General features: G+C 67.8%; 51 protein-coding genes (1 of these 51 running past the window's edge). 26 read left to right on the top strand and 25 right to left on the bottom strand.

Going from position 1 to position 56,170, the window contains the following annotated elements:
• Positions 1 to 243 precede the first annotated feature (243 nt).
• The 7 genes from DMX10_RS09345 (at position 244) to DMX10_RS09315 (ending at position 7,285) form a co-directional block, all read left to right on the top strand.
• The gene (locus tag DMX10_RS09345; protein ID WP_111260826.1) at positions 244 to 1,587 is read left to right on the top strand and encodes an OprD family porin; all 1,344 of its coding nucleotides are present in this window, start codon (positions 244 to 246) and stop codon (positions 1,585 to 1,587) included.
• Between the two features lie 685 nt (positions 1,588 to 2,272).
• Positions 2,273 to 2,911, top strand: a complete 639-nt coding sequence (locus DMX10_RS09340) for a peroxiredoxin (protein ID WP_111260825.1) — start codon at positions 2,273 to 2,275, stop codon at positions 2,909 to 2,911.
• Positions 2,912 to 3,132: 221 nt separating this feature from the next.
• A complete protein-coding gene (locus DMX10_RS09335) occupies positions 3,133 to 4,098 on the top strand; it encodes a sulfonate ABC transporter substrate-binding protein (protein ID WP_111260824.1) in 966 nt (321 codons plus the stop codon).
• Between the two features lie 110 nt (positions 4,099 to 4,208).
• The gene (gene ssuD, locus DMX10_RS09330) at positions 4,209 to 5,366 is read left to right on the top strand and encodes an FMNH2-dependent alkanesulfonate monooxygenase (RefSeq protein ID WP_111260823.1); all 1,158 of its coding nucleotides are present in this window, start codon (positions 4,209 to 4,211) and stop codon (positions 5,364 to 5,366) included.
• Positions 5,367 to 5,376: 10 nt separating this feature from the next.
• Complete coding sequence (gene ssuC / locus DMX10_RS09325) at positions 5,377 to 6,162, top strand: aliphatic sulfonate ABC transporter permease SsuC (RefSeq protein WP_111260822.1); 786 nt, start codon at positions 5,377 to 5,379, stop codon at positions 6,160 to 6,162.
• Positions 6,159 to 6,968, top strand: coding sequence for an aliphatic sulfonates ABC transporter ATP-binding protein (gene ssuB / locus DMX10_RS09320; protein ID WP_111260821.1), 810 nt, complete (start codon positions 6,159 to 6,161; stop codon positions 6,966 to 6,968). The genes ssuC and ssuB overlap by 4 nt, the downstream gene beginning before the upstream one ends.
• A 101-nt stretch (positions 6,969 to 7,069) precedes the next feature.
• Positions 7,070 to 7,285 (top strand): molybdopterin-binding protein, encoded by a 216-nt coding sequence (locus tag DMX10_RS09315; RefSeq protein ID WP_003455791.1) that lies wholly within the window; start codon positions 7,070 to 7,072, stop codon positions 7,283 to 7,285.
• Positions 7,286 to 7,668: 383 nt separating this feature from the next.
• On the opposite strand, the gene aguA is transcribed toward DMX10_RS09315, so the two are convergent.
• From aguA to DMX10_RS09280, 7 genes are all read right to left on the bottom strand, one after another.
• Entirely contained in the window at positions 7,669 to 8,775 is a 1,107-nt protein-coding gene (gene aguA / locus DMX10_RS09310; protein WP_111260820.1) for an agmatine deiminase, read from the bottom strand.
• An 86-nt stretch (positions 8,776 to 8,861) separates the two neighbouring features.
• Positions 8,862 to 9,740: an N-carbamoylputrescine amidase gene (aguB, locus tag DMX10_RS09305; RefSeq protein ID WP_111260819.1), complete on the bottom strand. Its 879-nt coding sequence runs from the start codon at positions 9,738 to 9,740 to the stop codon at positions 8,862 to 8,864.
• A 171-nt stretch (positions 9,741 to 9,911) separates the two neighbouring features.
• Positions 9,912 to 10,562 carry a TetR/AcrR family transcriptional regulator gene (locus tag DMX10_RS09300; protein WP_111260818.1) on the bottom strand — a complete coding sequence of 217 codons (651 nt, stop codon included), beginning with the start codon at positions 10,560 to 10,562 and terminating at the stop codon, positions 9,912 to 9,914.
• Between the two features lie 75 nt (positions 10,563 to 10,637).
• Positions 10,638 to 11,093 (bottom strand): NfeD family protein, encoded by a 456-nt coding sequence (locus DMX10_RS09295; protein ID WP_111260817.1) that lies wholly within the window; start codon positions 11,091 to 11,093, stop codon positions 10,638 to 10,640.
• Between the two features lie 2 nt (positions 11,094 to 11,095).
• The gene (locus tag DMX10_RS09290; RefSeq protein ID WP_021222852.1) at positions 11,096 to 12,016 is read right to left on the bottom strand and encodes an SPFH domain-containing protein; all 921 of its coding nucleotides are present in this window, start codon (positions 12,014 to 12,016) and stop codon (positions 11,096 to 11,098) included.
• 76 nt (positions 12,017 to 12,092) lie between these two features.
• Complete coding sequence (locus DMX10_RS09285; RefSeq protein ID WP_021222853.1) at positions 12,093 to 13,877, bottom strand: GspE/PulE family protein; 1,785 nt, start codon at positions 13,875 to 13,877, stop codon at positions 12,093 to 12,095.
• A gap of 134 nt (positions 13,878 to 14,011) precedes the next feature.
• Positions 14,012 to 14,359, bottom strand: a complete 348-nt coding sequence (locus DMX10_RS09280) for a hypothetical protein (protein ID WP_178082936.1) — start codon at positions 14,357 to 14,359, stop codon at positions 14,012 to 14,014.
• A gap of 127 nt (positions 14,360 to 14,486) precedes the next feature.
• On the opposite strand from DMX10_RS09280, the gene DMX10_RS09275 reads away from it, so the two are divergent.
• Positions 14,487 to 14,957 (top strand): Lrp/AsnC family transcriptional regulator, encoded by a 471-nt coding sequence (locus tag DMX10_RS09275; RefSeq protein ID WP_111260816.1) that lies wholly within the window; start codon positions 14,487 to 14,489, stop codon positions 14,955 to 14,957.
• Between the two features lie 206 nt (positions 14,958 to 15,163).
• On the top strand, positions 15,164 to 16,165 hold the full coding sequence (locus DMX10_RS09270; protein ID WP_111260815.1) for a YhcG family protein: 1,002 nt from the start codon (positions 15,164 to 15,166) through the stop codon (positions 16,163 to 16,165).
• A gap of 48 nt (positions 16,166 to 16,213) precedes the next feature.
• Here DMX10_RS09270 and argC read toward each other — a convergent pair whose 3' ends face one another.
• The 3 genes from argC to DMX10_RS09255 form a co-directional block, all read right to left on the bottom strand.
• Positions 16,214 to 17,161, bottom strand: a complete 948-nt coding sequence (gene argC / locus DMX10_RS09265) for an N-acetyl-gamma-glutamyl-phosphate reductase (protein WP_111260814.1) — start codon at positions 17,159 to 17,161, stop codon at positions 16,214 to 16,216.
• An 85-nt stretch (positions 17,162 to 17,246) separates the two neighbouring features.
• Positions 17,247 to 17,906, bottom strand: a complete 660-nt coding sequence (locus DMX10_RS09260) for a DUF502 domain-containing protein (protein WP_111260813.1) — start codon at positions 17,904 to 17,906, stop codon at positions 17,247 to 17,249.
• A gap of 49 nt (positions 17,907 to 17,955) precedes the next feature.
• The gene (locus DMX10_RS09255) at positions 17,956 to 19,323 is read right to left on the bottom strand and encodes an inorganic triphosphatase (protein WP_111260812.1); all 1,368 of its coding nucleotides are present in this window, start codon (positions 19,321 to 19,323) and stop codon (positions 17,956 to 17,958) included.
• A 136-nt stretch (positions 19,324 to 19,459) separates the two neighbouring features.
• On the opposite strand from DMX10_RS09255, the gene argE reads away from it, so the two are divergent.
• Both argE and argA read left to right on the top strand, forming a co-directional pair.
• Positions 19,460 to 20,617 (top strand): acetylornithine deacetylase, encoded by a 1,158-nt coding sequence (gene argE, locus DMX10_RS09250; RefSeq protein ID WP_111260811.1) that lies wholly within the window; start codon positions 19,460 to 19,462, stop codon positions 20,615 to 20,617.
• Between the two features lie 111 nt (positions 20,618 to 20,728).
• Positions 20,729 to 22,027 carry an amino-acid N-acetyltransferase gene (gene argA, locus DMX10_RS09245; RefSeq protein WP_111260810.1) on the top strand — a complete coding sequence of 433 codons (1,299 nt, stop codon included), beginning with the start codon at positions 20,729 to 20,731 and terminating at the stop codon, positions 22,025 to 22,027.
• A gap of 227 nt (positions 22,028 to 22,254) precedes the next feature.
• Here argA and DMX10_RS09240 read toward each other — a convergent pair whose 3' ends face one another.
• Positions 22,255 to 23,061: a cyclase family protein gene (locus DMX10_RS09240; RefSeq protein ID WP_111260809.1), complete on the bottom strand. Its 807-nt coding sequence runs from the start codon at positions 23,059 to 23,061 to the stop codon at positions 22,255 to 22,257.
• 85 nt (positions 23,062 to 23,146) lie between these two features.
• Between DMX10_RS09240 and DMX10_RS09235 the strand changes: the two genes are divergently transcribed.
• A complete protein-coding gene (locus DMX10_RS09235) occupies positions 23,147 to 23,545 on the top strand; it encodes a carboxymuconolactone decarboxylase family protein (RefSeq protein ID WP_111260808.1) in 399 nt (132 codons plus the stop codon).
• 1 nt (position 23,546) lies between these two features.
• Here the strand turns inward: DMX10_RS09235 and rmf are convergent, their stop codons facing one another.
• The 4 genes from rmf to DMX10_RS09215 form a co-directional block, all read right to left on the bottom strand.
• Positions 23,547 to 23,759, bottom strand: a complete 213-nt coding sequence (gene rmf, locus DMX10_RS09230) for a ribosome modulation factor (RefSeq protein WP_111260807.1) — start codon at positions 23,757 to 23,759, stop codon at positions 23,547 to 23,549.
• 319 nt (positions 23,760 to 24,078) lie between these two features.
• The gene (gene gshA / locus DMX10_RS09225) at positions 24,079 to 25,665 is read right to left on the bottom strand and encodes a glutamate--cysteine ligase (protein ID WP_111260806.1); all 1,587 of its coding nucleotides are present in this window, start codon (positions 25,663 to 25,665) and stop codon (positions 24,079 to 24,081) included.
• Positions 25,666 to 25,787: 122 nt separating this feature from the next.
• On the bottom strand, positions 25,788 to 26,171 hold the full coding sequence (locus DMX10_RS09220) for a PaaI family thioesterase (RefSeq protein WP_111260805.1): 384 nt from the start codon (positions 26,169 to 26,171) through the stop codon (positions 25,788 to 25,790).
• Positions 26,172 to 26,175: 4 nt separating this feature from the next.
• Positions 26,176 to 28,494, bottom strand: coding sequence for a Tex family protein (locus DMX10_RS09215; protein WP_111260804.1), 2,319 nt, complete (start codon positions 28,492 to 28,494; stop codon positions 26,176 to 26,178).
• 153 nt (positions 28,495 to 28,647) lie between these two features.
• Between DMX10_RS09215 and ompR the strand changes: the two genes are divergently transcribed.
• From ompR to DMX10_RS09190, 4 genes are all read left to right on the top strand, one after another.
• Positions 28,648 to 29,418, top strand: a complete 771-nt coding sequence (gene ompR / locus DMX10_RS09210; protein WP_371921684.1) for a two-component system response regulator OmpR — start codon at positions 28,648 to 28,650, stop codon at positions 29,416 to 29,418.
• A 76-nt stretch (positions 29,419 to 29,494) separates the two neighbouring features.
• Positions 29,495 to 30,808 carry an ATP-binding protein gene (locus DMX10_RS09205; RefSeq protein WP_111260802.1) on the top strand — a complete coding sequence of 438 codons (1,314 nt, stop codon included), beginning with the start codon at positions 29,495 to 29,497 and terminating at the stop codon, positions 30,806 to 30,808.
• Between the two features lie 149 nt (positions 30,809 to 30,957).
• Positions 30,958 to 34,716 carry an EAL domain-containing protein gene (locus DMX10_RS09200; RefSeq protein WP_111260801.1) on the top strand — a complete coding sequence of 1,253 codons (3,759 nt, stop codon included), beginning with the start codon at positions 30,958 to 30,960 and terminating at the stop codon, positions 34,714 to 34,716.
• Positions 34,717 to 34,915: 199 nt separating this feature from the next.
• Positions 34,916 to 35,659 (top strand): SapC family protein, encoded by a 744-nt coding sequence (locus tag DMX10_RS09190; RefSeq protein WP_111260799.1) that lies wholly within the window; start codon positions 34,916 to 34,918, stop codon positions 35,657 to 35,659.
• Positions 35,660 to 35,934: 275 nt separating this feature from the next.
• On the opposite strand, the gene rimK is transcribed toward DMX10_RS09190, so the two are convergent.
• Entirely contained in the window at positions 35,935 to 36,840 is a 906-nt protein-coding gene (gene rimK, locus DMX10_RS09185) for a 30S ribosomal protein S6--L-glutamate ligase (protein WP_111260798.1), read from the bottom strand.
• The gene (locus DMX10_RS09180) at positions 36,837 to 37,280 is read right to left on the bottom strand and encodes an ATP-dependent zinc protease (protein ID WP_256604779.1); all 444 of its coding nucleotides are present in this window, start codon (positions 37,278 to 37,280) and stop codon (positions 36,837 to 36,839) included. Before DMX10_RS09180 ends, rimK begins: the two co-directional genes overlap by 4 nt.
• 164 nt (positions 37,281 to 37,444) lie before the next feature.
• Here DMX10_RS09180 and DMX10_RS09175 point away from each other — a divergent pair, with 164 nt between their 5' ends.
• A complete protein-coding gene (locus DMX10_RS09175) occupies positions 37,445 to 37,852 on the top strand; it encodes an RNA-binding S4 domain-containing protein (protein WP_111260796.1) in 408 nt (135 codons plus the stop codon).
• Here DMX10_RS09175 and DMX10_RS09170 read toward each other — a convergent pair.
• Positions 37,849 to 38,640: a phosphatase PAP2 family protein gene (locus tag DMX10_RS09170; protein WP_111260795.1), complete on the bottom strand. Its 792-nt coding sequence runs from the start codon at positions 38,638 to 38,640 to the stop codon at positions 37,849 to 37,851. The genes DMX10_RS09175 and DMX10_RS09170 overlap by 4 nt on opposite strands.
• A 108-nt stretch (positions 38,641 to 38,748) precedes the next feature.
• Here DMX10_RS09170 and hslO point away from each other — a divergent pair, with 108 nt between their 5' ends.
• The 3 genes from hslO to DMX10_RS09155 all read left to right on the top strand — a co-directional run bounded on the left by hslO (position 38,749) and on the right by DMX10_RS09155 (position 43,840).
• Complete coding sequence (hslO, locus tag DMX10_RS09165; RefSeq protein WP_111260794.1) at positions 38,749 to 39,642, top strand: Hsp33 family molecular chaperone HslO; 894 nt, start codon at positions 38,749 to 38,751, stop codon at positions 39,640 to 39,642.
• A 432-nt stretch (positions 39,643 to 40,074) separates the two neighbouring features.
• Positions 40,075 to 41,619, top strand: coding sequence for a phosphoenolpyruvate carboxykinase (locus DMX10_RS09160; protein ID WP_111260793.1), 1,545 nt, complete (start codon positions 40,075 to 40,077; stop codon positions 41,617 to 41,619).
• A gap of 280 nt (positions 41,620 to 41,899) precedes the next feature.
• A complete protein-coding gene (locus DMX10_RS09155) occupies positions 41,900 to 43,840 on the top strand; it encodes an ATP-dependent DNA helicase RecQ (protein WP_111260792.1) in 1,941 nt (646 codons plus the stop codon).
• A gap of 69 nt (positions 43,841 to 43,909) precedes the next feature.
• Here the strand turns inward: DMX10_RS09155 and DMX10_RS09150 are convergent, their stop codons facing one another.
• Positions 43,910 to 44,425: a hypothetical protein gene (locus tag DMX10_RS09150; protein ID WP_111260791.1), complete on the bottom strand. Its 516-nt coding sequence runs from the start codon at positions 44,423 to 44,425 to the stop codon at positions 43,910 to 43,912.
• A 266-nt stretch (positions 44,426 to 44,691) separates the two neighbouring features.
• Complete coding sequence (locus DMX10_RS09145) at positions 44,692 to 45,594, bottom strand: LysR family transcriptional regulator (protein ID WP_111260790.1); 903 nt, start codon at positions 45,592 to 45,594, stop codon at positions 44,692 to 44,694.
• Positions 45,595 to 45,720: 126 nt separating this feature from the next.
• On the opposite strand from DMX10_RS09145, the gene DMX10_RS09140 reads away from it, so the two are divergent.
• The 5 genes from DMX10_RS09140 to sstT all read left to right on the top strand — a co-directional run bounded on the left by DMX10_RS09140 (position 45,721) and on the right by sstT (position 52,035).
• Complete coding sequence (locus DMX10_RS09140; protein WP_111260789.1) at positions 45,721 to 46,959, top strand: 3-hydroxyacyl-CoA dehydrogenase; 1,239 nt, start codon at positions 45,721 to 45,723, stop codon at positions 46,957 to 46,959.
• Between the two features lies 1 nt (position 46,960).
• Complete coding sequence (locus DMX10_RS09135) at positions 46,961 to 48,751, top strand: acyl-CoA dehydrogenase C-terminal domain-containing protein (protein ID WP_111260788.1); 1,791 nt, start codon at positions 46,961 to 46,963, stop codon at positions 48,749 to 48,751.
• Between the two features lie 95 nt (positions 48,752 to 48,846).
• Positions 48,847 to 50,010, top strand: coding sequence for an iron-containing alcohol dehydrogenase (locus tag DMX10_RS09130; protein WP_111260787.1), 1,164 nt, complete (start codon positions 48,847 to 48,849; stop codon positions 50,008 to 50,010).
• 23 nt (positions 50,011 to 50,033) lie between these two features.
• Positions 50,034 to 50,471 carry a thioesterase family protein gene (locus DMX10_RS09125; protein WP_111260786.1) on the top strand — a complete coding sequence of 146 codons (438 nt, stop codon included), beginning with the start codon at positions 50,034 to 50,036 and terminating at the stop codon, positions 50,469 to 50,471.
• Between the two features lie 319 nt (positions 50,472 to 50,790).
• Positions 50,791 to 52,035 carry a serine/threonine transporter SstT gene (gene sstT / locus DMX10_RS09120; protein ID WP_111260785.1) on the top strand — a complete coding sequence of 415 codons (1,245 nt, stop codon included), beginning with the start codon at positions 50,791 to 50,793 and terminating at the stop codon, positions 52,033 to 52,035.
• 16 nt (positions 52,036 to 52,051) lie between these two features.
• Here sstT and DMX10_RS09115 read toward each other — a convergent pair whose 3' ends face one another.
• Positions 52,052 to 52,930, bottom strand: coding sequence for a hypothetical protein (locus DMX10_RS09115; protein ID WP_111260784.1), 879 nt, complete (start codon positions 52,928 to 52,930; stop codon positions 52,052 to 52,054).
• 282 nt (positions 52,931 to 53,212) lie between these two features.
• Between DMX10_RS09115 and DMX10_RS09110 the strand changes: the two genes are divergently transcribed.
• On the top strand, positions 53,213 to 53,752 hold the full coding sequence (locus DMX10_RS09110; protein ID WP_111260783.1) for a DUF2087 domain-containing protein: 540 nt from the start codon (positions 53,213 to 53,215) through the stop codon (positions 53,750 to 53,752).
• A 29-nt stretch (positions 53,753 to 53,781) separates the two neighbouring features.
• Here DMX10_RS09110 and DMX10_RS09105 read toward each other — a convergent pair whose 3' ends face one another.
• The 4 genes from DMX10_RS09105 to DMX10_RS09090 form a co-directional block, all read right to left on the bottom strand.
• Positions 53,782 to 54,384 carry a nucleotidyltransferase family protein gene (locus DMX10_RS09105; RefSeq protein WP_236208404.1) on the bottom strand — a complete coding sequence of 201 codons (603 nt, stop codon included), beginning with the start codon at positions 54,382 to 54,384 and terminating at the stop codon, positions 53,782 to 53,784.
• A gap of 59 nt (positions 54,385 to 54,443) precedes the next feature.
• A complete protein-coding gene (locus tag DMX10_RS09100) occupies positions 54,444 to 54,842 on the bottom strand; it encodes a hypothetical protein (protein WP_111260782.1) in 399 nt (132 codons plus the stop codon).
• A 137-nt stretch (positions 54,843 to 54,979) separates the two neighbouring features.
• Positions 54,980 to 55,465: a YMGG-like glycine zipper-containing protein gene (locus DMX10_RS09095; protein WP_111260781.1), complete on the bottom strand. Its 486-nt coding sequence runs from the start codon at positions 55,463 to 55,465 to the stop codon at positions 54,980 to 54,982.
• Positions 55,466 to 55,878: 413 nt separating this feature from the next.
• Positions 55,879 to 56,170: the end of an FdhF/YdeP family oxidoreductase gene (locus DMX10_RS09090; RefSeq protein ID WP_111260780.1), read on the bottom strand. The gene runs 2,030 nt beyond the window's last position; 292 of the gene's 2,322 nt are visible here — the last part of the coding sequence; its start codon lies off the right edge, out of view; the stop codon is at positions 55,879 to 55,881.

Here is a 56,170-nt window from a genome sequence, read left to right as displayed (position 1 = left end):
CCCGCCAGAGGGAGGGTATCGGCTTATTTATGCGATTTAGTTACAAGAACGTGACGATAAATTCTTTTTAAGAATTAAATCCCTTGTCCTAGATTGGCCGCCACCTGAGGCAGGCCTGCTGGCAAGGCGCTACGGGGAATTTATGACCAGCGGGTCATACCGCTTCGCTATTTACTTGTGTATATAGCGGTGTCCGCCTCACCCATCAGAACAACCTAGAAACACGCACCACTGGAGCATTGCATGAACAAATCTACCCTGGCCCTGGCCATCGCTGGCGGCCTGCTGGCCCAACAGGCCGTCGCAGGCGGTTTCATCGAGGACAGCAAGGCCACCCTCGGCCTGCGCAACTTCTATATCAACCAGGACAACCGCGAAGGCACCAATAACCCTTCCAAGCAGGAAGAGTGGGGCCAGGGCTTCATCTTCAACTACAGCTCCGGCTACACCGAAGGCACCGTGGGCTTCGGCGTTGACGCCCTGGGCCTGCTGGGTGTGCGCCTGGATTCCGGCAAGGGCACTCACTACAACAACGGCAGCGATAACTACGGCGGCATCGTGTTCCCGTCGGAAGGCGATGGCCGTGCCGTGGATGATTTCGGCAGCATCGGCGTGACCGGCAAGGTCCGCATCTCCAAGACCGAAGGGCGTATCGGCACCCTGCAGCCGAAGCTGCCGGTGGTGACCTTCAACGACGGCCGCCTGTTGCCGCAGACCTTCGAAGGTGGCCAGGTCACCTCCAACGAAATCGATGGCCTGACCCTGATCGGTGGCCAACTCGAACACGCCAAGGGCCGTAACTCCAGCGATGCCCGGGGCCTGTCCATCGGCGGCGCCAACAATGCGCAGACGGGCAAGTTCGAGAACAAGTTCTACTACGCAGGTGCCGACTACAAGGTCACCAAGGACCTGACGGCCCAGTACTACTACGGCAACCTCGATGAGTTCTACAAACAGCACTTCCTGGGCCTGACCCACGTGCTGCCGGTCGGCCCGGGCTCCCTGAAGTCCGACCTGCGTTACTTCTACAGCACCTCCGATGGCCTGAACTCCAGCGCCGCCGGTCGTAGCCAGGGTTATCGCAGTGCCGGCAAGTGGGCCAGCAACGACCCGCTGCGTGGCGAAGTCGACAACCGCACCTGGAGCGGCATGTTCACCTACACCCTGGGCAGCCACGCCGCCAGCCTGGGCTACCAGCAGGTGTCCGGCGACAGCGCCTTCCCCTTCCTGAACCAGGGTGATGGCGGCACTGCCTACCTGATCACCGACCGCCAGATCGGCAAGTTCCTCAGCGCTGGCGAGCGCACCTGGGTGGCCGAGTACGGCTACGACTTCACCAAGGCCGGCGTACCGGGCCTGAAGGCCATCGCCACCTACCTGAAGGGCAGCGGCATCGACAACGCCACTGGCGGCGACCTGGGCGAGTGGGAGCGTGACTTCCGCCTGGACTACACCCTGCAGGACGGCCCGCTGAAAGGCCTGGGCCTGTCCTGGCGTAACGCGGCCTTCCGCAGCGATGTGGGTGGCACCACCCGCGACCAGGACGAAAACCGCCTGATCGTGAGCTACACCCTGACCCTGCTGTAAGCGGCGTCAACGAGCCGCGCTTCCGCCTTTGGCGGAGGCGCGGCTTTTTTGTGGGCGCGATTCGGGGCAGGGCAGCACATCGGCTTCGTGGGATGGGTAGAAACCCATGCGGTGATCGGGCACCCCGCACGATGGGTTTCGTACCTCTACCCATCCTACGAAAGGGCCATGTGCCTTGAATCAGGCCCCAGGCAGTGATCGTGGGATGGGTAGAGCGAAGCGAAACCCATGCGGTGATCGGGCACTCCGCAACGATGGGTTTCGTACCTCTACCCATCCTACGAAAGGGCCATGTGCCTTGAATCAGGCCCCAGGCAGCGATCCGTAGGATGGGTAGAGCGAAGCGAAACCCATGCGGTGATCGGGCACTGCAACGATGGGTTTCGTACCTCTACCCATCCTACGAAAGCGCCATGTGCCTTGAATCAGGCCCCAGGCAGTGATCGTGGGATGGGTAGAGCGAAGCGAAACCCATGCTGTCGTCGGGCACTCATTACTTATAGGTTCAGTGCTTCGCCGAACGCCGACCGACTCCTCTGGCAAATGCTGAGCGGGTGTTTCTGTGGGTGTGCAGATATAGCTCTCAAAGTTATAAATAAATTGTTATTTATTCTTTTTGATTTCATTCGAGACTGGGCATAGTGAGCGCACAGAACGACGAATCCAGTCTCAAGGAGCTGCACAGATGAGCATCAGACTCGGCGACATCGCCCCCGATTTCGAACAGGACTCCAGCGAAGGCCGCATCCGTTTCCACGAGTGGCTGGGCAACAGCTGGGGCGTGCTCTTCTCGCACCCCGCCGACTTCACGCCGGTGTGCACCACCGAACTGGGCCTGACCGCCAAGCTCAAGGATGAATTCGCCGCCCGTGGGGTCAAGGCCATCGCCCTGTCGGTGGACCCGGTGGAATCGCACCTGAAGTGGATCGACGACATCAACGAGACCCAGAGCACCGTGGTCAACTTCCCGATCATCGCCGACGCCGACCGCAAGGTGTCCGACCTCTACGACCTGATCCACCCCAACGCCAACGACACCCTCACCGTGCGTTCGCTGTTCATCATCGACCCGAACAAGAAGGTGCGGCTGATCATCACCTACCCGGCCAGCACCGGCCGCAACTTCAACGAGATCCTGCGGGTGATCGACTCGCTGCAACTGACCGACAACCACAAGGTCGCCACCCCGGCCAACTGGCAGGACGGCGACGAGGTGGTGATCGTCCCCTCGCTGAAGGACGAGGACGAGATCAAGCAGCGCTTCCCCCGTGGCTACAAGGCGATCCGGCCCTACCTGCGCCTGACGCCGCAGCCCAACCGCTGAGTCCGGAGGACGGCGCCCCTGTCAGGCGCCCCGGCCCGAGCTCGTGCTCCACCGCCCTGCGCGCTGGAGCGTCTGACCCGAACAACCCGCTCCCTGGAGGGCACCGCTAAGAACCTAGGCAGTTGTTAGCGGTGCCCGGAGCGACCGAACCGGCCTTACTCACCCGCCAACGAGGCGAGCAGGCGCACACACAAGCACCCGCGAAGTACGAGGAGAGCGCCATGCGCACCATCACTTTGCGTCGGAGCCTGGCTGCGCTGTTCACCGCGGCCCTGGCATTCGGCGCCATCACCCAGGCACAGGCCGAGACCCTGCGGATCGGCTACCAGAAGTACGGCACCCTGGTGCTGCTCAAGGCCAAGGGCTCCCTGGAGAAGCGCCTGGCCGCCCAGGGCATCGACGTCAAATGGACCGAGTTCCCCGGCGGCCCGCAGCTGCTGGAAGGCCTCAACGTCGGCTCCATCGACTTCGGCGTCACCGGCGAGACCCCGCCGGTGTTCGCCCAGGCCGCCGGCGCCGACCTGCTCTACGTCGCCTACGAACCGCCGGCGCCCACCAGCGAGGCGATCCTCGTGCCCAAGGGCTCGGCGATCCAGTCGGTGAAGGAGCTGGCCGGCAAGAAGGTGGCCCTGAACAAGGGCTCCAACGTGCACTACCTGCTGGTCCGCGCTCTCGAAGAGGCGGGCCTGAAGTACAGCGACATCCAGCCCGTGTACCTGCCCCCGGCCGATGCCCGCGCCGCCTTCGAGCGTGGCAGCGTCGACGCCTGGGTGATCTGGGACCCCTTCCAGGCCGCCGCCGAGCAACAGCTGCAGGCACGCACCCTGCGCAACGGCACCCAGCTTGTGGATAACCACCAGTTCTACCTGGCCACCCGGGCGTATGCGACCCAGCACCCGCAGGTGATCAGCACCCTGGTGGAGGAAGTGCGCGCCGTGGGCGAGGACTCCAAGGCCGACCCGGACAAGGTGACCGAACAGGTCGCACCGCTGCTCGGCCTGCCCAGGGACATCACCGCCATCGCGGTGAAGCGCCAGGGCTACGGCGCCCAGTTCCTCTCCCCGGAGGTGGTCACGGCGCAGCAGAAGATCGCCGACACCTTCACCGACCTGAAGCTGATCCCGAAAAAACTCAGCATCAAGGACGTGATCTGGACGCCGCCCGCCAAGGTCGCCCAGCAGCCGTGATGTGCGCCTTGCCCCGCGCCAGGACGGCGCGGGGAAGGTTTCGATACCCGTAAACGAACCATCATCGCGCGGCTACGCCACGCCGGCGCGCTCACCCTGGAGTTATTGCGATGAGTCTCAACCTCTTCTGGTTCCTGCCGACCCACGGCGACGGCCACTACCTCGGCACATCCGAAGGCGCCCGCGCTGTCGACCACGGCTACCTGCAGCAGATCGCCCAGGCGGCCGACCGCCTCGGTTTCGGCGGCGTGCTGATCCCCACCGGCCGTTCCTGCGAGGACTCCTGGCTGGTCGCCGCCTCGCTGATCCCGGTGACCCAGCGCCTGAAGTTCCTCGTGGCCCTGCGCCCGGGGATCATTTCGCCCACCGTCGCCGCGCGCCAGGCCGCGACCCTCGATCGCCTCTCCGGTGGCCGGGCCCTGTTCAACCTGGTGACCGGGGGCGACCCGGACGAGCTGGCCGCCGACGGCCTGCACCTGAACCATGAAGAGCGTTACGAGGCTTCCGTCGAATTCACCCGCATCTGGCGCCGCGTGCTGGAGGGCGAGACCGTCGACTACGACGGCAAGCACATCCAGGTGAAGGGCGCCAAGCTGTTCTACCCGCCGCTGCAGCAACCGCGCCCGCCGCTGTACTTCGGCGGCTCCTCCGAGGCCGCCCAGGACCTGGCCGCCGAACAGGTGGAGCTGTACCTGACCTGGGGCGAGCCGCCGGCCGCCGTGAAGGAGAAGATCGAGCAGGTGCGCGCGAAGGCCGCCAAGCTCGGCCGCAGCGTGCGCTTCGGCATCCGCCTGCACGTGATCGTGCGCGAGACCAACGAAGAAGCCTGGGCCGCTGCCGACCGCCTGATCGCCCACCTCGACGACGCCACCATCGCCAAGGCCCAGGCGGCCTTCGCCCGCTTCGATTCCGTCGGCCAGCAACGCATGGCCGCCCTGCACAATGGCAAGCGCGACCAGCTGGAAGTCAGCCCCAACCTCTGGGCCGGCGTCGGCCTGGTACGCGGCGGTGCCGGGACCGCGCTGGTGGGCGATGGCCCCACCGTGGCCGCGCGGGTCAGGGAATACGCGGACCTGGGCATCGACACCTTCATCTTCTCCGGCTACCCGCACCTGGAAGAGTCCTACCGCGTGGCGGAGCTGCTGTTCCCCCACCTGGACGTGGCGCGCCCGCAGGCCGGCGATGGCCTGGCCTTCGTCAGCCCCTTCGGCGAGATGGTGGCCAACGAGGCGCTGCCCGAGCGTCGCCTCAAAGTCTCGCAGAGCTGAGGACGCCGAGATGAATTTCCAGTCAATCCTCCAGCGCCTGGCGCCCTGGGCACTGCCTTTCGTGCTGCTGGCCACCTGGCAGATCGCCGTCGAGACCGGCCTGCTCTCCACCCGCATCCTCCCGGCGCCCAGCGCCGTGGTCACCGCCGGCTGGCAACTGGTGGCCAGTGGCGAGATCTGGACCCACCTGGCCATCAGCGGCTGGCGCGCCGGCATCGGCTTCGCCATCGGTGGCGGCCTCGGCCTGCTGCTGGGCTTCATCACCGGTCTGTCGAAATGGGGCGAGCGCCTGCTCGACAGCTCGGTGCAGATGATCCGCAACGTGCCGCACCTGGCGCTGATTCCGCTGGTGATCCTGTGGTTCGGCATCGACGAGTCGGCGAAGATCTTCCTCGTCGCCCTCGGCACCCTGTTCCCCATCTACCTCAACACCTACCACGGCATCCGCAACGTCGACCCGGCGCTGGTGGAAATGGCGCGCAGCTACGGCCTCTCCGGCTTCGGCCTGTTCCGCCAGGTGATCCTGCCCGGCGCGCTGCCCTCGATCCTGGTGGGGGTGCGCTTCGCCCTCGGCTTCATGTGGCTGACCCTGATCGTCGCCGAGACCATCTCGGCCAGTTCCGGCATCGGCTACCTGGCGATGAACGCCCGCGAGTTCCTGCAGACCGACGTGGTGGTGCTGGCGATCCTGCTCTACGCGGTGCTCGGCAAGCTGGCCGACGTCGCCGCCCGTGGCCTGGAGCGCCTGTGGCTGCGCTGGCACCCGGCGTACCAGGCCAAGGGAGGTGCGGCATGAATGCCCTGTCCACGCCGCAACGCCTGAAGCGCGGCATCCCGCTGGCGATCCGCAGCATCGGCAAGTCCTTCGGCGAGCGCGAAGTGCTCAAGGACATCGACCTGCTGATCCCCGCCGGCCAGTTCGTCGCCGTGGTCGGCCGCAGTGGCTGCGGCAAGAGCACCCTGCTGCGCCTGCTGGCCGGGCTGGACAAGCCCTCCCGTGGCGAACTGCTGGCCGGCTCCGCACCGCTGGAAGATGCCCGCGAAGACACCCGGCTGATGTTCCAGGACGCCCGCCTGCTGCCGTGGAAACGGGTGATCGACAACGTCGGCCTCGGCCTTTCCGGCAACTGGCGGCCCAAGGCCCTGGAAGCCCTGGAGGCCGTGGGCCTGGCCGACCGCGCCCAGGAATGGCCGGCGGCGCTGTCAGGTGGCCAGAAGCAGCGCGTGGCCCTGGCCCGCGCCCTGATCCACGAACCGCGCCTGCTGCTGCTGGACGAACCGCTGGGCGCGCTGGATGCGCTGACCCGCATCGAGATGCAGCAACTGATCGAACGCCTCTGGCAGAAGCACGGCTTCACCGTGCTGCTGGTCACCCACGACGTCAGCGAGGCCGTGGCCATCGCCGACCGGGTGATCCTCATCGAAGACGGCGAGGTCGGCCTCGACCTGGCCGTGGAACTGCACCGCCCCCGCGCCCGTGGTTCGGCCCGGCTGGCGGCACTGGAGGCCGAGGTGCTGGAGCGGGTGCTGTCGCAACCCGCCTCGCCACCGGAGCCGGAACCCTTTTCACCCCTGCCCACGCAGTTGCGTTGGGCGCTCTGAGAGCAGCCGGAAGCTCGAAGCCGGAAGCCTGAAGCACGCAGTCCGCTTCCAGCTTTCAGCTTCTGGCTTACAGCTCATTTTCGACCCCAGGAGAAAACGCCATGACCATCAAAGCCATCAACGTCCGCAACCAGTTCAAGGGCACCATCAAGGAAATCATCGAAGGCCCGGTGCTCTCGGAGATCGACGTGCAGACCGCCGCCGGCATCGTCACCTCGGTGATCACCACCCGTTCCGTGCGCGAGCTGGAGCTGGGCATCGGCTCGGAGGTGATCGCCTTCGTGAAGTCCACCGAGGTGTCCATCGCCAAGCTGTGAGGCAACGGGGTGTGATCGTGGGGGAGAGGCGGGAATCGCGGCGCGATCCTTCGCGGATGAATGCGCTCCCACATGAACGTGCCTTGTACCGACATGAAGAGCCCCCGCGTTTGCGGGGGCTCGTTCGTTTGGGGATCGCTGGGCGATCCTTGGGCGAATGAATTCGCTCCTACAACCCGATCCGCGTGGGAACGCATTCATTCGCGAAGGCGCGCGGTGCGCTACCGGGGCGTAGGGTGGACGTCGCTCTTTACGTCCACCAGCGGTGGCGCAGGTGACGCCGATGGTGGACCGGTGAAGCGTGGTCCACCCTACACGGGACTACCCCCGCCGCACCCACAAAAAGCCCCGCGTTCGCGGGGCTTCGTTCATCCGGGTTCGGCTCAGCGCGTCTGCGGTGCCGGCTGCTGCTGGGTGATGCAGTGGATGTTGCCGCCGCCGAGGAGGATCTCGCGGCCGGGCACCATCACCACTTCATGTTGCGGGAACAGGCGCTTGAGGATGGCTTCGGCCTCGGCGTCCTTGGGGTCGTCGAACTTTGGCGCGATGATGCCGCCGTTGACGATCAGGAAGTTGACGTAGGACCCGGCCAGGCGGATCGACGGGTCGCGCTCCTGGGTGCCGGCCACCAGGTCGACGCCGGCGCATTCCTCGTCCGTGGCGTAGAGCGGGCCGGGGATCGGCATCTTGTGCACCACCAGCTGGCGGCCCTTGGCGTCACGGGCTGCCTCCAGCACCTTCATCGCCCCCTGGCAGCGCGGGTAGTTGGGGTTGGCCGGGTCGTCGGTCCAGGCCAGCAGCACTTCGCCCGGGCGCACGTAGCAGCAGAAGTTGTCGACGTGGCCGTCGGTCTCGTCGTTGTAGAGGCCATCCGGCAGCCAGATGACGCTGTCCACCGCCAGGTGGTCGCGCAGCACCGCCTCGATCTCCTCGCGACTCAGGTGCGGGTTGCGGTTGCGGTTGAGCAGGCATTCCTCGGTGGTGATCAGGGTGCCTTCGCCATCCACGTGGATGGAGCCGCCTTCCAGCACGAAGCCCTCGGTGCGGTAGCCCTGGCAGCCTTCGATGCGGAGGATCTTCGAGGCCACCTGGTCGTCGCGGTTCCACGGCGAGTAGAGGCCGCCGTCGAAGCCGCCCCAGGCGTTGAAGGCCCAGTCCACGCCGCGCACTTCACCCGTGTCGTTGGTCACGAAGGTGGGGCCGGTGTCACGCACCCAGGCGTCGTCGGTGGTGATTTCCACCACGCGGATGTTCGGCTCGTCCAGGCGCTGGCAGGCGTTCTCGTACTGGCCGGCGCTGACGCACACGGTCACCGGCTCGAAGCGGGCGATGGCGCGGGCCACGGCGGTGAAGGCCGCCTGCGCGGGCTTGCCGCCGAGGCGCCAGTTGTCCGGGCGCTCGGGCCAGACCATCCAGGTGCGGCTGTGGGTCTCCCACTCGGCCGGCATGCGGAAGCCATCGGCGCGGGGTGTGCTGTTCAGAGGTTTCATGGGGATTACCTGTGGTCGCCCGGCGAGGGGCGCTGCGGTGGCTGTTGAGTGGGCCTCGCATTGGCGGGGCCCACTGGAAAGGGGTGTCAGGACTCCAGGGAGCCGTCCAGGGTCTTCAGCGGGCCGTACAGGTTCGGGCGACGGTCGCGGAAGGTGCCCCAGGCGCTGCGGGTACGTTCCAGAGCGTCGAGGTCGAAGCTGTGGACCAGCACGCCTTCCTCGGTCTCGTTCAGTTCCTCGACCTTGGCGCCGAACTGATCGGCGATGAAGGAGGAGCCGTAGAAGGTGATGTCGTAGCCGTCCTGCTCCTCGCGGCCGATGCGGTTCGACGCCACCAAGGGCATCAGGTTAGCGCCTGCGTGGCCCTGCTGCACGCGCTGCCAGTGGTCGCGCGAGGTGATGCTGGCGTCGTGGGGCTCGCTGCCGATGGCGGTGGGGTAGAAGAGAATCTCGGCGCCCAGCAGCGCCATGCTGCGGGCGCACTCGGGGAACCACTGGTCCCAGCAGATGCCCACGCCGATGCGCGCGTAGCGGGTGTTCCACACCTTGAAGCCGGTGTCCCCGGGGTTGAAGTAGTACTTCTCGTGGTAGCCGGGGCCGTCCGGGATGTGGCTCTTGCGGTACACGCCGAGGTTGCGGCCGTCGGCGTCGATGATGGCGATGCTGTTGAAGCGCGCGCGCCCCGCCAGCTCGAAGTAGCTGATGGGCAGCACCACCTGCAGTTCGGCGGCGACCTTCTGGAAGTGGGCGATGGCGGCGTTGGTCTCGGTGGCGGTGGCCAGCAGCAGGTAGTCGGCGTTGGGCTTCTGGCAGAAGTAGGGGGTCTCGAACAGCTCCTGGATGAGGATGATCTGCGCGCCCCTGGCGGCGGCCTGGCGCACCAGTTTCTCGGCGTTGGCGATGTTCGCGGCGCGATCCCAGGAGCAGGCCATCTGGGTGGCGGCGACGGTAACGATGCGGGACATGGAGACACCTCGTCAGGACGATTGCTGTCGATGAGCGGGCGTGAGTCGCCCGGATGGCGACTTTATAGTCGATAATAATCTGCTTTAAAAGTGGTTATTTAACGCTAAAGCAGAATATAGCCCGAAATTGCCGATTGTTATCGGTTATTTATCGGATAAAAATCGAAGGCTTCAGAGTGCGTCCGCCAGCACGGCTGCACGCTTGGGCAGGAAGGGCGGCAGGTAGAGGCCGAGGTAGGCATCGAAGACGCGCATGCCTTCCTCGGCGAAGCGCGGGGTGATTTCGCCGTGCAGCTGCACCGAACGGGCATAGACGCGATCGCCCAGCTCCATGGCCAGGGCGAAGACGTCGAGGTCGCCCGGCAGCGCCGGCAGTTCGAAGTGGCGCTCGAACAGGCGGTGCATCAGGCGGCCCAGCTCGATGTCGTGCTGGCGGTCGGCCTGGGTCACTTCGGTGAGGCCGTGCTGGGCCAGGATCAGCTGGCGCGCGGCGGTGTCTGCGGCGTAGATCGCCAGCATGCGTTCTTCCACCAGGCGCGAGAGGTCGCGCCAGCTGCCCAGGCGCGCATGCTCCACCGGCTCCTGCAGGCAGGCGCGGAAGGCGGCGTGCACCTCGGCGGTGAGGCCTTCGAGGATCGCCGGCACGCTGGCGAAGAAGTGGTAGACGGAGGAGGGCGGCATCTCCGCGCGCTCGGCCACGCTGTAGATCGACAGGTTGGCCACGCCTTCCTCGGCCAGCAGCGCGCGGGCGGCGTCGAGAATCCCGGCGATGCGCAGCTGGCTGCTGGCGCGGGGTTTGCGAGGGGTGGCGGGACGCGACATGGACGGCTCCTTGGCATGAGGCCGCTATTGGACGTTAGCCATGGGCCCCATGCAATACCGATGCGTCCCCTTCGTTCAGCTGGTGCTGACCGGTTCCACCTTGAGCAGCACGCCGTCCTGGCCGATGACGCGCACCTGGGCGCCGGCGGGCAGGTCGGGACCGACCACCAGCCACACCGAGTCGCCGGCCTTGATCTTGCCGCGCCCGCCTTCGATGGCCTGGTGCAGGGCGAACTGGCGGCCGACGAACTCCTGGCCCCGGCGGTTCAGCCCCGGCTGGTCGGAGGGCTTGGCGGCGCTGCGCTGGCGGCGCCACCAGTAGACGGCGGTGCACACCGAGAGCACGCCGAAGAGGAGGAACTGCACCTCCCACGGGATGCCCGGCACGATGAAGGTGAGGGCGCCGACCGCAGCGGCGGCGAGGCCGATCCACAGCAGGTAGCCGCCGGCGCCGAAGACTTCGAGGATCAGCAGCAGGGTGCCCAGGGCCAGCCAGTCCCAGAAGGACAGGGTCTGCAGGTAACCGAGCATGGTCAGACCTTCTTGTCGCCGAAGGTGGCCTTGACGATCTCGCCGATGCCGCCCACCGAGCCGATCACCTGGCTGGCCTCCAGCGGCATGAGGATCACCTTGCTGTTGTTGGCGCTGGCCAGGCTGCCCAGGGCCTCGACGTATTTCTGCGCGACGAAGTAGTTCACCGCCTGCACGTTGCCGTTGGCGATGGCCTGGGACACCACGCGGGTCGCCTCGGCTTCGGCCTGGGCGGCGCGTTCGCGGGCCTCGGCTTCGAGGAAGGCGGCGGCGCGCTCGCCCTCGGCGCGGAGGATTTCCGCCTGCTTGTGGCCCTCGGCGGTGAGGATGGCGGCGGAGCGGGAGCCTTCGGCCTCGAGGATCTGCGCGCGTTTCAGGCGCTCGGCCTTCATCTGGCTGGCCATGGCTTCGACCAGGTCGGCGGGCGGGCTGATGTCCTTGATCTCGATGCGGGTGACCTTGATGCCCCAGGGCGCGGTGGCCTCGTCGACGGTGCGCAGCAGGCGCTCGTTGATGGCGTCGCGCTGGCTGAGCATGGCGTCCAGCTCCATGGAGCCGAGCACGGTGCGGATATTGGTCATCACCAGGTTGCGGATGGCGTGCTCGAGGTTGTTCACCTCATAGGCCGCCTGGGCCGCGTTGATCACCTGGAAGAAGCACACGGCGTCGATCTCGACGATGGCGTTGTCGGCGCTGATGGCTTCCTGCGGGGGGATGTCCAGCACCGCCTCCATGACGTTGAGCTTGCGGCCGATGCGGTCCATCACCGGGACGATGATGTTCAGGCCCGGCTTGAGGGTGTTGGTGTAGCGGCCGAAGCGCTCCACCGTCCACTCGTAGCCCTGGGGCACGACCTTGAAGCCCATGAAGACGATGGCCACGGCGAGCGCGACGAAGAGGAGTACGACTGTGGTGATGCCCATGACTGTTCCCTGTAGGTGAGTGCCGGCAGCGGCCTTTCTCGGTTATCCGCCCGGATTCTGCGCCGGGCGGCGGTGGTTACTTCTGTTCGCTCTGCGGGGTGACCCGCAGCACTTCCTCGACCGTGGTGAGGCCGGCGGCGACCTTCTGCGCGCCGGACAGGCGCAGGCTGCGCATGCCTTCCTTGAAGGCGTTGCGACGCAGGCCGACCAGGTCGGTGTCGGCGGTGATGTAGCTCTTCACCGAATCCGACAGCAGCATGATCTCGTAGACCCCGGCACGGCCCCGGTAGCCGGTGTCGCGGCATTCCAGGCAGCCCACGGCGCGGTGCGCCCCGGTGGGCAGCGGTGCGCTCCAGGGGCGGGTGAGGTTCTGCCAGTCCTCTTCTTCCAGCTCGATGGGCGCCTTGCAGTGCGGGCACAGGGTGCGCACCAGGCGCTGGGCCATGACCCCGAGCAGGGTGGCGCGCAGCAGGTAGTAGGGCACGCCCAGTTCCAGCAGGCGGGTGATGGCGCTGGGGGCGTCGTTGGTGTGCAGGGTGGAGAGCACCAGGTGGCCGGTGAGCGCCGCCTGGATGGCCATCTCGGCGGTTTCCAGGTCGCGGATCTCGCCGACCATGATGATGTCCGGGTCCTGGCGCATCAGCGCGCGCACGCCGCTGGCGAAGGTCAGGTCGATGTTGTGCTGCACCTGCATCTGGTTGAAGGCGCCCTCGATCATCTCGATGGGGTCTTCGATGGTGCAGACGTTCACCTCGCTGGTGGCCAGCTGCTTGAGCGTGGTGTAGAGCGTGGTGGTCTTGCCCGAGCCGGTGGGGCCGGTGACCAGGATGATGCCGTTGGGCTGGTTGGTCATGCTCTGCCAGCGCTTCAGGTCGTCCTGGGAGAAGCCCAGTTGGTCGAAGCTCTTGAGCAGCACCTCGGGGTCGAAGATGCGCATCACCATCTTCTCGCCGAAGGCGGTGGGCAGTGTGGACAGGCGCAGTTCCACCTCGCCGCCCTCCGGGGTCTTGGTCTTGACCCGGCCGTCCTGGGGCTTGCGCTTCTCCGCCACGTTCATGCGGCCGAGGCTCTTCAGGCGGCTGACGATGGCCATCGTCACCTGGGGCGGGAACTGGTAGACGGTGTGCAGCACGCCGTCGATGCGGAAGCGCACGGTGCCCTGTTCGCGGCGCGGCTCGATGTGGATGTCGCTGGCGCGCTGCTGGTAGGCGTACTGGAACAGCCAGTCGACGATGTTGACGATATGCGCGTCGTTGGCGTCGGGTTCCTGGTCGTTCGCCCCCAGTTTCAGCAATTGTTCGAAGTTGCCGACGCCGCTGATCTTCTGGTCCACGGCATTGGCGCCGCTGACCGACTTGGCCAGGCGGTAGAACTCCACGGTGAAGCGCTGGATGTCCGCCGGGTTGGCGACGATGCGCTTGATCGGGCGCTTGAGCACGTGGGTGAGGTTGCCCTCCCAGCTGTGCACGAAGGGCTGGGCGCTGGCGATGGTGACGCTCTCGCTGTCGGCGGCCACGGCGAGGATCTTGTGGCGCTGGGCGAAGGCGTAGGACATCAGCGGGGTGACCGCGGCGACGTCGATCTTCAGCGGGTCGATGCGCAGGTAGGGCTGGCCGGCGTACTCGGAAAGCCACACGGTCAGGGCTTCGAGGTCGAGCTTCTTGCCGGGGCGCTTGAGGTCGTCGACCTGCTGGCTGGCGAGGAATTCCAGCGGGTGCTGCTGGTTGTTCACCGCGCTGCGGCGAATCGCCATGCACTGCTCGGCGGTGTCCTGGGCGATCCGGCCCTGGTTCACCAGCTCCCGCAGGAGGTCGTTGAGGTCCAGCCAGCGATCCTGGGCGGCTGAGGCAAAAGCGGACATGCAGGCTCCTTGGTCACGCGATCCCGGTCAGGGAAGAGTAGCCAACGCACTCTTCCGTGGAGGGTGCACAGGATGCCCGAATCGGCGCCTCGGGGCGAAGGGCATTGCGTGACCGGGTGCACCGAACGGCGCGGTCAGGATGCCGCAGGCTGCACATCCACCGAAAACACGCTGACCAGGGAGCGCATCTTCTGCGCGATCACCTCGGCGCGGTGCAGGGTCAGGCCGTCCTGGTGCAGTCGCAGCAGCAGTTCGTCGCCCTGGCGGCTCGACTCCAGCCACTGCGGCACCAGCTGCAGCTGGGCGAAGTAGGCGAGCAGGCGGCTGAGGATGTCCGCGTCGGCCTCGGCGAGGATGGTGAAGCTCAGGGTGCGCGCCTGGCCGGGCAGCTGCGTCTTGCTCCACACGTCCTCACGCGGCGCCATGGCGGTGGGGAAGGGCGGCGGCGGGGTGATGCGGGAGGATTCGTCGAGGTCGAGCATGGTGGCGTGGCTCCGGAGGCGACGGCCTATTTTCCGGGCGCCAGAGGGGGAATTTCTGCCTATTTATTGGTTGTTCAGCCTGATTGAGGAATAGAATTTCCTCGATTTCCGATTATTGAGGTTTTTCATGCCTGTCGAACTCGATCCCTACGACCGCCGCATCCTCGAACTGCTGCAGGAAGACGCCGGCATCGCCACCGCCGAGATCGCCGAGCGCATCGGCCTGTCCCAGTCGCCCTGCTGGCGGCGCATCCAGCGGCTCAAGGAGGAAGGCGTGATCCGCCGCCAGGTGACCCTGCTGGACCGGCGCAAGATCGGCCTCAACGCGCAGATCTTCGCCCAGGTGAAGCTCAACGCCCACGGCCGCTCCAACCTCACCGAGTTCGCCGAAGCCATGCAGGGCTTCCCCGAGGTGCTGGAGTGCCACGTGCTGATGGGCGCGGTGGACTTCATGCTGCGCATCGTCACGAAGGACATCGAGGCCTACGAGCGCTTCTTCTTCGAGAAGCTGTCGCTGGTGCCGGGCATCCAGGAGGTCAACTCCATCGTCGCCCTGTCGGAGATCAAGTCCACCACCAGCCTGCCGGTGGGCGGGTAGGGAGATGCACGGAGGTACCCGTGGGAGCGAATTCATTCGCGATGGCAGCCGATAGGCTGCCGCTCCTTGCGGGTTCGCGCCTGGGGCCGCTGCGCGATCCAGCGACAGGTATGGGACGGTTCCCCGGGCATGGTGCGGCGAGCGCCGCATTTCCGTGCCATGACAGGTACGCGATGGTGACTGGCTCATCAGCCAGGAGCCATGTCATGAACACGCCAGGATCAACGCTGGATACCGCTTTTGGCGACATCGCGCTGATGATCACCAGTGCCCGCCAGCGTGCCTATCAATCGGTCAATGCCGAACTGATCACGCTCTATTGGCGAATCGGGCGCCATATCAGCGAGAAGCTGGAGTCGTCGGAGTGGGGCGAAGGGGTCGTCGAGCAACTGGCGAAGTACCTGGCGCGCACCCAGCCGGGGCTGCGCGGATTCACCCGGCGCAACCTGTTCCGCATGCGCCAGTTCCACGATGCCTGGCCGGATGAGGCAATAGTGTCAGCGCTGCTGTCACAAATACCCTGGACCCATAATCTGCTCGTGCTTGGCCAATGCCGTACCCCCGAGGAGCGCGGTTTCTATCTGCGACTGGCGATACGGGAACGCTGGTCAAGCCGGGAACTGGAACGACAGTGTCGGGCTGGATTGTTCGAACGCTCGCTGAACAGGCCTGTCAGCGCATCGAAAGCCCTGCGGCAACGGCAACCGGATGCCGTAGATGCCTTCAAGGATGCCTATGTCTTCGAGTTCCTGGATTTGTCCCCTGGGCACGGCGAGGCGGAGTTGCATCGTGGCTTGTTGTTCCGCCTGCGGGACTTTCTGATCGAGCTGGGGCGGGACTTCTGCTTCATTGGGTCCGAATACCCGTTGCAGGTCGGTGGCCGTGACTTCTTTCTCGATCTCCTGTTCTTCCATCGAGGCCTCAACTGCCTGGTGGCCATCGAACTCAAGGTGGGGCGTTTCGAGCCGGAATACCTGGGGAAGCTGGATTTCTATCTGGAGGCTCTGGACCGGGATGAACGCAAGCCTCACGAGCATCCCGCCATCGGTGTGCTGCTGTGTGCCAGCAAGGATGATGAGGTGGTGGAGTACGCCCTCAACCGTTCCCTGTCTCCGGCGCTGGTAGCCGAGTATCGAACCCAGTTGCCGGATCAGGAGCTGCTGCAGCGCAAGCTCCAGGAGTTTTATGCACTCGATTCACGGGACTGACCCATGAAAAAGCCCCGCATCGGCGGGGCTTTTTCAGGGGGGTGCGGATCAGGCGTTGAGGCCGGTGGCCTCGTCGGCGCCGATGTGCACGTTCATGCACTGCACGGCGGCACCGGCGGCGCCCTTGCCGAGGTTGTCCAGGCGCGCGACCAGGTTGAGGCGGTCGGCGGAGCCGAAGACGAAGAGGTCGACGCGGTTGGTGTCGTTGCAGCCCTGGACGTCGAAGAAGCCGCCGTCGAGGTTGCCCTCGTCACCGGCCGGCATCACCCGCACGAACTGCTCGCCGGCGTAGTGCTGGCGGTAGATCTCGGCGATCTCGGCGGCGCCGGCCTTGCGTGCCAGGCGCTCGGTATAGAGCGGCACGGTCACGGCCAGGCCCTTGAGGAAGGGGCCGACGATGGGGTTGAACACCGGCGCCTGGGCCAGGCGGGCCTGGACGCGCATTTCCGGCAGGTGCTTGTGCTCCAGGCCCAGGGCGTAGGGGCGCGGGCTCATGAGCCTGGCGTCGTTGCCGGCCTCGTACTCGGCGATCATGCCCTTGCCGCCGCCGCTGTAGCCGGTGAGGGAGAAGGCCGAGAGCGGGTAGTCGGCGGGCAGCAGGCCGGCGTCGATCAGCGGGCGCACGGCGAGGATGAAGGCGCTGGCGTGGCAGCCGGGTACGGCGATGCGCTTGCTGGTGCGGATCTTCTCGCGCTGGCCGGCGGCCAGTTCCGGCAGGCCGTAGGCCCAGTTGTCGTCGGTGCGGAAGGCGGTGCTGGCGTCGATGATGCAGGTGTTCGGGTTGGTCACCAGGGACACCGCCTCGCGGGAGGCGACGTCGGGCAGGCAGAGGAAGGCGACGTCGGCGGCATTGAGGAAGCGTGCGCGCTCTTGCGGGTCCTTGCGCTTGTCATCGGCGATGCGCAGCAGCTCGACGTCGGCACGGCCGGACAGGTAGTCGAGCAAACGGAGGCCGGTGGTGCCTTCCTGACCATCTACGAACACTTTGAAAACCATGGCGGACTCTCTCGGACAGACGAATGAAGAGCGGGGCGCGCATTGTAACCAGCGCGGCGGCGCCTTGGCCAAGCGCGTCGGCGGATCAGTTCCGCGAGGCGTCGGGCGGCGTGGCGGTGGGGGGCGGAGTGAGGCCCATGGAGACATAGATGCTGGTCAGCGCATCGACCCCCATGTCGGCCGGGCGCACCCAGTCCACCGGTACGTAGAGCAGGCCGCCCCCCACCGGGATGGGCGCGGTGGGCACCAGGATGGCGCAGTAGGGCCGGCCTTCCAGTTCGATGGGCGCGGAGCTGGGTTGCAGGGCGAGCACCGCCGCGCCGTCGCCACCGAAGAAGCACCAGACCGGCTGCATGGTGGTGATGTCGGCGTTCTTTTCCTTGTCGAGCATGCCGACGAAGCGGTCGGCGATGTTGTAGACGTTGCCGATCAGCGGGGTGCGCCGCAGGGTCTGGTCGAACAGCCAGGCCAGCGGCCGGCGCAGGCCCAGCTGCACGGCCAGGCCCAGGGGATAGAGGCTGCCCAGCAGCACCAGGGTGCCGACGAACCAGGCCAGGACCGGGCTGCTGGCAAACGGCTGGCCGAGCGCGGCGAGCAGTTGGCCGATCAGCGTCGAGGGGCCCACCAGGCGGTTGAGCAGGCTGACGATCCAGGCCAGCAGGGCCAGGGTCAGCACCAGGGGCAAGAGGGCCAGCAGGCCGGTCAGCCAGGTGCCGAGCAGGGATCGGAAGCTTTGCTTGAACATCGGGTGGGTTCCTCGTCGGCACCGCGCGGGCGCGCGGTGCCGGGTCGCATCACTTGAGCAGCTGCTTCCAGCTCTTCAGCGTCAGCACCCGGTGGGCCTGGCTGACGCGGGCTTCGAGGGCCTCCTCGTCGATCGGCCGGCCGGCCAGTTCGGCCAGCTTGTTCAGCTCACCGTAGCAGCGGTCGGTCTCGGGGATCTCCAGCAGCACGCTGCGGGCCAGGCGCAGCCAGACCAGCAGGCGCTCGATGCGCGGCAGCTGCTCGGCGAGGTCCTCGGGCTGGCGCTTGTAGCGGTCCAGCTGCAGGTCGCGGGCTTCGTCGCCCAGCAGGCGCGGCAGCCACTTGCCCAGCGCGGCCTTGCCCTGGCGGTTGCCACGGTCGTTGCGGCCGACGGTCCAGGAGCGGGCCAGCAGCCAGCTGGAGGCGTCGAGGGAGAACAGGCCCCAGCGGGTGCCGGCCAGTTCATCGGCGAATTGCTGCGGCGCCGCCTGGCGCGCGGCCTCGTCGTCCTGGCCGGCGGCCAGGCGCGGGCGCCAGTCGCCGATCAGGGCGTCCAGGGCCTCGCGCAGGCCGTGGCTGCTGGCGCGCGGCGCGGCCTGGCCGAGGCTGCCGAGCAGGGCGCGCAGGTCGATCAGCTGCTGCAGCCATTCGCCGAGCAGCTTCCAGTGGCCGTTGAAGCGGTATTGCTCGGCCAGGCGCTGGCTGCTGCCGAGCAGGTGCCAGGCGATGGCGGCGATGGCGTCGTCCAGGGGCATCTCGGCGTCCAGCACCGGGGCCGGCAGGGCGACGCTGTAGCTGTTGGCGTCGAACAGGCGGTAGCCACGCTCGGCCTTGCTGATGTCGCAGGGCATCAGGGGCAGGTCGGCGGCCAGTTCGCGGGCCAGTTCCAGCAGCGCCTCGGGCTCGCCCTGGCGCAGTTCCAGCTCCAGCTCGCAGATTTCTTCCTCGGCCTTGCCGGCGATGACCTTGCCCAGGTCCAGGGCGGCTTCCACCACCACCTTGGCCTTGCCACGGCCCCAGGCGATCTCGGCGCGCTCGCGGACGAAGTCGGTGGTGAAGATCGGTGCCAGGGTCTTCTTGTCCAGGTCGGCGAGGCTGGCCGGCCAGCAGTCGTCACCCAGCTTCTTCGGGTCGAGCTTGGCCTTGGGCAGGTACCAGTCCCACTCGTTGCGCTCGGACAGCCCGGCCACGCTCTGGCCACGGCTCTTGAGGGTCTGGATGAACTGGTCGCCGTCGCGGCGCAGGCGCAGGGCGACCTTGGCCTGGGACAACTCCCGCCCGGGGGTGTCGTAGTACTGGTTGAAGAGCTCGCGCTTCTCCCAGCCGCTCTTGTTGCGTTTCTTCAGCAGCGGGTGGTCGCGGAGGGCTTCGAGGGTCTCGCGGCTGGCGCGGAGCTTGATTTCGGTTTCTTTTTGCATGGCCGGAGTTTTATCAATCGCAGCACGGGATGGCTGCCGAGGCCGTGAAGTCTACAGGAGGCCGAGGCGCCCTGCCGGGCGGTTTCGCCGGCGGGGCGTTGTCCCTATGATGAGCCCTCGTCCGTGGAGAAAGCCGATGCCCGTTCCAGACCTGAAGAGCCAGTTCGCCGCGCTGATCGCCGCGCCTTCGGTGAGCTGCACCCAGCCCGGCTGGGACCAGTCCAACCAGGCGGTGATCGACCTGCTGGCGGCCTGGCTGGGCGAGCTGGGCTTCCGTTGCGAGGTGCAGCAGGTGGCGCCCGGCAAGGCCAACCTGCTGGCCACCCTGGGCAGCGGACCCGGCGGCCTGGTGCTGGCCGGCCACAGCGATACCGTGCCCTTCGACGCCGCGCTGTGGAAGAGCGACCCGCTGCAGCTCACCGAGGCCGATGACCGCTGGTACGGGCTGGGCAGCTGCGACATGAAGGGCTTCTTCCCCCTGGTGATCGAGGCGGTGCGCACCCTGCGTGACCAGCCGTTGCGCCGCCCGCTGATCGTCCTGGCCACCTGCGACGAAGAGAGCTCGATGTCCGGCGCCCGTGCCCTGGCCGCCGCCGGGCAGCCGCTGGGCCGCGCCGCGGTGATCGGCGAGCCCACCGGGCTGAAGCCGATCCGCCTGCACAAGGGCGTGATGATGGAGCGCATCGACATCCTCGGGCAGAGCGGCCACTCCTCCGACCCGAGCCTGGGCCGCAGCGCCCTGGAGGCGATGCACGAGAGCATCGCCGCGCTGGTGGCCCTGCGCGGCGAGTGGCAGCGCACGTTCAACAACCCGCTGTTCAACGTGCCGCAGCCGACCCTCAATCTCGGCTGCATCCATGGCGGCGACAACCCCAACCGCATCTGCGGGCAGTGCAGCCTGGAGTTCGACCTGCGCCCGCTGCCGGGGATGGAGCCGGAGATGCTGCGCGCGGCCATCCGCCAGCGCCTGGCGCCACTTGCCGAGCGCCATGGCGTGGCCATCGACTACCAGCCCCTGTTCCCCGCCGTGCCGCCCTTCGAGGAGCCGGCCGGAAGTGATCTGGTACGCCTGGCCGAACGTCTCACCGGGCATGCCGCAGAAGCGGTGGCCTTCGGCACCGAAGCCCCGTATCTTCAGCAGCTCGGCTGCGAGACCCTGGTGCTCGGCCCCGGCGACATCGCCTGTGCCCACCAGCCCGATGAACACCTCGAACTGTCACGCATCGAGCCTACCGTGGCGCTGCTGCGCCAGCTCATCCAGCACTACTGCCTGAACCCCGCCGACAAGGCCTGACGAGGAGGGAATCCGTTGATGTTCCTGCGACGACGATAAACGCGACGCCCCCGACTCCGTTACCGGAGTAGCACCGCTCATTTCGCCAACGTCCACAGGCTCACGGAATCCATGCACGACTACGTCAACTGGCTGCGCCACGCATCGCCCTATATCAACGCCCACCGGGATTGCACCTTCGTGGTGATGCTGCCCGGCGAGGGCGTCGCCCATCCGAACTTCGGCAACATCGTCCACGACCTGGTGCTGCTGCACAGCCTGGGCGTGCGCCTGGTGCTGGTGCACGGCTCGCGCCCGCAGATCGAGGCGCGGCTGGCCGCGCGCGGGCTGACCCCGCACTTCCACCGCGACCTGCGCATCACCGACGGCCCGACCCTGGAGTGCGTGATCGACGCCGTGGGCCAGCTGCGCATCGCCATCGAGGCGCGCCTGTCCATGGACATCGCCGCCTCGCCCATGCAGGGCTCGCGCCTGCGCGTCACCGGCGGCAACTTCGTCACCGCGCGGCCCATAGGCGTCGTCGATGGCGTCGACTACCACCACACCGGCGAGGTGCGCCGCATCGACCGCAAGGGCATCAGCCGCCAGCTCGACGAGCGCTCCATCGTGCTGCTCTCGCCCCTGGGCTACTCGCCCACCGGGGAGATCTTCAACCTGGCCTGCGAGGACGTCGCCACCCGCGCCGCCATCGACCTGGGCGCGGACAAGCTGGTGCTGTTCGGCAGCGAGCGCGGGCTGATCGACGAATCCGGCAAGCTGGTGCGCGAACTGCGCCCGCAACAGGTGCCCGGCCACCTCGTGCGGCTGGGCAACAGCTACCAGGCCGAGCTGCTGGACGCCGCCGCCCAGGCCTGTCGCAGCGGGGTCAAGCGCAGCCACATGGTCAGCTATGCCGAGGACGGCTCGCTGCTCACCGAGCTGTTCACCCGCGACGGTGGCGGCACCCTGGTGGACCAGGAGCAGTTCGAGTCCCTGCGCGAAGCCACCATCGACGACGTCGGCGGGCTGATCGACCTGATCACCCCGCTGGAGGACCAGGGCATCCTCGTGCGCCGCTCCCGCGAGGTGCTGGAGCGCGAGATCGGCCAGTTCACCATCGTCGAGCGCGACGGCCACATCATCGCCTGTGCGGCGCTCTATCCCATCGCCGACTCCGATGCGGGCGAGCTGGCGTGCCTGGCGGTGAACCCCGAGTACCGCCACGGCGGCCGTGGCGACGAGCTGCTGGAGCGCATCGAGGACCGCGCCCGTGCACTGGGCCTGAAGACCCTCTTCGTGCTCACCACGCGCACCGCGCACTGGTTCCGCGAGCGCGGGTTCCAGCCCAGCGGCGTGGAAAGCCTGCCGGCGGCACGTGCCTCGCTCTACAACTACCAGCGCAACTCGAAGATCTTCGAAAAGGTGCTCTGAGGCTGCTCCTACAGAACTGAGGGCGCGTGCCGTAGAGTGTGCCGTGCGCACCTTCGCACGGTGCTTCCGGCGAGCTCCAGGTGCGCGCAGCACACCCTACGTCTGGAGTGAGCGACGGCTGCCCGCTCCGAGGCCCCTCTTCCAGTGGACTCGTGAAAGGGCCCGGCACCGAGCAGGGCCCATCGCGGCTGAAGCCGCTCCCACAGGGGGGAGTCCCGCTCACCCCATCAGGGCAGTATCGCGAACACCCGCGCCGGGAAGCCGGTGCCCCGGGCGATCTTCGGGAAGCTCACGACCACCAGCGCGCCGGCTTCCGGCACCTGGTCCAGGTTGGCCAGCAGCTCGATCTGGTAGTGGTCCTTGCCGAGGATGTAGGACTCCAGGGAGTAGTCGTCCTTGCTGGTGGCGATGCCCGGGTCGGTGTCCGTGGTCTCGTGGCCGGAGGCGGTGATCTTGCGGGTCTCGTAGAGGTAGACCAGCGCCTCCTTGCTCCAGCCCGGGTAGTGGGCCACGCCCTGGGCGTCGGCGTTCTGGATCTTCTCCTGGCTCGGCCAGCGCTTGGACCAGTCGCTGCGCAGGGCCACGAAGGCGCCTTCGGGCACCGGGCCGTGCTTGGCCTCCCAGGCCTTCACGTCGGCCAGGGTCAGTACGTAGTCGGGGTTCTTCGCCGCCTGCTGGTGGATGTCCAGCACCACCAGCGGCAGCAGCTGTTCCTTCACGTCGATCTGGTCGATGCCGCGCAGGCCCTTGTGGAAGTGCACCGGCGGGTCGACATGGGTGCCCCACTGGCCGACGTGGGTGTAGAGGTCCACCTGGAAGCCGTCCTTGTCGACGGTGTAGAGCGTCTTGCGCTGGGCGTTCTCGAAGCCCTTCCAGTGCGGCACCTGCTCGTCGTAGGCATGGGTCAGGTCGACCCAGGTCTTGGCTTTCAGGGTGGCGTAGGTGTCCCAGAGGCCGGGTTGCGCGGCCTGGGCCAGCAGCGGCAGGGACAGTGAGGCGGTGAGGGCCAGGCGGCCCAGGGTGCGTATCGACATGCGTGACCTTCTCCATGGTTGGGACCGGGCCGGTATGGGCGCTCTGCCTATACTGGCTGACTCATAACTTAGAAGGGGATGCGCGATGTCGTCTAAGCACTTGATCGAATATGAACATGCCAGTCCGGAAGTCCGCGCCGTCTACGACGACATCATGGCGACGCGCCAGGTCGACCAGGTCAACAACTTCTGGAAGGCCCTGGCCCAGCACCCGGACAACCTGCGCCGCACCTGGGAGAGCCTGAAGCAGGTGATGGCCCCCGGCGCGCTGGACCCGCTGACCAAGGAGCTGCTCTACGTGGCCGTCAGCGTCACCAACAACTGCGCGTACTGCATCGGCTCGCACACGGCGGCGGCGCGCAAGGCGGGGATGACCGAGGCGATGTTCGGCGAGCTGCAGGCGGTGATCGGCATGGCCAACGAGACCAACCGGCTGGCGACGGGTTATCGGGTTCCGCTGGACGCGGCGTTTCGCGAGGACTGATTCAGGCGATCCGCGAGGGGCGCTGCAGCTCGTACTGGTCGTGGCCGTCGTCCCAACCCGCTTCCCAGGCCGCGGCGAGGACTTCGGCGGGGTAGGGTTGCTGGTCGATCGTCTGGCCGGTGAGGCCCGCCATGTAGCCTTGCTGGTAGGCCTTGTTGAGGCTTTCCAGGCTCCATTGCTGGCTGTCTTGGGGGTGGGCGTCTGGGGCCGCCATGGGCAAAGCTCGCAGGCTCTGGATTTGTGCTCATGCTAGCTGCCGGTTTTCCGGCGCGGGTGGCCGCCTGTCCCGCTTCGAGCCCCAGCTTGTCGGTTTTGTGACGGGGCGCGCCTTTTCAGGGCGCAGGGCTGCGCGGGTGGCTTTAGGTGGCGGGTTGCGGCGTGTCGTGCGCCGGGCGCAGGGGCGTCGGGCCCCGCCTCGCGCGGTGGCTGGGCGAGGCGTCGTACACCCTACGCCATTCCACGTGCGGGTTTGGGCTTTCGCAGGGTGGGTAGAGCGCAGCGAAACCCACCGTTGCGGTGGGCTCCTGCGGGGGTCAGTTGCTCAGCAAGCCGAGGATGCTGGCCTGGTAGGCGGCGACGAAGGTGTCGAAGTCGACGTCGGGCTCGGCTTCCAGGCGCGCCTGTTCCTCCAGGGATTCGCGCGCCATGGCTTCGAGGCGAGCCTGGTCGTCCGGGGCCAGGGCCTCGGCGCGGAAATACGCGGCGTGCAGGCGGCTCTGGCGCAGGGAGAACTCGCTGAAGCTCTCGCCACGTTCGCGCAGCTCGGCCAGCACCTGTGCCGACGGCGTGAGGCGGGTGTCCTCGACCTTGAGGCGCTGGGCCTGCAGGGCTTCGGCATGGGCCTGGCCGCCCTGGGCGCGGTCCAGCAGGTCGGCGGTGCGGGCGATCTGGTCGAGCAGCTCGAAGGCCCATTCCTTGAGGCCGATCTCCTGGCCGTTGCGCTGCAGGTGCAGGCCGGGGCGACGGCCTTCCTTGACCACGCGCTGGAAGTTGTCGGTGCAGTCGCGGCACTCGCCGCCGGCCAGGGGCGGGCTGTCCTGCAGGGCGCAGAACAGCAGGAAGGCGTCGAGGAAACGCGACTCGGCCAGGTCGATGCCCAGCGGCAGGAAGGGGTTGATGTCCAGGCAGCGCACTTCGACGTACTGCACGCCACGGGCCATCAGCGCCTGGATCGGGCGCTCGCCGGTGTAGGTGACGCGTTTCGGGCGGATCGAGGAGTAGTACTCGTTCTCGATCTGGATGACGTTGGTGTTCAGCTGCACCCATTCGCCGTCACGCTTGGTGCCGATCTCGGCATAGGGCGGGTAGGGCGTGGACACGGCCTGGCGCAGGCTCGACAGGTAGCTGTCGAGGCTGTTGTAGCAGGGCGTGAGGCCGGACTGGGCATTGTTCTGGTAGCCCAGGTCGCTCATGCGCAGGCTGGTGGCCCAGGGCAGGAACAGGGTGTCGGCGTCGAGGCGGTCGAGGTCGTGGGGGCGGCCGCGGAGGAAGTTCTGGTCCAGCGCCGGCGCCGCGCCGAACAGGTACATCAGCAGCCAGCTGTAGCGCCGGAAGTTGCGGATCATCGCGATGTAGCGCGCGGACTGGAAGTCACGGTCGCTCTGCGGATCGCCTTCGGCCTCCTTGAGCAGCGGCCACAGGGCTTCGGGCAGGGAGAAGTTGTAGTGGATGCCGGCGATGCACTGCATGGTCTTGCCATAGCGCACGGCCAGGCCTCGGCGGTAGACGTACTTCAGGCGGCCGATGGGCGAGGTGCCGTAGCGGGCGATCGGTATGACCTCCTCGCTGGGCAGGCGGCCAGGCATCGAGGCGCTCCACAGCAGCTCGCCGTCGAGCTTCTGGTAGGTGAAGCGGTGGATCTTCTCCAGGTCCGCCAGGGTCGCCGCCGGGTCGTGCTCGGTGGGGGTGATGAACTCCAGCAGCGACTCGGAATAGTCGGTGGTGATCTGCGGGTTGGTCAGCGCGGAACCGACGGCCACCGGGTGTGGGGTCAGGGCCAGCTGGCCGTTGCCGTCGACGCGCAGGCATTCGCGCTCGATGCCGTGCAGGCACTGGGTCAGCAGGGACAGGTGGGCACGCTCGCCCAGCAATGCCAGGCGGCGGGAGAGAAGGTCGCTCAATTTGGAATCCTGTGGGTCCCAGGGACAGTCGCCCCAATATGAGGGTGGACTGGTCGGTCTACAAGGGGCGGACATGACTGCGTTGTCGCTTCGTCCAGAATAGAGCGTCGCCGTCCTGGCGCTTACAGCTGGGCGAAGGTGCCTTGCCCTTTAGCGACCAGCTTGTCGCCCTGCAGCACATCGGCCTCGACCACCAGGGTCCGCGAGCCGGCGTGCACCACCCGCGCGCGGCAGAGGATGTCACCCTCGGCCACGGGGCGGATGTAGTTGATCTTGCATTCGATCGTGGCGCTGCGCCGCTCGAAGCCATGGACGCTGGTGCAGGCCAGGCCCATGGCGATGTCGAGCAGCGAGAAGATGGCTCCGCCGTGCATCACCTGGCCGCGATTGCGCAGGTGCTCGGCCATGGACAGGCGCGCCTCGGCGACGCCGTCGCCCAGGCTGACCGGTTCGATGCCCAGCAGCTTGCTGTAGGCGCTGGCGGTGTGCAGGTCGGAGACTTCCATCAGCTCACTTCTTCTTGATCTGCTTGGCGTTGGCGAACAGCGAGGCCATGGCGTTGTTCGCCGGCGCCGCCTGCTGCTGGCGCGGGGCACCCCGATCGGGACGCTGGCCGCCCTGCGGACGACCGCCGCCGCGCGGGCCCTCGACCTTCTCGCCGGGGGTGTCGCTCATGCGCATGGACAGGCCGACGCGGTTGCGCGGGATGTCCACCTCCATGACCTTGACCTTGACGATGTCGCCGGCCTTGACCACCTCGTACGGGTCCTTGACGAACTTCTCCGACAGCGCGGAGATGTGCACCAGGCCGTCCTGGTGGACGCCGATGTCGACGAAGGCGCCGAAGTTGGTGACGTTGGTCACCACGCCTTCGAGCACCATGCCGGGCTTGAGGTCCTTGAGGCTCTCAACGCCTTCCTGGAACTCGGCGGTCTTGAACTCCGGGCGCGGGTCGCGGCCGGGCTTGTCGAGTTCCTTGAGGATGTCGGTGACGGTCGGCAGGCCGAAGGTCTCGTCGGTGAACTTGGCCGGGTCGAGGCGCTTGAGGAAGGCGGAGTCGCCGATCAGCGAGCGCACGTCGCGGCCGGTGCCCTCGGCGATGCGCTGCACCAGCGGGTAGGTCTCCGGGTGCACCGCCGAGGCATCCAGCGGGTTGTCGCCGTTCATCACGCGGAGGAAGCCGGCGGCCAGCACGTAGGTCTTCTCGCCCAGGCGGCTGACGTTCTTCAGCTCTTCGCGGGTCTTGAAGGCGCCGTTGGCGTCGCGGTGGGCGACGATGTTCTGCGCCAGGGTCGCGTTGAGGCCGGAGATGCGCGCCAGCAGGGCGGCGGAGGCGGTGTTCACGTCCACGCCCACGGCGTTCACGCAGTCCTCGACCACGGCGTCCAGGCTGCGTGCCAGCTGCAGCTGGGAGACGTCGTGCTGGTACTGGCCGACGCCGATGGATTTCGGCTCGATCTTCACCAGTTCGGCCAGCGGGTCCTGCAGGCGGCGGGCGATGGACACCGCGCCGCGCAGGGACACGTCCAGCTCGGGGAACTCCTTGGCGGCCAGTTCCGAGGCCGAGTACACCGATGCGCCGGCCTCGCTGACCATGATCTTGGTCATCTTCAGGCCCGGCATCTTGCTGATCAGCTCGCCGGCCAGCTTGTCGGTCTCGCGGCTGGCGGTGCCGTTGCCGATGGCGATCAGGTCGACGCCGTGCTTGGCGCAGAGCTTGCCGAGGGTGGCCAGGGTGTCATCCCACTTGTTGTGCGGGACGTGCGGGTAGACGGTGGCGGTCTCCAGCAGCTTGCCGGTGGCGTCGACCACGGCGACCTTGCAGCCGGTGCGCAGGCCCGGGTCCAGGCCCAGGGTGGCGCGCGGGCCGGCCGGGGCAGCCAGCAGCAGGTCATGAAGGTTGCGGGCGAAGACGTTGATCGCCTCGGTCTCGGCGCCTTCGCGCAGCTCACCCAGCAGGTCGGTCTCCAGATGGGTGTAGAGCTTCACCTTCCAGGTCCAGCGCACCACCTCGCCCAGCCATTTGTCGGCGGCGCGGCCCTGGTCCTTCACGCCGAAGCGCTCGCCGATCATCACCTCGCAGGGGTGCATGGTGCCGGGCAGCTCCTCGCCGACCTTCAGCGCGACGCTGAGCACGCCCTCGTTGCGGCCGCGGAAGATCGCCAGCGCGCGGTGCGACGGTGCGCCCTTGAGGGGCTCGTCGTGCTCGAAGTAGTCGCTGAACTTGGCGCCTTCCTGTTCCTTGCCGGGAACCAGGCGGGCGGTCAGGGTGGCGTTGTCCTTGAGGAAGCCGCGCAGGCTGGCCAGCAGCGTGGCGTCCTCGGCGAAGCGCTCCATGAGGATGTACTTGGCGCCTTCGAGCACCGCCTTGGTGTCGGCGAAGCCCTTTTCGGCATCGATGAAGCGCGCGGCTTCGGTTTCCGGTGCCAGGGTCGGGTCGGCGAACAGCGCGTCGGCCAGCTCGCCGAGACCGGCTTCCAGGGCGATCTGGCCCTTGGTGCGGCGCTTCTGCTTGTACGGCAGGTAAAGGTCTTCGAGGCGGGTCTTGGTGTCGGCCAGCTTGATCTCGCGGGCCAGTTCCGGGGTCAGCTTGCCCTGCTCCTCGATGCTGGCGAGGATCGCGCCACGGCGATCCTCCAGCTCGCGCAGGTAGCGCAGGCGCTCTTCCAGGGTACGCAGCTGGGTGTCGTCCAGGCTGCCGGTGACTTCCTTGCGGTAGCGGGCGATGAAGGGAACGGTGGAGCCTTCATCGAGCAGGGCGACGGCGGCGGCGACTTGTTGCGGGCGCACGCCCAGCTCTTCAGCGATACGGTTGTTGATGCTTTCCATATGAAAAAGACACACCTGATGACCAACGAAAGACCGGCCGGGCCTGGCCCTGGCCGGGAAACAAGCGGCGCATTATAAACACCCCGTTGCGCTGGCCAGGGAACCGTTCGGGGAAAAATCTGCTAACAATGGTCGAGCCGCGCGACACCGGTGCTGAGTAATAATGCCGCGCTTGAGAAACCAGGAGAGAACATGAGCAGCATCCCCAATGCCGAGGGCGAAAAGATCCTGATCGTCGACGACGACGCGCGTCTGCGTCGCTTGCTCGAGCGCTTTTTCGAAGAGCAGGGCTACCGCGTGCGCGCGGTGGAGAACGTCGAGCAGATGGACCGCCTGCTGGCCCGCGAGCTGTTCCACCTCGTGGTCCTGGACCTGATGCTGCCGGGCGAGGACGGCCTGTCCGCCTGCCGCCGCCTGCGCGCGTCGAACAACCAGGTGCCGATCATCATGCTCACCGCCAAGGGCGACGAGTCCAGCCGTATCCAGGGCCTGGAACTGGGCGCCGACGACTACCTGGCCAAGCCGTTCAACCCGCGCGAGCTGCTGGCGCGGATCAAGGCCGTGCTGCGCCGCCAGGCGCCCCAGGTGCCCGGCGCCCCGGCCGCTGCCGACGAGAGCGTCACCTTCGGCGAGTACGAGCTGTCCCTGGCCACCCGCGAGCTGAAGAAGGGCGAGGACGTGCACATGCTCACCACCGGTGAGTTCGCCGTGCTCAAGGCCCTGGTCCAGCACGCCCGCGAGCCGCTGACCCGCGACAAGCTGATGAACCTCGCCCGTGGCCGCGAGTGGGACGCCCTGGAGCGCTCCATCGACGTGCAGATATCCCGCCTGCGCCGGCTGATCGAGCCCGACCCGTCCAAGCCCCGCTACATCCAGACCGTCTGGGGTGTCGGCTACGTGTTCGTGCCCGACGGCAACAAGTGACCTCCCCCCGCCGCGCCCGTATCCCGGGCGCGGCACTGCCTTGCAAGGCGCCTGAGCCTCCTGCCCGGAAAACCCGATGAAAGCGCCGTACTGGTTCCCGCAGAGTTTCTTCTCCCGCACCCTCTGGCTGGTGCTCATCGTCGTGCTGTTTTCCAAGGCGCTGACCCTGGTCTACCTGATGATGAACGAGGACGTCCTCGTGGACCGCCAGTACAGCCACGGCGCCGCGCTGACCCTGCGTGCCTACTGGGCGGCCAGCGAATCCGAGCGCGACGACCTGGCACGCGCCGCCGGCCTCAAGCGGGTGACCAGCGACGCCGTGCCGCCCAGCGAGCAGCACTGGCCCTACAGCGAGATCTTCGAGCGGCAGATGCAGACCGAGCTCGGCCCCGAGACCGAGGTGCGCCTGCGCGCCAAGAGCCCGCCGGCGCTCTGGGTGCGGGCCCCGGCGCTGGGCCCCGACTGGGTGCGCATCCCGCTTTATCCACACCCCTTGCGCGGGCAGCGCATCTGGAGCGTGCTCGGCTGGTTCCTCGGCATCGGCCTGCTGTCCACTGCCGCCGCCTGGATCTTCGTGCGCCAGCTCAACGCCCCGCTCAAGCGCCTGGTGTTCGCCGCCCGCCAGCTCGGCCAGGGTCGCAGCGTGCGCCTGCCGGTGAGCGACACGCCCAGCGAGATGACCGAGGTCTACCGCGCCTTCAACCAGATGGCCGAGGACGTCGAGCAGGCCGCCCGCGAGCGCGAGCTGATGCTGGCCGGCGTCTCCCACGACCTGCGTACCCCGTTGACGCGGTTGCGCCTGTCCCTGGAGCTGATGAGCAGCGACAGCGAGTTCACCGAGGACATGGTTCGCGACATCGAGGACATGGACGCCATCCTCGACCAGTTCCTCGCCTTCATCCGCGACGGTCGCGACGAGCGCCAGGAAGAGCTCGACCTCGGCGAGCTGGTACGCGAGGTGGTGGCCCCCTACAACCAGCACGAGGAGCGCGTGCGCCTGTGCCTGGAGCCGGTGCCTCCGTTCCCCCTGCGGCGCGTGTCGGTCAAGCGCCTCTTGACCAACCTGATCGAGAACGCGCTGCGCTATGGCGGCAACGGCGTCGAAGTGGCCGCCTTCGTGGCGGGCGATCACACCGCCCCCTATGTCGTCCTCAGCGTGCTCGACCGTGGCCAGGGCATCGACCCGGCCGAGCTGGGCGACATCTTCAACCCCTTCATCCGCGGCGACCGCGCCCGTGGCGGCAAGGGCACCGGCCTGGGCCTGGCCATCGTCAAGCGCATCGCCGCGCTGCACGGCGGCAGCGTCGAGCTGCGCAACCGTTCCGGCGGTGGGCTGGAAGCCCGCGTGTGCCTGCCCCTGGGCCTGCTGCTGCCCCGCGACGCCGCCTGACAGCCCCGCACGGCGGGGCTCGCGTTCATCCGCGACGCCTTCCGTCAGGCTGCGACGCGGGCTCGTTGTTGCATAGTGTCACTTTGCCCTGACCCACGTACTCTAGGCGCCCTGGACTATCCTCCCGCGTGCGTAGACTTGAGGTCAGAATGCCCGCCGCTAAAGCCCGCTTGCCCAACTGGACCTGGTGGTCGTCACTGCCGTTGCTGCACCTCGCCACCTGGGTCTCCCTGGGCACCCAGGTTTCCGGCGGCGTCGCGCTCTGGTACCTGCCCTTTTCCCTGGGGCTGGTGGCGTGCCTCTGGTGGGGCCCTCGGGTACTGCTCGCGGTCTTCCTCAACGCCGTCCTGAGCGCACCGCTCTGGGGCCTGGACTGGCGCCTCGCGCCTTTCTACGCCCTGCCCGAGACCCTCAGCATCGGTGTCGGCTGGCTGCTTTTGCGGCCGCCGCGCTTCGATGTCGCCCTGCCGGATTTCGCCAGCCTGCTGCGCTTCATGCTGCTCGGCGTGCTGGTGCCCGTGACCCTGGTGGCCATCGGCGTGCAGGGCAGTCTGGTGCTCACCGGGGTGATCGCCCCCGAGGCCTGGGGCACCGCCAGCCTGCTGATGTGGCTGGGCGACAGCCTCACCACCCTGGTGGTCTGCCTGCCGCTGCTCACCTACCTCACCCCCTGGTTGCGCCGTCGACGCTGGGCGCTGGGCGCCTTCGCGCCGCTGGCCGAGTCCATGCTGCGCCTGCCCCCCTGGCCCTTGCTGGTGGTGCTGGTCATCGCCTTGCCGCTGGCGATCGCGGTGATGCCGCTGTTGCTGACCCTGCCCCTGATCGGCCTGGTGATGCTCAGCCTGGCCCTCACCCGGGGGTTCCCCGGCGCCCTCTGCGGCGCCGGCCTGGCCACCGCCACCGTGCTCTCGCTGCCGCTCCTGCGGGAGCTGGGCGAGGCCCCGCAGTGGCTGGAGCCGCAGCGCATCGAGCTGCACCTGAGCGTGCTGCTGCTGATGGTCTCCACCCTGCTGGTGGGGCGGACCCTCAGCGACCTGCGCCTGGAACTGCGCCGTCGCGCCGAGATGCAGCAGGCCCTGGCCATGAACAGCCTGGCCCTCGAGGCCAGCCCGCTCGGCGTGATCATCGTCGACGCGCGCCAGCCCGACTTCCCGCTCACCTACTGCAACCCCGCCTTCCTGCGCATCACCGGCTACAGCCGCCACGAAGTGCTGGGGCGCAACTGTCGCTTCCTGGTCGGCCACGACCGCAACCAGCCCGAGCTGCCGCGCCTGCTGGCGGCCATCCGGCGCGGCGAGCCGTGCCAGGCGATCCTGCGCAATTACCGCAAGGACGGCAGCCTGTTCTGGAACGAGGTGACCCTGGCGCCGATGCACGACGACCAGGGCATCAGCCATTTCGTCGCCCTGCAGCACGATGTCAGCCGCCGCGAACTGCTCGCCGAGGAACTGGGCCTGCGCCGCGAGGAGCTGATGCGCCAGACCCACCTGCTGAGCCAGACCGAGGCCATCGCCGACATCGGCGGCTGGGTGCTGGAATTGCCCAGCGAGCAGATGTTCTGGAGCGAGGGCACCTTCCGCATCTACGACCTGGAGCCGGTGGGCGGCGCGCCCAACCTGGAACAGGCGATGAACTACTTCGACGAGGACAGCCGCGCCCGGGCCCGCGCCACCCTCGATCACGTGCTGCGCAGCGCCGATCCCTTCGACATCGAGCTGCGTGTCGTCACCGCCAAGAGCAACTACCGCTGGGTGCGCCTCAAGGGCCTGGCCGAGCACGACGGCGAGCGGGTCATCCGCATCTACGGCGCGATCCAGGACCTCACCGAGCAGAAGCGCGCCGAGCGTCGCCAGCGCGAGCGCGAGGAGCATCTGCACCTGTTCTTCGAGGCGCCGCTGATCGGCATGGCCCTGTGCTCGCCCGAACACTGCTGGGAAGAGGTCAACTTCAAGCTCTGCAGCATCCTCGGGCGTTCCCGCGAGATGCTCCAGGGCGCCGACTGGATGAGCATCACCCACCCCGACGACCGTGGCGCCGAGCAGGCCCTGCTGCACCAGGTGCGCAGCGCCCAGCGCGACGGCTACGAACTGGACAAGCGCTTCCTGCGGCCCGACGGGAGCGTCGTCGATACCCGCGTCAACGTCCGCGCGGTGCGCGATGGCGACGGTCGCATGTACGCCCTGCTGGCCCTGGTGGAAGACGTCAGCGCCCGGCGCGAGGCCGAGGCGCGCTACCGCATCCTGGTGGAGCACGCCCCCGAGGCGATCCTGGTGTTCGACGTCGAGCGCGGCATCACCGAGGCCAACGAAAACGCCGCGCGCCTCTACGGGCTGCCCCGCGAGCAGCTGATCGGGCGCATGCCCACCAGCTTCAGCCCGCCGCTGCAGGCCGACGGGCGTCCCTCGCGGGACGTCGGCCAGGCCCACGCCCAGGCCGCGCTGGCCGGCGAGGCACCGGTGTTCGAATGGCTGATGCGTGATGTCGCCGGCCGCGTGCGCCCCTGCGAAGTGCGCCTGGTGCGCCTGCCCGGCGGCGCGGCGCCGCTGATCCGCCTGAGCATCACCGACATCTCCGAGCGCCAGCGCTACCAGCGCGAGATCGAGCGCCTGGCCTACAGCGACGAACTTACCGGCCTGCCCAACCGCCGCCTGCTGCTCGACCGCCTGCAGCACGCCATGGCCCGTGAGGTGCGCGAGGGCCGCTTCGGCGCCCTGCTGTTCATCGACCTGGACCACTTCAAGACGGTCAACGACAGCCTCGGCCACCCGGTGGGCGACGCGCTGCTGCGCGAGGTCACCGCGCGCCTGGCCAGCTGCCTGCGCGCCGAGGACACCCTGGCGCGGCTGGGCGGCGACGAGTTCGTGGTGCTGCTCGAGGCCCTGGGCGAACACCCCGAGGCGGCCGCCGAACACGCCGCCGAGGTGGGCACCAAGCTGCTCCACAGCCTGCATGGCAGCTGTCGCATCGGCGAGCACGAGCTGTCGGTCAGCGCCAGCATCGGCATCGCCCTGCACCCCTTCGAGCGCCAGGGTGCGGCGGACGTCCTCAAGCAGGCCGACACCGCCATGTACCGGGCCAAGCAGGGCGGCCGCAATGCGCTGCACTTCTTCGCCCCGGCCATGCAGGCCGCCATCGACCAGCGCCTGCAGTTGCAGAGCGAGCTGCGCCAGGCCGTGGCGCGCGAGCAGCTGTTCCTCGAGTTCCAGCCGCAGCTGGCCCTGGCCGACGAGCGTGTGGTCGGTGCCGAGGCGCTGCTGCGCTGGCGCAGCCCCACGCGCGGTGTGGTGCCGCCTGCCCAGTTCATCGCCCTGGCGGAGGAGACCGGGCTGATCCTCGAACTCAGCGACTGGGTGCTCGACCGCGCCTGCGCCGCCCTGGCCCAGTGGCTGCCGCGCTGGCCGGAGCTGGTCATGGCCATCAACATCAGCCCGCGCGACCTGCGCCAGGGTGATTTCGTCGCCCGGGTCAGCGACTGCCTGCAGCGCCATGGCGTACCGGCCCAGCGCCTGGAGCTGGAGATCACCGAAGGCAGCCTGCTGGAGGACGTCGAGCAGTGCATCGCCGCCATGCAGGCACTCAAGGGCCTGGGCGTGCGCTTCGCCATCGACGATTTCGGCACCGGCTATTCCTCGCTCACCTACCTCAAGCGCCTGCCGCTGGACCGCCTGAAGATCGACCGCAGCTTCGTCGAAGGCCTGGAACAGGCCGGCAGCGACGCCGCGCTGGTGGACACCATCCTCGCCATCGGCCACAACCTCGGCCTGGAGTGCATCGCCGAAGGCATCGAGGCCAGCGGCCAGCACCAGAGCCTGCGCGCCCTGGGCTGCGCCCTCGGCCAGGGTTTCCACTTCAGCCCGCCGCTGGACGAGGCCGCCTTCGTCGACTGGCTGGGGCAGCGCGCCCCGTGAGCCTGTTGCCGCATCCAGGAATGCCGGGGCCGGCCCTGCAAAGCGTCGGTGCTGGTCTTAACTTCAGCTGGGGTCGCCACCTGGACATCGGCCTGGTGGCGGCCAATACCCTCGAGGATGGGGTGCCCGACCAGGATGGTGGACAGGTCCTGGCGCAGATCGTCATCCGTCAACCCGTTCTTCCCAGGAGACCCACGTAATGACCACGCTGCTGCTGTACAAGGACATCAAGGCGCTGAACCGCGAGGAGCACCGCTCGCTGAAGCTCGCCAGCCTCCAGAACAGCGAATTCGCCGCCGGCACCCATCTGGTGCCGCTGGCCGGCCTGGAGTTCTTCCAGGCCTCCCGTCACTACCCGATCGTGTTCATCGGCGAGGGCGCCCAGGCCGTGCCCATCGCCCTGCTGGGCCTGAAGGCCGGCCACAACGGCTACGTCGACGCCAACAACCTGTGGCAGGAGAACTGCTACATCCCGGCCTTCGTGCGCCGTTACCCGTTCGTCCTGGCCCAGGACAGTGCGGAGAACTTCACCGTCTGCTTCGACGCCGCCTACTCGGGCTGGAACGAGCAAGAGGGCCGCGAGCTGTTCGACGAGGAAGGCCGGAACAGCCCCTTCCTCGAAGAGATGATCCACTTCCTGCAGAACTTCACCACCGAGATGGAGCGCACCCGCCGCTTCGTCGACACGCTCAACGAACTGGAGCTGCTGTCCCCGCGCAGCCTCAAGCTCAGCCACAGCAATGGCGAGAGCTTCGTGCTCAGCGACTTCCTGGCGGTGGACGAGGAGCGCTTCCTGGCCCTTCCCGACGACAAGGTGCTGGAGCTGCACAAGTCCGGTTTCCTCGGCTGGATCTATGCCCACCTGATCTCCCTGGGCAACGCCAACCAGCTGTTCGCGCATTACCTGGCGAAGAAGGCTGCCGGCGAAACCACCCCCCATTGATGGGGGACGGCTCCACTCCCGGCCGGGGGCGGAGCCTGCTTCAGCGCAACGACTTCCTTGATGCGTCCGTAGGTCGGGTGAGGCCCGGCGGCTTTTGTGTGGGCGCTGGATGGGCTCGGCGTATGGCGGAATGTAGGGTGGACCCCGCTTCACCGGTCCACCATGGGGTGCTGGGCATGACTACCGGCTTCCCGGCACCTCCACCGCGTGGGTTTCGCCGAGCTCTACCCACCCTACGGAAGTCCATCGCCTCGTCGGGAGAGCGATGGGTGGGCTCAGCCCTTGCCCTTGGTGCGGGTCATGTTGGGGCCGGCACTTTTTTCCAGGTGTTCGATGATGATCCCGGCGACGTCCTTGCCGGTGGTCACTTCGATGCCTTCCAGGCCGGGTGAGGAGTTCACCTCCATCACCAGCGGGCCGTGGTTGGAGCGCAGGATGTCGACACCGGCCACCGACAGGCCCATGACCTTGGCGGCGCGGATGGCGGTCATGCGTTCCTCCGGGGTGATCTTGATCAGGCTGGCGCTGCCGCCCCGGTGCAGGTTGGAACGGAACTCGCCCGGCTTGGCCTGGCGCTTCATCGAGGCGATGACCTTGTCGCCCACGACGAAGCAGCGGATGTCGGCGCCGCCGGCCTCGCGGATGTACTCCTGCACCATGATGTTCTGCTTCAGGCCCATGAAGGCCTCGATCACCGATTCGGCCGCCTTCTCCGTCTCGCACAGCACCACGCCTATGCCCTGGGTGCCTTCCAGCACCTTGATCACCAGCGGGGCGCCGTTGACCATGCGGATCAGGTCGGGGATGTCGTCGGGGGAGTGGGCGAAGCCGGTCACCGGCAGGCCGATGCCCTTGCGCGAGAGCAGCTGCAGGGAGCGCAGCTTGTCCCGCGAGCGGCTGATGGCCACCGACTCGTTGAGGGGGAACACGCCCATCATCTCGAACTGGCGCAACACGGCGCAGCCGTAGAAGGTCACCGAGGCGCCGATGCGCGGGATCACCGCGTCGAAGCCTTCCAGCGGCTGGCCGCGGTAGTGGATCTGCGGCTTGTGGCTGGCGATGTTCATGTACGCGCGCAGGGTGTCGATCACCTGGATCTCGTGCCCGCGCTGCTGGCCGGCCTCCACCAGGCGACGGGTCGAATACAGACGCGGGTTGCGCGACAGCACGGCAATTTTCATTGGGCACCTGGAAGGGAGTCGAAGGCCGGTAGGGTCGGCTTGTCCTGTACGTAGCTAAGGGCCGGGTTGACCACCAGTTGGCCGTCCACCAGGGCTTTGGAGCCGATCAGCACGCGGTAGCGCATGGTCTTGCGACAGGCCAGGGTGAACTCGATCGGCCAGGCGCGATCGCCCAGGGCGACCGTGGTGCTGATCACATAGCGGCTCTGGGCCTGGCCGTTGGAGCTCTTGATGGTCTTCACCGAGACCACCTGCGCCTCGCAGCGATGGCGCCGCTGCACCAGGGTGCCGAGGTGCGCGGTGAAGCGCACCCAGCGCTGGCCGTCGCGCTCGAAGGGCACGATGTCGCTGGCATGCAGGGTGGAGGTGCTGGCCCCGGTGTCGATCTTGGCGCGCAGGCCGACCATGCCGAGTTCGGGCAGGGCTATCCATTCACGCAGGCCGATCACGGAGAGTTGGTCGAACGTCTTCAAAGCAGGCTTTCCGGTAAAGTTGTCGGCATTCTAGTTGCCCCTTGTGACAACTGCATCCGGCCCGGCGTGCGCCCGGGAGGCAAATTTCCAGGTTGCGATGCCGTGCAGCCTGCCAGCATGGAAACCGAGGCATGAGCGACAAAGACGACGACAAGGTGCGCCTGGACAAGTGGCTGTGGGCGGCGCGTTTCTACAAGACCCGCGCGCTGGCCAAGGAGGCCATCGAGGGCGGCAAGGTCCACCACCGGGGTGAGCGCTGCAAGCCGGGCAAGGAGCCGCGCATCGGTGACCAATACGTGATCCGTACCGGCTTCGAGGAGCGCACCGTGGTGGTCCGCGCCCTTTCCGTGGTGCGCCGGGGCGCGCCCGAGGCGCAGACGCTCTACGAGGAGACCGCCGAGAGCATCGCCCGCCGCGAGGAGGCGGCGGCCCTGCGCAAGGCCGGCGCCCTGGGCGTGCAGACCGAGGGCCGGCCGACCAAGAAGCAGCGCCGGCAGATCCACTACCTGCGCGGCGGCTCCGGCGATTTCGAGGGCTAGCGCAGGCGCTTGTCGTCCAGCAGCGACAGGCGGTTGAGCAACGGCACGCGGCTGCCCAGGCGCATGGCCGGGCTGGCCAGCCAGGCCAGCACGCGGGCGAGGTGGTCGCCCGCCGGGGTGCACCAGCCCCAGGCCAGCACCAGCAGGGTGATGAACAGGCCGCCGACCAGGTCGTCCGCCAGCCAGTGGGCACCGGCCACCAGGCGCGGCAGCATCATCGCGGTGGCCAGGGCGACTACCGTCACGCGGTTCCAGCCCCGGGCGAAGATCGCCATGAACAGGCCCCAGAGCATCAGCACCGAGGCGTGGTCGCCGGGGAAGCTGCGGCTGGAACGGTCCTTCACTTCGAACACGCTTTCGAGCAGCGGGAAGTGATCGGACAGCTGCATGCCGCCCAGCACGATGGACGGGCTGGCGTGCTGCCAGCCATGGTGCACGGCGATGCGGGTGAAGAGGATGCGCACCGCCACGAGCACCAGCATCAGGGCGATGAAGGTGAACAGCGCGGGGCGCAACTGGTGGCGGCGGAACACCCAGTCCTGGCGGATCAGCAGGGCGAGCATCAGGCCGCCGGCGAGGATGTCGAACAGCCGCGTGCTGCAGAAGGCCCAGAAGCCCATCCACAGCGGGTGGCCGTCCAGGGAGCCGTTGAGGGCCAGGTAGACGGCCCGGTCGGCCTGGTCCCAGAGCGTCCGAGTGGCCGGCGACAGCCAACTGGCGAGCAGCAGCAGGGCGAAGGCGTGCAGGCCGATCAGGGCCGGCCATCGCCAGGAGGCTTGGACACGCATCGGTTTCTCCATAAAATTCCCATCCTCATCTATCGCAGGCCGTGGAAAGGCGCGCTTTATAGTTCGCCGTCATCGTTCTGTCATCTTTCCTTCCCGGGTTTCCTCCTCATGCCGACCTTCGACAATACCCAGCGCTTCCTTTTCGACGACACCGACGTGCGCGGTGAGATGGTCGCCCTGGGCGAGAGCTACGCCCACGTGCTGGCCAAGCACCCCTATCCGGAGCCGGTGGCCCAGCTGCTCGGCGAAATGCTCGCCGCCGCCTCGCTGCTGGTCGGTACCCTGAAGTTCGACGGCCTCCTGGTGCTCCAGGCGCGCTCCTCCGGCGCCGTGCCGCTGCTGATGGTGGAGTGCTCCAGCGACCGCGAGCTGCGCGGCATCGCCCGCTACCACGCCGAGCAGGTGGAGCCCGGTGCCGGGCTGCACGAACTGATGCCCGAGGGCGTGCTGACCCTGACCGTGGACCCGAAGCAAGGCCAGCGCTACCAGGGCATCGTCAGCCTGGAGGGCAGCAACCTGGCCGAGAGCCTGTCCGCCTACTTCGCCAACTCCGAACAGCTGCCAACCCGCTTCTGGCTCAACGCCGATGGCCGCAATGCCCGTGGCCTGCTGCTCCAGGCCCTGCCGGCGGACCGCCTGAAGGACCCGGAAGCCCGCGCCGCCAGCTGGCAGCACCTGACCACCCTGGCCGATACCCTCACCGCCGAGGAGCTGCTGGGCCTGGACAACGAAACCGTGCTGCACCGCCTCTACCACGAGGAGCCGGTGCGCCTGTTCGACCCGCGCCCCATCAGCTTCCGCTGCAGCTGCTCGCGCCAGCGCTCGGCCAACGCCCTGGTCAGCCTGGGCCGCACGGACGCCGAAGCCCTGCTGGACGAAAACGGCGGCACGGTGGTGATCGACTGCCAGTTCTGCAACCAGCGCTACAGCTTCGACGCCGCCGACGTGGCCCAGCTGTTCGCCGGTGGCGGCAGCGCGGCGCCGTCAAGCACGAAGCACTGATCGGAAGCTGGAAGCTAGAAGCCGGAAGTTGGAGGCTGCGCTGCTCTTTCTTCAAGCTTCCAGCTTCAGGCTTCCAGCTGCTTTTCATAAGTCCCCTACCCATTTGTAGTGTGTCGTAGCGCAGCCCGGGCCTGTGGATATCTCGGCAAGCGCCCGCCCGGCCTCGTTTTCTCGCGTGGCGTTCCGCTGGTGACCGCCATTGCCGAGGCAGTCATTTCCAGTGACGAACCCGCTTGAGAAGCGCTCGCCAGAGTCGCAGTTCCCGGTGCCCGGTCTGACTGAAACCCCCGTATCGTCTGCCTTACGTCCAGTCATCTCGCCTAAGCCATAGTTCCTCTGGCATAATCCGGCGCACTTTTTTCGCTGTAGCGGGTCGCATGACCCACTACATATTTGATTGGAGGACTCGGCCTCTCGCCGACGGGGAACCACATGACGCAAGCCAATACCGCCGTGTACACCGATATCAGCGCCGCGCAACTGGTCGAAGAGGCCATCCGCCGTGGCGAGGGTGAGCTGGCCGCCAACGGTTCGCTGGTAGTTAGGACCGGTCACCGCACCGGCCGTTCTCCGGCCGACCGCTTCATCGTCCAGGAGCCGAGCACCGAATCCAAGATCGCCTGGGGCGCCATCAACCGTCCCTTCCCGGCGGACAAGTTCGATGCCCTGTGGGACCGCGTCGAAGCCTATGTGACCGAGCGCGAGCGTTTCGTTTCCCACGTGCACGTCGGCTCCGACCCCGAGCACTACCTGGCCGTCAAGATGACCACCGAGACCGCCTGGCACAACCTGTTCGGCCGCTGCCTGTTCATCAATCCCGAGCAGTACAACCCGCAGGCCCGCCAGGAATGGCAGATCATCAACGCCCCGAACTTCGTCTGCGAGCCGGAGCGTGACGGCACCAACTCCGACGGCTGCGTGATCCTCAACTTCGCCCAGCAGAAAGTCCTGATCGCCGGCATGCGCTACGCCGGTGAAATGAAGAAGGCCATGTTCTCCGTGCAGAACTTCCTGCTGCCGGAAAAAGACGTGCTGCCGATGCACTGCGCCGCCAACGTCGGCGAAGACGGCGACACCACCCTGTTCTTCGGCCTGTCCGGCACCGGCAAGACCACCCTGTCCGCCGACGAAAGCCGTTACCTGATCGGTGACGACGAGCACGGCTGGGGCGTGGGCACCGTGTTCAACATCGAAGGCGGCTGCTACGCCAAGTGCATCGACCTGTCCGAGAAGAACGAGCCGGTGATCTGGAAAGCCATCCAGTTCGGCGCCGTCCTGGAAAACGTCGTGCTGAACCCGGAAACCCGCCTGCCCGACTACAGCGACGACAGCCTGACCCAGAACTCCCGTGCGGCCTACCCGCTGGAGCTGGTCGAGAAACGCGTCGAGGCCAACCGTGCCGGCGAGCCGAACGCCGTGATCTTCCTGACCTGCGACCTGACCGGCGTACTGCCGCCCGTGTCGATCCTCAACAACGAGCAGGCTGCCTACCACTTCCTGTCCGGCTACACCGCCCTGGTGGGTTCCACCGAGATGGGGTCCGGCGGCGGCATCAAGTCGACCTTCTCCACCTGCTTCGGCGCGCCCTTCTTCCCGCGCCCGGCCGGCGAGTACGCCGAGCTGCTGATCAAGCGCATCAAGGGCTTCGGCTCCAAGGTGTACCTGGTCAACACCGGCTGGACCGGCGGTGGCTACGGCGTCGGCAAGCGCTTCAACATCCCCACCACCCGTGGCGTGATCGCGGCCATCCAGAGCGGCGCTCTGATCGGTGCCGAGACCGAGCACCTGCCGCTGATCAACCTGGACGTGCCCAAGGCCGTTCCGGGCGTCGAGACCAACCTGCTCAACCCGCGCAACACCTGGGCTGACAAGGCTGCCTACGACGAAGCCGCCAAGGGCCTGGCCGAGAAGTTCATCGAGAACTTCAAGAAGTTCGACGTCTCCGACGCCATCCGCAACGCCGGCCCGCAGCTGTAAGCGAGCCCGTTGAAGAAGAAGCCGCCTCCGGGCGGCTTTTTCATTGCTCGCCACGGGAATTACCGGGTGCTCGGAGTCGAGAGTGGCATAGGGTGGATGACGCTTCTCCCATCCACCAGCGAGGCCAGCGCCGGGCACCGCTGCCAGGAGCGGACGCTGATGGGTTTCGCTGCGCTCTTCGCCATCCTACGGACATACAGGCCGACGCCCTGCACTGTCGCGGCGCTGCTGCGTTGCGCTTCTGGCCATGATCGACGGCCCCTTTCGATGGAGTGAAGCCATGCCTCGCAACACCCTCGCCGCCACCTTCGGCTACGACGCCTTCCGCCCCGGCCAGGAAGCGGCCATCCGCTCGGTGCTGGCCGGCCGCTCGACGGCGGCGATCTTCCCCACCGGTTCGGGCAAGTCGCTGTGCTACCAGCTGCCGGCGCTGCACCTGCCGCACCTGACCCTGGTGGTCTCGCCGCTGCTGGCGCTGATGCAGGACCAGCTGGCCTTCCTCCACCGCCACGGCATCGCCGCTGCCAGCATCGACTCCGCGCAGAGCCGCGAGGAGGCCGCCGAGGTCATGGCGCGGGCGCGTTCGGGCGAGCTGAAGATTCTCATGATCTCGGTGGAGCGCCTGAAGAACGAGCGCTTCCGTGGCTTCATCCAGCAGGTGCCGATCTCCCTGCTGGTGGTGGACGAGGCGCACTGCATCTCCGAGTGGGGCCACAACTTCCGTCCCGACTACCTCAAGCTGCCGGACTACCAGCGCCAGTTCGGCATTCCTCAGGTGCTGTTGCTGACCGCCACGGCGACCCCCGCGGTGATCGCCGACATGCAGAAGAAATTCGCCATCGCCGACGTGGACGTGGTCACCACCGGCTTCTACCGCAGCAACCTCGACCTCGCCGTCGAGGCGGTGCCCGGGCCGGCCCGCATGGCGCGCCTGGTGGACTGGCTGGCGCCGCGCAAGGGCCAGCCGGGCATCGTCTACGTCACCTTGCAGAAGACCGCCGAGCAAGTGGCCGAGGCGCTGGTGCGCAGCGGCCTGTCCGCCGCCGCCTACCACGCCGGCATGGGCCATGAGGCGCGCGAGGCGCTGCAGCGGCGCTTCATGGCCGGGCAGGTGGACATGATCGTCGCCACCATCGCCTTCGGCATGGGCATCGACAAGAGCGACGTGCGCAACCTGGTGCACTACGACCTGCCCAAGTCGGTGGAAAACTACAGCCAGGAGATCGGCCGCGCCGGGCGCGACGGCCAGCGCTCCGAGTGCCTGGTGCTGGCCAACCGCGATGGGCTCAACGTGCTGGAGAACTTCGTCTACGGCGACACGCCGGAGCGCGATGGCATCCTCCGCGTGCTGCAGGAACTCAAGGGCGCGGCCGGGGAGGGCGGGCGCTGGGAGCTGACCCTCAACGCACTGTCGGACCAGAGCAACATCCGCCAGCTGCCGCTCAAGACCCTGCTGGTGCAATTGGAACTGCGCGGCATCATCGCCCCGCTGTTCGCCTACTTCGCCGAATACCGCTTCAAGTACCTGGTGGAGCCCGAGGCGCTGGTGGCCAAGTTCGAGGGCGAGCGGCGCCAGTTCGTCGAGGCGCTGGTCGCCACCTCGCAACGGGCGCGCACCTGGAGCACGGTGGATTTCGACCGGCTCTACAACGAGCACCAGGCCGAACGCGCGCGGGTGGTCAAGGCCCTGGACTTCTTCCAGGAGCGCGGCTGGATCGAGCTGGAAAGCAAGCAGATGACCGAGGTCTACGCCTCGCTGCGCAGCGACTGGGACACCGGCTCGCTGGCGGACGAACTGCACGGTTACTTCAAGCGCCAGGAAGCCAGCGAGATCGGTCGCATCAACGCCATGCTGGCGCTGTTCGCCAGCGACAGCTGCCTCAGCCAGCGCCTGGCCGCCTACTTCGGTGACCACCAGGCACCCGCCCGGTGCGGCCACTGTTCGGTGTGCCGGGGCCAGGTGGCGCGCTTGCCCGAGCCGGCGGCGCTACCCGCGCTGGAGGGGAAGGATTTCGCCGCGCTTTGCAGCGGTTTCCGCCAGCGCCAGCACGAATACGACGGCCGCGATGCGGGTGCGGAGAGCCTCACCCGCTTCCTCTGCGGTATCGCCACGCCGATCTTCACCCGCTTGAAGGCCCGCAATCTGCCCGGCTTCGCGGCGCTGGAGGACTATCCCTACGCGCAGGTGCGCGACTGGGTCAGCCGTCAGCTCGATCTGTAGCCTGGGCTTCAGCCCAGGGTTCCACCACGGCCCGTACCCGGCACGGGCCATGGCCTGCCTACCGCCTCGTCAGGCCACCAGGGCCCGGTCAGTGAAGCTGGGCTGCTGCACGGCCTGGTAGGTGGAGATGGCCTGGTTGGCCAGTCGCGGCGTCACCAGGCCCAGGTCGGGCTGGGTGAAGGCCTGCTGATTGCCGTCCAGCTGCAGACGCTGACGGGCGATGAAGTCCCCGGACAGCGGGTTGTCGGGGTTCAGGTCATCGGTCTGCTGGGCTTCGATGTAGTCGGCGATCCGCTGCTGCTGGAGCTGTTGCTGCTGCAGCCGGGCGGTCTCGGCGGCGTTCTCGCGGATCTGCTGGGCCTGTTCCTCCCGCAGCGCCTGTGCCCGTTCCCGGGCCAGCTGCTGGTTCTCCTCGAACTGCTGCTGGGCTTCTTCCCGGGCGATACGCGCCCGCTCGTTCCGGGTGTCGATGGCGTTCTGGGTGGTGACGCCGGGCTGGGCGGTGATCGCCAACGGGTCATTGGTCCGCGGCAGCGGGGTGTTGGTGAACAGGGTCGGTCCTGTCGGTGTGATTGCGATAGCCATTGGGTTCTCCCTGGTTTTTCGGCCTGGGAGCTTCAGTCTAAGGGCAGGAGAAGCCCTCTTTTAGGTCGATCGCGCATAAGGCTCGTGACTCGATCGTCTAGCACTTTTTCCGCCGCTTTCTGTCCCGCCGCTTCGCTGTGCGGGCTCCCGTCGCGCTTGCATCGCCCGGTCCATGGGCGCTGCGAGCGATCCGTGCCGAAGGAGCCCACTGATGCTTTGGTACGTTCGTGCAGGAAGCGTCCCTTCGACCGTTCGTCGGTCGACGTTCAGCCGGGTTCGCCCAATTCGAGGATCTGCCCGATCAGCCATTGCAGCGCCGCGTCCCGTTCCCGGGCCTGCACGCTGACCACGTCCAGGTGGAAGGGCCCCACGGCGAAGGGCAGCTCGTACAGCGCCAGCGGCAGCAGGCGGGCGAAGTAGTGGGCCAGTTGCGTGGGCAGCACGGCCACCAGGTCGCTGCCGGCGACGATGTGGGCCGCCTGCAGGTAGTTGGGCGTGGTGTAGAGGATCTGCCGGCTCAGGCCACGCTCGGCGAGCCACAGGTCGACCATGCCTTTGGTCTGGCCGCCATGCACCCAGAGGTGGCGTAGCCTGAGGAAGCCTTCCAGGTCCGGCTGGCCCTGCAGCAGCGGGTGGTCGCGGCGCGCGGTCAGGCGCAGGGTCTCGCTCATCCAGCGGCGGCTGGCGAAGCGCGGTGGAATGCCCTGGAAGCGCCCCAGCACCAGGTCCAGCTCGCCCTTGTCCAGCGCCTCGGCGGGCAGGCTGGGGCTGAGGTGGCTGATGGCGATCTGCACGCCGGGCGCCAGCACCGCGAGGCGCTCCAGCAGGCGGGTCATGCAGATCAGCTCCACGTAGTCGGTCACGGCGATGCTGAAACGCTGGCGGCTGCGTGCCGGGTCGAAGGCCTCGCCGGCGACGAGGCTCTGCTCGATCTGCGCCAGGGCGGTACGGATCGGGGCCTCCAGTGCCAGCGCCCGGGGCGTCGGCTGCATGCTGCGACCCACGCGCACCAGCAGCGGGTCGCCGAGCAGCTCGCGCAGGCGGTTGAGGGCGTTGCTCACCGCCGGCTGGCTGAGGGACAGGCGCTCGGCGGCACGGGAGACATTGCGCTCGCGCAGCAGGGCGTCGAGCACACGCAACAGGTTGAGATCGAACGTGGAGATATTCACCGTGGGAATACGACCTATCACAAGACTAAATTTCAAAAATAGTAGCGGCTTCCTTAAGGTGTCTGGCGATTTTCGTATCCCCGCGCGCAGGCCCGAGCCACCGCAGAACAACAAGAGGACGATCCGATGACCCAGAGCCCCCACGACATTCGACAAGCCGCCGTGATCGGCGCCGGCACCATGGGCCGAGGCATCGTCATGAGCCTGGCCAATGCCGGCGTGCAGGTGCTGTGGCTGGACAACAACCCGCAGATGCTGGTGCAGGCCCTGGGCGTGGTCGCTGACACCTATGCCCACAACGTGCGCCAGGGGCGCATCGACGAGGCCCAGGCGGCCGCGCGTCGTGCCTGCATCACCCAGGTGACCGACTATGACGCCCTGGCCGACGTCGACCTGGTGATCGAGGCGGTGTACGAGAACCTCGAGCTCAAGCAGCAGATCTTCCGCGAGCTGGACGCCCGGCTGAAGCCGTCGGCCATCCTCGCCAGCAACACCTCGGCGCTGGACATCGACGCCATTGCCGCCGTCACCGCCCGTCCCGAGCAGGTCCTCGGCCTGCACTTCTTCAGCCCGGCGCACATCATGAAGCTGCTGGAGATCGTGCGTGGCGCCAGGACCGCCAGGCCGGTGCTGGACGCTGCCCTGGAGCTGGGCAAGCGCATGGGCAAGGTCAGTGTCATCGCCGGCAACTGCGACGGCTTCATCGGCAACCGCATGCTCCACACCTATGTACGCGAGGCGCGGATGATGCTGCTCGAAGGCGCCTACCCCCACCAGGTCGACGCCGCCCTGCAGGGCTTCGGCTTCGCCATGGGCCCGTTCCGCATGTACGACGTGGTCGGCATCGACCTGGAATGGCGTGCCCGCGAACTGGCCGGCAAGGGCCAGGACGACCCGGCGGTGCAGGTGGACAACCGCCTCTGCGCCCTCGGCCGCTTCGGCCAGAAGTCGCGCATGGGCTACTACCGCTACGCCGAAGGCAGCCGCCAGGCCGAGCACGACCCGGAAGTGGACGCGCTGGTGCTGCAGGTGTCCGAGCAGCTCGGCTTCGAGCGCCGCAGCATCGGCCAGGAAGAAATCCTCGAGCGCTGCCTGCTGGCCCTGGTCAACGAGGGCGCGAAGATCCTCGAAGAGGGCATCGCCGCCTCCAGTGCCGATATCGACACCGTCTACCTCAACGGCTACGGCTTCCCCGCCGACAAGGGCGGCCCCATGAGCTGGGCCGATGGCCAGGGCCTGGAGGTCATCCGCGAGCGCCTGGAATACCTCGCCGGCCGCCACGGCCTGCACTGGCAGCCCGCTGCCCTGATCCAGCGCCTGGCTGCCGAAGGCCGCCGCTTCGCCGATTGCCAAGAGGAAGCCTGAGATGAGCTACACCGCCCCCCTGCGCGACATGCGTTTCGTGCTCCATGAAGTCTTCGATGTCGCCGGCCACTGCGAACTGCTGGGCAATGGCCTGGACCGCGAGCTGATCGACGGCGTGCTGGAAGAAGGCGCGCGCTACGCCGGCGAGGTCATCGCCCCGCTGAACCGCTCCAGCGACGAAGAGGGCGTGACCCTCGAAGGTGGCGCCGTGACCACCCCCACGGGCTTCCGCGAGGCCTACAGGCAGTACTGCGACAACGGCTGGGCCAGCATGACCGGCCCGGTGGAGCATGGCGGCCAGGGCTTCCCGCAGATGGTCGCCGCCAGCTTCCACGAGATGCTGATGGCCGCCAGCCTGTCCTTCCGCGTCTATTCCGGCCTCACCGAAGGCGCCGTGCTGGCGCTCTACAAGCACGGCAGCGAGGCGCTCAAGCAGGCCTACCTGGACAAGATGGTCGGCGGCACCTGGACCGGCACCATGTGCCTCACCGAGCCCCAGGCCGGTACCGACCTGGCCCTGCTGCGCACCCGCGCCGAACCCCAGGCGGACGGCAGCTACAAGGTCAGCGGCAGCAAGATCTTCATCAGCGGTGGCGAGCAGGACTTCTCGGACAACATCGTCCACCTGGTCCTGGCGCGTCTGCCCGATGCCCCGGCCGGGGTGAAGGGCATCTCGCTGCTGCTGGTGCCCAAGTTCATCGCCAACGCCGATGGCACGCCGGGTGCGCGCAACGCCCTGTCCTGCGGCGCCATCGAGCACAAGATGGGCATCAAGGGCGCGGCCACCTGCGTGATGAACTTCGACGGGGCCACCGGCTGGCTGATCGGCGAAGCCAACCAGGGCCTGGCCTGCATGTTCACCATGATGAACGACGCGCGCTTCCAGGTCGGCCTGCAAGGCCTGGGCATCGCCGAGCGCGCCTTCCAGGGGGCGCTTTCCTATGCCCGCGAGCGCCTGCAATCCCGCGCCCTGACCGGCCCGGCCGAGCCGGACAAGGCCGCCGACCCGATCATCCACCACCCCGACGTGCGGCGCATGCTGCTGACCCAGAAGACCCTGGTGGAAGGCAGCCGCATGCTCGCCGCCTACTGCGGGCGCCAGCTGGACCTGGAGCACGGCCACCCCGACGCGGCCGCACGCAAGGCCGCCGGCAAGCGCGCGGCGCTGTTGATCCCCATCGTCAAATCCTTCTTCACCGACATGGGCCAGGAAGTGGCCAGCCTCGGCGTGCAGGTATACGGCGGGCATGGCTACATCCGCGAATGGGGCATGGAACAACTGATGCGCGACAGCCGCATCACGCAGATCTACGAAGGCACCAACGGCATCCAGGCGCTTGACCTGATCCGCCGCAAGCTGATGGGCGACGGCGGCGCCGAACTCCATGCCCTGCAGGACGAGCTGGCCGCCATGGCCGAAGCCCAGGCCGGCCGCAGCGAACTGGCGGAACTGGCCGGTGCCGTGCTGGCGCGCCTCACGGAATGGCGCGACCTCACCGCCACCGTGCTCGACCGCGCGCGCCACGACCCCCAGGAAATCGGCGCCTGCTCGGTGGACTTCCTCCAGTACTCGTCCTATGTGTTGTTGGCCGGGCTCTGGCTGCAGGCCGCGGCCCGCGCCCAGGACGCCCTGGACGGCGGCACCGGCGAGGCGGACTTCTACCAGGCCAAGCTGCACAGCGCGCGCTTCTACATGCGCCGCCTGCTGCCGCGCGCCAGCGGCCACCGCGAGTCGCTGCTCGGCGGCGCGGATTGCCTGATGGCCCTGCCGGAGGCGCATTTCGCGTTCTGATGGAGTCCAAGCGGCGGGGAGGGCGATCAACCGCTACCCCGCCCGTGCAGCACCCGCTCAGCCAACCCGACAGCACAACAACAAGAGGCCACCCCATGCAGCCCTTCAGTTTCGCCACCACCGCGCAGATCCTCTGCGAACCCGGCTCCGCCCTCCGCCTGGCCGAGCTGTGCCGCGAGCGCGATGCCCACCGTGTGCTGATCGTCACCGACCCGGGCATCACCCGCCTGAACATGCTCGACCCGATCCTCCCGGGCTTCGCCGCCGCCGGCGTGGCGGTGGAGATCTTCGACCAGGTGCAGGCCGACCCGCCCGAGGCAGTGGTGCTGCAGGCGGTGGAACAGGCCAAGGCCTTGCGCGCCGAGCTGGTGATCGGCTTCGGCGGCGGCAGCTCCATGGACGTGGCCAAGCTGGTGGCGCTGCTGGCCCACCCCGAGTGCAGGCAGGCGCTCAAGGACATCTACGGCGTCGGCAACGCCCGGGGCCGGCGCCTGCCGCTGATCCAGGTGCCGACCACCGCCGGCACCGGCTCGGAAGTCACCCAGATCGCCATCATCACCACCGGCGAAACCACCAAGATGGGCGTGGTCTCGCCGCTGCTGCTGCCGGACCTGGCGGTGCTCGACGCCGACCTCACCCTCGGCCTGCCCGCTGCGGTGACCGCTGCCACCGGCATCGATGCCATGGTCCATGCCATCGAGTCCTACACCAGCCGGCACAAGAAGAACCCCATGTCCGACCTGCTCGGCCGCGAGGCGCTGCGCCTGCTCTGCGCCCACCTCGACGAGGCGGTGCACAACGGCCGCAACCGCGAGGCGCGCCAGGCCATGCTGCTGGGCGCCTGCCTGGCCGGCCAGGCCTTCGCCAACGCCCCGGTGGCGGCGGTGCATGCCCTGGCCTATCCCCTGGGCGGGCACTACCACATCCCCCACGGCCTCTCGAATGCGCTGGTGCTGCCCCATGTGCTCGGCTTCAACGCCGAGGTCGCCGCGCCGCTCTACGCCGAACTGGCGCCGCTGGTGCTGGGCCGCAAGCTGCAGCCGGGCAACGACCTGCACCTCACCGAGCAACTGATCGTCGAGCTGGCCGACTTCAGCGAGCGCAGCGGCCTGCCCACGCGCCTGCGCGATGCCGGCGTCGCCGAGGCGATGCTGCCGCAGCTGGCGAAGGACGCCATGTTGCAACAGCGCCTGCTGGTGAATAATCCGCGCGAAGTCAGCGAGCGCGATGCGCTGGCGATCTACCAAGCGGCGTACTGAGCCCATCCGAACCAAGGACCCCCATGAGCCAACCCCAGCACCTGCGCAGCGACTACCGCCACTTCCAGCCGATCACCACCCGCTGGCACGACAACGACGTCTACGGCCACGTGAACAACGTCGTCTACTACGGCTTCTTCGACAGCGCGGTGAACACCTACCTGATCGAAGTGGGCGGCCTGGACATCCACGACGGCGAGGTCGTCGGCTTCGTGGTCAGCTCCTCCTGCGACTACTTCGCCTCCATCGCCTTCCCCGATCGCATCGAAGTGGGCCTGCGCGTCGGCAAGCTGGGCAACAGCTCGGTGCAGTACGAACTGGCCATCTTCAAGGCCGGCGAAGACGAAGCCTGCGCCGCCGGCCGCTTCGTCCACGTCTTCGTCGACCGCACCAGCAACCGTCCGGTGCCCATCCCCGAACGCCTGCGCGCCGCCCTGGCGGAACTCGTCGTCCCGGGTTGATCGCGGCGTCGGCAAGACCGCTCCCGGGCTGAAGCCCGGGCTACGGCTCATTCCCATGCGCGGTTCGCCGGCCGGGTTTTTCACCAGATCGACCCCGAACAGCCGGAATGGCGACATCGGCGGGGTGCGCTGACCGGTCGCTCTACCCTAATCGGGCTTCTGCCCGCAGAATGCGCGGCAAATCCGCTGCGCTTCCACTGACTGCAGGGCGATAGACCCTGCGGCCTGGCGAGTATTTCCGTTTCGGCCGGGCCGGGGTGGTGCAGCGGGGCATCTTGGGTATCGGCCGTGTCCACGGCCCCTGTTCAGTGAATCTGCCATGTCTTCGGAAAAACGCTCCATCCTCCAGCGCCTCAAGGGCACCAGCCTGGTGACGCGTATCCTCATCGGCCTCGTGGCCGGTGTTCTGCTCGCCACGCTCAAGCCCGAAGCGGCTGCGGCCGTGGGCCTGCTCGGCACCCTGTTCGTCACCGCCCTGAAGGCCGTGGCACCGGTGCTGGTGTTCGTCCTGGTGATCGCCGCCATCGGCAACCACAAGCCGGGCGAGCGCACGCACATCCGCCCGATCCTGTTGCTTTACTTGATCGGCACCTTCTCCGCCGCGGTGGTGGCGGTGCTGGCCTCCAGCCTGTTCCCCTCCACCCTGCACCTGAGCGCGGCGGCCAATGACCTGGCGCCGCCCGGCAATATCTCCGAGGTGCTGCTGAGCCTGCTTTCCAGTGCGGTGGCCAACCCGGTCAAGGCGCTGATGGAGGCCAACTTCATCGGCATCCTGGTCTGGGCCGTGGGCCTGGGCATCGCCATCCGCCAGGGCAGCGAGACCACCCGCGCGGTGTTCAGCGACCTGTCCCACGGTGTGTCGTTGATCGTGCGCGTGGTGATCGCCTTCGCCCCGCTGGGCATCTTCGGCCTGGTGGCTTCGACCCTGGCGGAGAACGGCCTGAAGGTGCTGGCGGACTACGCCCACCTGCTGGTGGTGCTGCTGGGCTGCATGCTGTTCGTGGCCTTCGTGGTGAACCCGCTGATCGTCTACTCGAAGATCCGCCGCAACCCTTATCCGCTGGTGCTCGCTTGCCTGCGCGAGAGCGGCATCACGGCTTTCTTCACCCGCAGCTCGGCGGCCAACATCCCGGTGAACCTGCAGCTGTGTGAAAAGCTCGGCCTGCACGAGGACACCTACTCGGTGTCGATCCCCCTGGGCGCGACCATCAACATGGCCGGCGCGGCGATCACCATCACCGTGCTGGCGCTGGCTGCCGTGCACACCCTGGGTATCGCGGTGGACATCCCCACCGCCATCCTCCTCAGCGTGGTGGCGTCCATCTGCGCCTGTGGCGCCTCGGGTGTGGCCGGCGGCTCGCTGCTGCTGATCCCGCTGGCCTGCAGCCTGTTCGGCATCCCCAGCGAGGTGGCGATGCAGGTGGTGGCGGTGGGCTTCATCATCGGCATCCTCCAGGACGCCGCCGAGACCGCGCTGAACTCCTCCACCGACGTGCTGTTCACCGCCGCGGCCTGCATCGCCAGCGGCGATGTCGACGAGCCGGGCGAAGCGCACATCGGCTGATCCCCCGGGTGCACGCCTAGGGCGTGTCGCCCGTCCTGGCGGTGGCGGGTTCGGCGAACCCCCCACCGCTGTCCGGTAGCCGGCCCGGCAGGTCGGATTCCAGTTCGATGACCCGCCGCCCGGCCATCCCCGCCTTGTCGATCAGGTGACCGTGATGGCGCAGGAACAGCGCCTGGAAGGTGCCGTCCGCGCGGATCATCTCGAAGCCTTCGGCGAAGCGCCGTTCCAGCACCGGGTTGTGCTGGGCGAAGGTGAAGTACACCGGCATCGGGTATTTCAGCGCCAGGTGCTGCTCCACCATCAGGTCCGGCAGCGCCTTGTGGTTGGCGTCCACCTCGGCCCAGGCTTCGCTGAGGCCACGGTGGAAGTAGTCGAAGCGGCGCTGCTCGAGCATCGGCAGCAGGTTGCCGGGGTTGGCCATGCCCAGCACTGGCAGGTGGTTGCGGGCGAACAGCGGGAAATCGCTCCATTGGCTGCCGAAGCCACCGGTCATGCGGCGCAGGCCATCGAGGTCGTCGATACGCGCGAAGTCGGCCTGGCGGTCCTGGCGGATGATCAGCACGCGGTAGCCGAGCAGGCCCTGGTGCATGTCGATGGGCAGCATGCGGAAGTCGGCCAGGCGTTCGCGGTTCGGTGGCACGTAGGCGAGGTCCACCTGGCCGGCCTTGAGCATCGCCAGGCAACGTTCCTGGGATGGGTCCGGTGCGTCGCTGGTGGCGATGCTGGCGGCGCCGTAGCGTTCGGCGGTGCGGGCGAGGATCAGGTTCGCCAGCTCGATGCGGTAGGCGTAGGTGACGGGGTTCTGCTGGCAGACACGCAGTTGCTGCCCGGCGAAGGCAGCCGGGAGCAGGGTGAAGAGGCAGAGCAAAGGTGTGGCGTATCGGATGAAGCCCATGGCGTGTCCACGGCGACCGGCGTGCATGCGCCAGCAGGGTAATGGCAGAAGATTACAGTCTTCTCAGACGCTTCGCCCGGTGGCTGTTGAGCAACTCGACACCCGGAGCTATTCTGGCGCGCGGTCGGCAGTTCACCCAGGCGTCACCGGTGCCCATTCGGGCAGCTAAACCTGCCACGAGCCCCAGGCTCATCCTCGACCGACACTCGTCCCGTGCCGCGTCGGAACCCGGCGACCCCCGACATCCTCGCCCGAGGACTTGGCACACACGAGGAACGAACTGTGTCCAAGACGCTTATCCCTTTCGCCACCCATGACATGTCCGCGCTCGCCCGCTCGCTGGTCCGCCAGCTGGAGGGACGCGAGCGGCCGCCGGGGCATGTGGAGATGCTCAACCTGCTGGCCCGCGCCAGGGGTTTTCGCAGCTTCCAGGCGCTGCGCGCGAGCCAGGTCGCCGAACGCCAGCTGGCCGAGGCGCCCACCGGCGATGCGGTGGACTATGTGCTGGTCCGCCGCCTGCTGCGCTACTTCGACGAGCAGGGCCGCCTGCAGGCCTGGCCGGGCAAGCACAGCCACCGGCGCCCCTGCCTGTGGATGACCTGGATGGCCTTGCCGCCGCGCATCGCGATGAGCGAGCGCGAGGTCGACGGCCATATCCGCGCGGCTGCGAGCCTGGGTGACCACGTGTTGTTGCGGCGCGAGATGGTCGACGCCGGCTGGCTGGTGCGTACGCCGGACGGGCGTGAGTACCGTCGCGTGGAGCTGCGCCCGGAGCCGCTGGCAATGGCCCTGCGCGAGCAGTTGGGCAGGCGTTCGGCCTGATGTGCCCGGCGCGCAGGGAGGCGCGCCTTTCAGGTTTCGTCGAAGTGGCTGCTATGCAGCAGGCAACCCAGGGGCGCCGTGTCCACCTGCAGCCGCGGCCAGCGTTGCAGCCAGCCTTTTTCCCGCAGGCGTTCGCTGAAGGCTTCCTGGCGCGGGTGCAGCGGGTTGGGGGTGACGCGCAGGTCGAGCAGGCCGGACTGGATGAAGGGCGTGATGATCTCGATGCCGCCGCCCGGGCGCAGGCGCACGCCGATGGCCGTCTGCACTTCGGGCCAGTGGCTCATGGCGTCGCGGCTGTCGCGGTAGGGGGCGTCGCCGTTGCGCAGGTGCATGCGCGCCTGGTTCTTCACCGACCAGGGCAGGTGCCCGGTCATGCCGCGCAGGGTGCGTTCGATGCGCAGGTCGGCCTCGGGGTCGAGGTCATGGGGGTCGAAGTGGATCAGGTCGAGATCGGCCAGCGGCGTTGCGTCGCGGTAGCCGTGCAGCCGGTCCCAGGCCAGGTTGCGCACGAAGCCGGCGGCCAGCCAGGCATCGCGCAGGCCCAGGCTGGCGACGCAACGCAGGGCCAGCAGGCGCTGGCCGTCGCCGCGCAGCCAGCGCTGCAGGTGGGGCAGGGGGTTCCGGTAAGCCACCGGAAGCACCGGCCCCCGCAGCGTGCAACGCGGAGGCTGGGCGTGTGGCTCCATGATGCTCAATCGCGGTGCCTGTGCTTGCGGTGCTTCTTGCCACCGCTGTCCTTGTCCAGCTCGCTGGCGATGGCGCCACCGGCCGCGCCGCCGAGGCCGGCACCTAGGGTCGAGCCGGTGCTGCCGCCGAGCTTGCCGCCCACCACCGAACCGCCGGCGGCACCCAGGCCGCCACCCAGCGCGGCGCCGGTCTTGTTGCCGTCACGCGCGGTGATCACGCCACCGGCGGCACCGCCGAGGCCGGCACCGATGGCGGCGCCGGTGCTGCCACCGATGGATTGGCCGACCACGTTGCCCAGCGCACCGCCGATGCCGCCGCCGAGGGCGTTCTTGGTGGTTTCGCCGGCGACCACGGCTTGGGTCGCGAGCAGGCTCAGGGCCAGGGCGGGAAGAGTGAGGCGCATCGGGTGTTTCTCCAGGCAAGGTGACGAGGGCCGCTCGCCTGCGTGGCAAGTGGCCCTCGAAGATTAAGAGGCTGAGAGTGTTACGGGAGTTCTGTGAGGGGATGCGATCGGCCGGGATTGGCGACTAACGGTCGCGATCAGTCATCCCAGTCGTGGTGGTGGCGGTGCTTGTGCTTGCGGTGGCCCCAGCCGTGGCCGCGGCCATGTTCGTGGCGATCGCCACGGCGATCGTAGTGACGGCGATCGTCGCGGTCGTCGTCGCGGCTCTCGTTGCCCATGTAGTTGCCCAGTGCGCCACCTGCACCGCCGCCGGCTGCGGCGCCGATCAGGCTGCCGGTGTTGCCGCCGACCTGGCGGCCGATGACGTTGCCGCCCGCCGCGCCCAGGGCGCCACCGAGGGCCGCTTCGGTGCGGTTGCGCCGGTCGGCACCGACCGCGCTGCCTGCAGCCCCGCCGACGCCGGCACCGATGGCCGCGCCGGTGTTGCCACCGATGGATTGACCGACGGCCGCGCCCAGTACCCCGCCCAGCGCGCCACCCACCCCGGCTTCGGTGGTGCCGCCCGCGAAGGCGCCGCCACTGGCAAGGCAGAAAGACAGAAGGAGGATCGAGGAGTGCTTCATGGAGAGGAGAGCCTCTGTGGTTTGGACGAGGCGATAGTTGCCAGCGAAACGGCGCCGTACAAGCGCCTCCCGACGAATTGCGCAGGGTTTTTCACAATCTCTAAATAATTGTTTTTGCTGAAGAATTTTGGCTGTTCCGGCGGTGTCAGAGGCCTATTCCAGCACTGCGTTTCGGCCCTTTTCCAGGCCATTTCCTGATGGCATTGCGCCTTGTCCTTGCGCCCCCTGCAGTGGGGGTGATTGCGCTTTTTCCCAGCCCTTCGATGCGCATGATCGATGCAACCTGTTTGCGTCGTTCGCACCGTTTCTATCGCGTGCCTGGACCTGTGTGCGAGCGCGGAGGGGGCAGGTGCGCGCGGCACACCCTACGGGAGGCTCCGTGCCCGCCGTAGGGTGGGATGCGTGCCGAACGGTCAGAGAATGCGCCCGCTTTCCTGCGCCGGCTGGAGGCGCACGGCGATGAACTTGGAGGTGGGCGTGTGGCTGCCGACGCCGAAGCTGTCCAGGGGCACCAGGGGGTTGGTTTCCGGGTAGTAGGCGGCGGCCTGGCCGGCGGGGATGTCGAAGGCGAGCAGGGTGAAGCCTTCGACCTTGCGCTCGATGCCGTCGTCCCAGAGCGAGACCATGTCCACCTTCTGCCCGCTCTGGTAGCCCAGGCGCCGGATGTCGGCTTCGTTGGCGAACACCACCTGGCGCTGGCCGCGC

The sequence above is a fragment of the Pseudomonas sp. 57B-090624 genome (genome assembly GCF_003234055.1).
Lineage (GTDB): Bacteria > Pseudomonadota > Gammaproteobacteria > Pseudomonadales > Pseudomonadaceae > Metapseudomonas > Metapseudomonas tohonis.
The sequence above is the reverse complement of the archived record's forward strand: the minus strand, read 5'-3'. Positions and strand labels throughout refer to the sequence as shown.

Bases quoted from the DNA above. Each gene is read 5' to 3' on its own strand.
- argE (WP_111260811.1), top strand. From the start codon at position 19,460: ATGCCCGTTCCAGACCTGAAGAGCCAGTTCGCCGCGCTGATCGCCGCG.
- DMX10_RS09220 (WP_111260805.1), bottom strand. From the start codon at position 26,171: ATGGAAGTCTCCGACCTGCACACCGCCAGCGCCTACAGCAAGCTGCTG.
- DMX10_RS09160 (WP_111260793.1), top strand. From the start codon at position 40,075: ATGACGCAAGCCAATACCGCCGTGTACACCGATATCAGCGCCGCGCAA.
- DMX10_RS09300 (WP_111260818.1), bottom strand. From the start codon at position 10,562: ATGTCGCGTCCCGCCACCCCTCGCAAACCCCGCGCCAGCAGCCAGCTG.
- DMX10_RS09335 (WP_111260824.1), top strand. From the start codon at position 3,133: ATGCGCACCATCACTTTGCGTCGGAGCCTGGCTGCGCTGTTCACCGCG.
- DMX10_RS09235 (WP_111260808.1), top strand. From the start codon at position 23,147: ATGTCGTCTAAGCACTTGATCGAATATGAACATGCCAGTCCGGAAGTC.
- DMX10_RS09340 (WP_111260825.1), top strand. From the start codon at position 2,273: ATGAGCATCAGACTCGGCGACATCGCCCCCGATTTCGAACAGGACTCC.
- DMX10_RS09275 (WP_111260816.1), top strand. From the start codon at position 14,487: ATGCCTGTCGAACTCGATCCCTACGACCGCCGCATCCTCGAACTGCTG.
- DMX10_RS09125 (WP_111260786.1), top strand. From the start codon at position 50,034: ATGAGCCAACCCCAGCACCTGCGCAGCGACTACCGCCACTTCCAGCCG.
- DMX10_RS09345 (WP_111260826.1), top strand. From the start codon at position 244: ATGAACAAATCTACCCTGGCCCTGGCCATCGCTGGCGGCCTGCTGGCC.
- DMX10_RS09270 (WP_111260815.1), top strand. From the start codon at position 15,164: ATGAACACGCCAGGATCAACGCTGGATACCGCTTTTGGCGACATCGCG.
- DMX10_RS09205 (WP_111260802.1), top strand. From the start codon at position 29,495: ATGAAAGCGCCGTACTGGTTCCCGCAGAGTTTCTTCTCCCGCACCCTC.
- DMX10_RS09150 (WP_111260791.1), bottom strand. From the start codon at position 44,425: ATGGCTATCGCAATCACACCGACAGGACCGACCCTGTTCACCAACACC.
- aguB (WP_111260819.1), bottom strand. From the start codon at position 9,740: ATGTCCCGCATCGTTACCGTCGCCGCCACCCAGATGGCCTGCTCCTGG.
- DMX10_RS09135 (WP_111260788.1), top strand. From the start codon at position 46,961: ATGAGCTACACCGCCCCCCTGCGCGACATGCGTTTCGTGCTCCATGAA.
- ssuD (WP_111260823.1), top strand. From the start codon at position 4,209: ATGAGTCTCAACCTCTTCTGGTTCCTGCCGACCCACGGCGACGGCCAC.
- DMX10_RS09255 (WP_111260812.1), bottom strand. From the start codon at position 19,323: ATGCAAAAAGAAACCGAAATCAAGCTCCGCGCCAGCCGCGAGACCCTC.
- DMX10_RS09240 (WP_111260809.1), bottom strand. From the start codon at position 23,061: ATGTCGATACGCACCCTGGGCCGCCTGGCCCTCACCGCCTCACTGTCC.
- ssuB (WP_111260821.1), top strand. From the start codon at position 6,159: ATGAATGCCCTGTCCACGCCGCAACGCCTGAAGCGCGGCATCCCGCTG.
- DMX10_RS09290 (WP_021222852.1), bottom strand. From the start codon at position 12,016: ATGGGCATCACCACAGTCGTACTCCTCTTCGTCGCGCTCGCCGTGGCC.
- DMX10_RS09155 (WP_111260792.1), top strand. From the start codon at position 41,900: ATGCCTCGCAACACCCTCGCCGCCACCTTCGGCTACGACGCCTTCCGC.
- DMX10_RS09295 (WP_111260817.1), bottom strand. From the start codon at position 11,093: ATGCTCGGTTACCTGCAGACCCTGTCCTTCTGGGACTGGCTGGCCCTG.
- DMX10_RS09215 (WP_111260804.1), bottom strand. From the start codon at position 28,494: ATGGAAAGCATCAACAACCGTATCGCTGAAGAGCTGGGCGTGCGCCCG.
- DMX10_RS09190 (WP_111260799.1), top strand. From the start codon at position 34,916: ATGACCACGCTGCTGCTGTACAAGGACATCAAGGCGCTGAACCGCGAG.
- DMX10_RS09130 (WP_111260787.1), top strand. From the start codon at position 48,847: ATGCAGCCCTTCAGTTTCGCCACCACCGCGCAGATCCTCTGCGAACCC.
- DMX10_RS09095 (WP_111260781.1), bottom strand. From the start codon at position 55,465: ATGAAGCACTCCTCGATCCTCCTTCTGTCTTTCTGCCTTGCCAGTGGC.
- rmf (WP_111260807.1), bottom strand. From the start codon at position 23,759: ATGGCGGCCCCAGACGCCCACCCCCAAGACAGCCAGCAATGGAGCCTG.
- aguA (WP_111260820.1), bottom strand. From the start codon at position 8,775: ATGAAACCTCTGAACAGCACACCCCGCGCCGATGGCTTCCGCATGCCG.
- DMX10_RS09200 (WP_111260801.1), top strand. From the start codon at position 30,958: ATGCCCGCCGCTAAAGCCCGCTTGCCCAACTGGACCTGGTGGTCGTCA.
- DMX10_RS09100 (WP_111260782.1), bottom strand. From the start codon at position 54,842: ATGCGCCTCACTCTTCCCGCCCTGGCCCTGAGCCTGCTCGCGACCCAA.
- DMX10_RS09170 (WP_111260795.1), bottom strand. From the start codon at position 38,640: ATGCGTGTCCAAGCCTCCTGGCGATGGCCGGCCCTGATCGGCCTGCAC.
- sstT (WP_111260785.1), top strand. From the start codon at position 50,791: ATGTCTTCGGAAAAACGCTCCATCCTCCAGCGCCTCAAGGGCACCAGC.
- DMX10_RS09175 (WP_111260796.1), top strand. From the start codon at position 37,445: ATGAGCGACAAAGACGACGACAAGGTGCGCCTGGACAAGTGGCTGTGG.
- DMX10_RS09280 (WP_178082936.1), bottom strand. From the start codon at position 14,359: ATGCTCGACCTCGACGAATCCTCCCGCATCACCCCGCCGCCGCCCTTC.
- DMX10_RS09285 (WP_021222853.1), bottom strand. From the start codon at position 13,877: ATGTCCGCTTTTGCCTCAGCCGCCCAGGATCGCTGGCTGGACCTCAAC.
- DMX10_RS09260 (WP_111260813.1), bottom strand. From the start codon at position 17,906: ATGTTCAAGCAAAGCTTCCGATCCCTGCTCGGCACCTGGCTGACCGGC.
- DMX10_RS09140 (WP_111260789.1), top strand. From the start codon at position 45,721: ATGACCCAGAGCCCCCACGACATTCGACAAGCCGCCGTGATCGGCGCC.
- DMX10_RS09115 (WP_111260784.1), bottom strand. From the start codon at position 52,930: ATGGGCTTCATCCGATACGCCACACCTTTGCTCTGCCTCTTCACCCTG.
- ssuC (WP_111260822.1), top strand. From the start codon at position 5,377: ATGAATTTCCAGTCAATCCTCCAGCGCCTGGCGCCCTGGGCACTGCCT.
- DMX10_RS09315 (WP_003455791.1), top strand. From the start codon at position 7,070: ATGACCATCAAAGCCATCAACGTCCGCAACCAGTTCAAGGGCACCATC.
- rimK (WP_111260798.1), bottom strand. From the start codon at position 36,840: ATGAAAATTGCCGTGCTGTCGCGCAACCCGCGTCTGTATTCGACCCGT.
- argA (WP_111260810.1), top strand. From the start codon at position 20,729: ATGCACGACTACGTCAACTGGCTGCGCCACGCATCGCCCTATATCAAC.
- hslO (WP_111260794.1), top strand. From the start codon at position 38,749: ATGCCGACCTTCGACAATACCCAGCGCTTCCTTTTCGACGACACCGAC.
- argC (WP_111260814.1), bottom strand. From the start codon at position 17,161: ATGGTTTTCAAAGTGTTCGTAGATGGTCAGGAAGGCACCACCGGCCTC.